This window comes from Streptomyces sp. NPDC028635 (assembly GCF_040637635.1).
Lineage (GTDB): Bacteria > Actinomycetota > Actinomycetes > Streptomycetales > Streptomycetaceae > Streptomyces.
The window spans coordinates 1-57,671 of record NZ_JBEZWX010000002.1 but is presented as its reverse complement, the minus strand read 5'-3'; the positions used below and the strand labels follow the sequence as shown (position 1 = coordinate 57,671).

The 57,671-nt window shown below is 73.2% G+C and carries 44 protein-coding genes and 1 other RNA gene; 13 read left to right on the top strand and 32 right to left on the bottom strand.

Annotated elements, in window-relative coordinates:
• Positions 1-92 precede the first annotated feature (92 nt).
• The 7 genes from AB0E88_RS02390 to AB0E88_RS02360 form a co-directional block, all read right to left on the bottom strand.
• Positions 93-608, bottom strand: coding sequence for an SUKH-4 family immunity protein (locus AB0E88_RS02390; protein WP_361622457.1), 516 nt, complete (start codon positions 606-608; stop codon positions 93-95).
• An 89-nt stretch (positions 609-697) separates the two neighbouring features.
• Positions 698-3,004, bottom strand: coding sequence for a molybdopterin cofactor-binding domain-containing protein (locus tag AB0E88_RS02385; RefSeq protein ID WP_361622454.1), 2,307 nt, complete (start codon positions 3,002-3,004; stop codon positions 698-700).
• Complete coding sequence (locus AB0E88_RS02380; RefSeq protein WP_361622451.1) at positions 3,001-4,950, bottom strand: 2Fe-2S iron-sulfur cluster-binding protein; 1,950 nt, start codon at positions 4,948-4,950, stop codon at positions 3,001-3,003. Before AB0E88_RS02380 ends, AB0E88_RS02385 begins: the two co-directional genes overlap by 4 nt.
• Positions 4,947-5,840 (bottom strand): FAD binding domain-containing protein, encoded by an 894-nt coding sequence (locus tag AB0E88_RS02375; protein ID WP_361622448.1) that lies wholly within the window; start codon positions 5,838-5,840, stop codon positions 4,947-4,949. The genes AB0E88_RS02380 and AB0E88_RS02375 overlap by 4 nt, the downstream gene beginning before the upstream one ends.
• 326 nt (positions 5,841-6,166) lie before the next feature.
• Positions 6,167-7,795: a beta-N-acetylhexosaminidase gene (locus AB0E88_RS02370; protein ID WP_361622445.1), complete on the bottom strand. Its 1,629-nt coding sequence runs from the start codon at positions 7,793-7,795 to the stop codon at positions 6,167-6,169.
• Positions 7,796-8,257: 462 nt separating this feature from the next.
• On the bottom strand, positions 8,258-8,545 hold the full coding sequence (locus AB0E88_RS02365; RefSeq protein WP_361622442.1) for a DUF3039 domain-containing protein: 288 nt from the start codon (positions 8,543-8,545) through the stop codon (positions 8,258-8,260).
• Positions 8,546-8,574: 29 nt separating this feature from the next.
• Positions 8,575-9,147 carry a YqgE/AlgH family protein gene (locus AB0E88_RS02360; RefSeq protein ID WP_361622439.1) on the bottom strand — a complete coding sequence of 191 codons (573 nt, stop codon included), beginning with the start codon at positions 9,145-9,147 and terminating at the stop codon, positions 8,575-8,577.
• A 252-nt stretch (positions 9,148-9,399) separates the two neighbouring features.
• Here AB0E88_RS02360 and murA point away from each other — a divergent pair, with 252 nt between their 5' ends.
• A complete protein-coding gene (gene murA, locus AB0E88_RS02355) occupies positions 9,400-10,737 on the top strand; it encodes a UDP-N-acetylglucosamine 1-carboxyvinyltransferase (RefSeq protein WP_361622436.1) in 1,338 nt (445 codons plus the stop codon).
• A gap of 204 nt (positions 10,738-10,941) precedes the next feature.
• On the opposite strand, the gene AB0E88_RS02350 is transcribed toward murA, so the two are convergent.
• From AB0E88_RS02350 to AB0E88_RS02325, 6 genes are all read right to left on the bottom strand, one after another.
• The gene (locus AB0E88_RS02350; RefSeq protein ID WP_361622433.1) at positions 10,942-11,223 is read right to left on the bottom strand and encodes an HU family DNA-binding protein; all 282 of its coding nucleotides are present in this window, start codon (positions 11,221-11,223) and stop codon (positions 10,942-10,944) included.
• Positions 11,224-11,562: 339 nt separating this feature from the next.
• Positions 11,563-12,978, bottom strand: a complete 1,416-nt coding sequence (locus tag AB0E88_RS02345) for an NAD-dependent malic enzyme (RefSeq protein WP_361622430.1) — start codon at positions 12,976-12,978, stop codon at positions 11,563-11,565.
• Positions 12,979-13,808: 830 nt separating this feature from the next.
• The gene (locus AB0E88_RS02340; RefSeq protein ID WP_361622427.1) at positions 13,809-16,103 is read right to left on the bottom strand and encodes a UvrD-helicase domain-containing protein; all 2,295 of its coding nucleotides are present in this window, start codon (positions 16,101-16,103) and stop codon (positions 13,809-13,811) included.
• Positions 16,104-16,485: 382 nt separating this feature from the next.
• Positions 16,486-17,247, bottom strand: a complete 762-nt coding sequence (locus AB0E88_RS02335) for a zf-HC2 domain-containing protein (protein ID WP_361622424.1) — start codon at positions 17,245-17,247, stop codon at positions 16,486-16,488.
• Between the two features lie 59 nt (positions 17,248-17,306).
• The gene (locus AB0E88_RS02330; protein WP_103784269.1) at positions 17,307-17,888 is read right to left on the bottom strand and encodes a sigma-70 family RNA polymerase sigma factor; all 582 of its coding nucleotides are present in this window, start codon (positions 17,886-17,888) and stop codon (positions 17,307-17,309) included.
• Positions 17,889-18,107: 219 nt separating this feature from the next.
• A complete protein-coding gene (locus tag AB0E88_RS02325) occupies positions 18,108-18,776 on the bottom strand; it encodes a CGNR zinc finger domain-containing protein (protein ID WP_361622421.1) in 669 nt (222 codons plus the stop codon).
• A 158-nt stretch (positions 18,777-18,934) separates the two neighbouring features.
• Here AB0E88_RS02325 and AB0E88_RS02320 point away from each other — a divergent pair, with 158 nt between their 5' ends.
• Positions 18,935-19,477, top strand: coding sequence for an anthrone oxygenase family protein (locus AB0E88_RS02320; RefSeq protein ID WP_361622418.1), 543 nt, complete (start codon positions 18,935-18,937; stop codon positions 19,475-19,477).
• Positions 19,478-19,687: 210 nt separating this feature from the next.
• Here AB0E88_RS02320 and AB0E88_RS02315 read toward each other — a convergent pair whose 3' ends face one another.
• From AB0E88_RS02315 to AB0E88_RS02290, 6 genes are all read right to left on the bottom strand, one after another.
• Positions 19,688-20,839, bottom strand: a complete 1,152-nt coding sequence (locus AB0E88_RS02315; RefSeq protein WP_361622415.1) for a uroporphyrinogen-III synthase — start codon at positions 20,837-20,839, stop codon at positions 19,688-19,690.
• Positions 20,840-20,992: 153 nt separating this feature from the next.
• Positions 20,993-22,372: a nitrate/nitrite transporter gene (locus AB0E88_RS02310; protein ID WP_361622412.1), complete on the bottom strand. Its 1,380-nt coding sequence runs from the start codon at positions 22,370-22,372 to the stop codon at positions 20,993-20,995.
• 155 nt (positions 22,373-22,527) lie between these two features.
• Positions 22,528-23,835 (bottom strand): acyltransferase, encoded by a 1,308-nt coding sequence (locus AB0E88_RS02305; RefSeq protein ID WP_361622409.1) that lies wholly within the window; start codon positions 23,833-23,835, stop codon positions 22,528-22,530.
• 62 nt (positions 23,836-23,897) lie between these two features.
• A complete protein-coding gene (locus AB0E88_RS02300; RefSeq protein WP_361622406.1) occupies positions 23,898-26,057 on the bottom strand; it encodes a bifunctional polysaccharide deacetylase/glycosyltransferase family 2 protein in 2,160 nt (719 codons plus the stop codon).
• Positions 26,057-27,442 (bottom strand): hypothetical protein, encoded by a 1,386-nt coding sequence (locus tag AB0E88_RS02295; protein WP_361622403.1) that lies wholly within the window; start codon positions 27,440-27,442, stop codon positions 26,057-26,059. The genes AB0E88_RS02300 and AB0E88_RS02295 overlap by 1 nt, the downstream gene beginning before the upstream one ends.
• Before the next feature lie 198 nt (positions 27,443-27,640).
• The gene (locus AB0E88_RS02290) at positions 27,641-28,594 is read right to left on the bottom strand and encodes a LysR family transcriptional regulator (RefSeq protein ID WP_361622400.1); all 954 of its coding nucleotides are present in this window, start codon (positions 28,592-28,594) and stop codon (positions 27,641-27,643) included.
• 83 nt (positions 28,595-28,677) lie between these two features.
• Here AB0E88_RS02290 and AB0E88_RS02285 point away from each other — a divergent pair, with 83 nt between their 5' ends.
• Positions 28,678-29,979 carry an MFS transporter gene (locus tag AB0E88_RS02285; protein WP_361622397.1) on the top strand — a complete coding sequence of 434 codons (1,302 nt, stop codon included), beginning with the start codon at positions 28,678-28,680 and terminating at the stop codon, positions 29,977-29,979.
• A 43-nt stretch (positions 29,980-30,022) separates the two neighbouring features.
• Here the strand turns inward: AB0E88_RS02285 and AB0E88_RS02280 are convergent, their stop codons facing one another.
• The gene (locus AB0E88_RS02280) at positions 30,023-31,006 is read right to left on the bottom strand and encodes a PHB depolymerase family esterase (RefSeq protein ID WP_361622394.1); all 984 of its coding nucleotides are present in this window, start codon (positions 31,004-31,006) and stop codon (positions 30,023-30,025) included.
• A gap of 174 nt (positions 31,007-31,180) precedes the next feature.
• Here AB0E88_RS02280 and AB0E88_RS02275 point away from each other — a divergent pair, with 174 nt between their 5' ends.
• On the top strand, positions 31,181-32,290 hold the full coding sequence (locus AB0E88_RS02275; protein ID WP_361622391.1) for a haloacid dehalogenase-like hydrolase: 1,110 nt from the start codon (positions 31,181-31,183) through the stop codon (positions 32,288-32,290).
• On the opposite strand, the gene AB0E88_RS02270 is transcribed toward AB0E88_RS02275, so the two are convergent.
• The 7 genes from AB0E88_RS02270 to ftsE all read right to left on the bottom strand — a co-directional run bounded on the left by AB0E88_RS02270 (position 32,287) and on the right by ftsE (position 37,855).
• Entirely contained in the window at positions 32,287-33,276 is a 990-nt protein-coding gene (locus AB0E88_RS02270) for a DUF4232 domain-containing protein (protein WP_361622388.1), read from the bottom strand. The genes AB0E88_RS02275 and AB0E88_RS02270 overlap by 4 nt on opposite strands.
• A 107-nt stretch (positions 33,277-33,383) precedes the next feature.
• On the bottom strand, positions 33,384-33,788 hold the full coding sequence (tsaA, locus tag AB0E88_RS02265; protein WP_361622385.1) for a tRNA (N6-threonylcarbamoyladenosine(37)-N6)-methyltransferase TrmO: 405 nt from the start codon (positions 33,786-33,788) through the stop codon (positions 33,384-33,386).
• Between the two features lie 116 nt (positions 33,789-33,904).
• Positions 33,905-34,309, bottom strand: a transfer-messenger RNA (tmRNA) gene (gene ssrA, locus AB0E88_RS02260).
• Between the two features lie 101 nt (positions 34,310-34,410).
• Positions 34,411-34,890 carry an SsrA-binding protein SmpB gene (smpB, locus tag AB0E88_RS02255; protein WP_361622383.1) on the bottom strand — a complete coding sequence of 160 codons (480 nt, stop codon included), beginning with the start codon at positions 34,888-34,890 and terminating at the stop codon, positions 34,411-34,413.
• A 65-nt stretch (positions 34,891-34,955) separates the two neighbouring features.
• Entirely contained in the window at positions 34,956-36,128 is a 1,173-nt protein-coding gene (locus AB0E88_RS02250) for a S41 family peptidase (protein ID WP_361622380.1), read from the bottom strand.
• A gap of 68 nt (positions 36,129-36,196) precedes the next feature.
• Positions 36,197-37,114: a permease-like cell division protein FtsX gene (gene ftsX / locus AB0E88_RS02245; RefSeq protein WP_361622377.1), complete on the bottom strand. Its 918-nt coding sequence runs from the start codon at positions 37,112-37,114 to the stop codon at positions 36,197-36,199.
• 51 nt (positions 37,115-37,165) lie between these two features.
• Positions 37,166-37,855: a cell division ATP-binding protein FtsE gene (gene ftsE / locus AB0E88_RS02240; protein WP_361622374.1), complete on the bottom strand. Its 690-nt coding sequence runs from the start codon at positions 37,853-37,855 to the stop codon at positions 37,166-37,168.
• Positions 37,856-38,115: 260 nt separating this feature from the next.
• On the opposite strand from ftsE, the gene AB0E88_RS02235 reads away from it, so the two are divergent.
• Complete coding sequence (locus AB0E88_RS02235; RefSeq protein WP_361622371.1) at positions 38,116-38,307, top strand: hypothetical protein; 192 nt, start codon at positions 38,116-38,118, stop codon at positions 38,305-38,307.
• Between the two features lie 146 nt (positions 38,308-38,453).
• On the opposite strand, the gene AB0E88_RS02230 is transcribed toward AB0E88_RS02235, so the two are convergent.
• The 4 genes from AB0E88_RS02230 to AB0E88_RS02215 all read right to left on the bottom strand — a co-directional run bounded on the left by AB0E88_RS02230 (position 38,454) and on the right by AB0E88_RS02215 (position 44,134).
• Positions 38,454-39,341, bottom strand: coding sequence for a hypothetical protein (locus AB0E88_RS02230; RefSeq protein ID WP_361622368.1), 888 nt, complete (start codon positions 39,339-39,341; stop codon positions 38,454-38,456).
• A 286-nt stretch (positions 39,342-39,627) separates the two neighbouring features.
• Entirely contained in the window at positions 39,628-40,734 is a 1,107-nt protein-coding gene (gene prfB, locus AB0E88_RS02225; protein WP_361622365.1) for a peptide chain release factor 2, read from the bottom strand.
• A 322-nt stretch (positions 40,735-41,056) separates the two neighbouring features.
• The gene (locus tag AB0E88_RS02220) at positions 41,057-42,310 is read right to left on the bottom strand and encodes a serine/threonine-protein kinase (protein ID WP_361622362.1); all 1,254 of its coding nucleotides are present in this window, start codon (positions 42,308-42,310) and stop codon (positions 41,057-41,059) included.
• 117 nt (positions 42,311-42,427) lie between these two features.
• The gene (locus tag AB0E88_RS02215; RefSeq protein WP_361622359.1) at positions 42,428-44,134 is read right to left on the bottom strand and encodes a serine/threonine-protein kinase; all 1,707 of its coding nucleotides are present in this window, start codon (positions 44,132-44,134) and stop codon (positions 42,428-42,430) included.
• Positions 44,135-44,477: 343 nt separating this feature from the next.
• On the opposite strand from AB0E88_RS02215, the gene AB0E88_RS02210 reads away from it, so the two are divergent.
• From AB0E88_RS02210 to AB0E88_RS02185, 6 genes are all read left to right on the top strand, one after another.
• Positions 44,478-48,140, top strand: coding sequence for an FHA domain-containing protein (locus tag AB0E88_RS02210; RefSeq protein ID WP_361622356.1), 3,663 nt, complete (start codon positions 44,478-44,480; stop codon positions 48,138-48,140).
• Between the two features lie 213 nt (positions 48,141-48,353).
• On the top strand, positions 48,354-49,745 hold the full coding sequence (locus AB0E88_RS02205) for an extracellular solute-binding protein (protein ID WP_361622353.1): 1,392 nt from the start codon (positions 48,354-48,356) through the stop codon (positions 49,743-49,745).
• 4 nt (positions 49,746-49,749) lie between these two features.
• Positions 49,750-51,093: a sugar ABC transporter permease gene (locus AB0E88_RS02200; RefSeq protein ID WP_361622350.1), complete on the top strand. Its 1,344-nt coding sequence runs from the start codon at positions 49,750-49,752 to the stop codon at positions 51,091-51,093.
• Positions 51,090-52,004, top strand: a complete 915-nt coding sequence (locus AB0E88_RS02195; protein WP_361622347.1) for a carbohydrate ABC transporter permease — start codon at positions 51,090-51,092, stop codon at positions 52,002-52,004. The genes AB0E88_RS02200 and AB0E88_RS02195 overlap by 4 nt, the downstream gene beginning before the upstream one ends.
• Positions 52,005-52,137: 133 nt before the next feature.
• Positions 52,138-53,004, top strand: coding sequence for a hypothetical protein (locus AB0E88_RS02190; protein ID WP_361622344.1), 867 nt, complete (start codon positions 52,138-52,140; stop codon positions 53,002-53,004).
• Between the two features lie 299 nt (positions 53,005-53,303).
• The gene (locus AB0E88_RS02185; RefSeq protein ID WP_361622341.1) at positions 53,304-54,980 is read left to right on the top strand and encodes a hypothetical protein; all 1,677 of its coding nucleotides are present in this window, start codon (positions 53,304-53,306) and stop codon (positions 54,978-54,980) included.
• Between the two features lie 21 nt (positions 54,981-55,001).
• Here the strand turns inward: AB0E88_RS02185 and AB0E88_RS02180 are convergent, their stop codons facing one another.
• Positions 55,002-55,415, bottom strand: coding sequence for an organic hydroperoxide resistance protein (locus AB0E88_RS02180; protein WP_361622338.1), 414 nt, complete (start codon positions 55,413-55,415; stop codon positions 55,002-55,004).
• Positions 55,416-55,587: 172 nt separating this feature from the next.
• On the opposite strand from AB0E88_RS02180, the gene AB0E88_RS02175 reads away from it, so the two are divergent.
• Both AB0E88_RS02175 and AB0E88_RS02170 read left to right on the top strand, forming a co-directional pair.
• Positions 55,588-56,085 (top strand): MarR family transcriptional regulator, encoded by a 498-nt coding sequence (locus AB0E88_RS02175; protein WP_361622335.1) that lies wholly within the window; start codon positions 55,588-55,590, stop codon positions 56,083-56,085.
• 67 nt (positions 56,086-56,152) lie between these two features.
• Positions 56,153-57,403 (top strand): glycosyltransferase 87 family protein, encoded by a 1,251-nt coding sequence (locus AB0E88_RS02170; protein WP_361622332.1) that lies wholly within the window; start codon positions 56,153-56,155, stop codon positions 57,401-57,403.
• Positions 57,404-57,671: the final 268 nt, after the last annotated feature.

The window sequence follows — 57,671 nt, the reverse complement described above, 5'->3', positions numbered from 1 at the left end:
CGTGCCGGCGCGGGGGCCTGTGCGTGCGGTCGCGCGGGCTCTTCCACCCGCCGTCGCGCGGTCCCTCTGCCTGCCGGCGCGCGGGGCCGGGGCTAGATGCCCAGGGCCACCGGTGTGCCGGCGTGGTCGAGGGAGCCCGTTTCGCGGCGGTGGGCCAGCCACAGCAGGAAGGCGAGGCTGGAGACGTCGGCGTTCAGGGGCTGCGCGGTGGTGCCGCGGCCGGGCCAGGACAGGACCGTGCCCGTCGCGCCGTCGACGGTCAGGCTGGTGCCGTCCACGGCTTCGCCGAGCCGTATCAGGCGGGCCGCCCCCGGCGGCAGCGCCTCGTGCGGGGCCGTGGCGAGCCGCAGTTCGTGCACGGCGTACTCCTCCAGCGTGGCCAGCGGGACGTCCATGTCCAGCCGGAACCACGGCGTCTCCTCCGGCAGGCCGGACTCGCGCAGGAAACGGCGCGTCGGCTCGTGCGTGAGGGCGCGCGGGAAGTCGATCTCCTCGAAGCGGACGATCCGCGCGGCGCCGAACTCCTCGTCCAGCAGCCGCGGCGGCAGATCCAGGGCCAGCCCTGAGGCGGTGTCGGGTCCCCTGGCGGTGATGGTGTGCGTGCTCATGCTTCCCCCGTGTGCTTCCCCGTGCGGGCGAACTCCCTGTCCTTGTCCCGCACTCCGAACACTACGCCCCACCACTGACAACGGCCCCGTCAGTTGTTCACCACCGCCGCCTGCGGACGGATCGGCAGCCGGTTCACCGGACGGCCCGTCGCGGCGCGCACGGCCGACGCGATCGCCGCCGGTGAGGCCACCACCGGCACCGCGCTCACCGCCTTCGCACCGAACGGCGCCACCACGTCCCGCTCCTCGACCAGCTTGACGATCCGGATGTCCGGCGCGTCCAGGGCCGTCGGCAGGGCGTACCCGGTGAGGTCCGGGTGGCGGATCAGACCGCGCGGCGTGCGCAGGTTCTCCGTGAGCGCGATGCCCACGCCCTGCGTGACCCCCGCCTCGATCCGCGCCGCGAGCTGCGCGGGGTTGAGGACCCGGCCCACGTCCTGGGCGACGGCCAGCTCCACCACCCGTACCGAACCCAGCTCGATGTCGACGTCCACCACCGCGCGGATCGCGCAGAACGCGAGGCCGACGAAGGCGTCGCCCTGGCCGGCCTCGTCCAGCGGCTCGGTGGGGTGCGGACGGCACTGCGCCGTGGCCCACAGCTCCTTGCCGTCCATCGCCTCGGTCACGGTCGTCGACAGCACACCGTCGTACGACGTGATCTTGCCGTCGGTGATCTGGAGCAGCTCCGTCGACATGCCGAACTTGTGGGCCAGCGGCTGCAGCAGCTGCGTACGGACCATCTTGGCGGCGCGCTCGACCGCGCCGCCCGACACCCACGTGTGCCGGCCGCGGCACCCCGGGCCCGCCGGGGGCTGGTCGGTGTCGACGGGCGCCACGTGCACCTCGTCGATACCGAGGGTCTCCTGCACGATCTGCCGGGCCAGCGTGGCGAAGCCCTGTCCGGTCTCCACCGCCGCGCACAGCACCGTGGCGACCCCGTCGTGCACCTTCACGGTCGCCGTGGACACCTCGTCGGCGCCCTCCGCGCCCAGCATGTGCACCACGCCCAGGCCGTAGCCCACGCCGCGCCGCACGGCGCCCGGTTCGCCCGCGCCCTCGGGGCCGCCCGGCAGCAGCCAGTCCTCCTCGGGGGCGTCCTTCGGCAGGAGCGGCAGCGGGAAGTCGCGGACAGCCTGGAGGAGTTCGGCGACCGGCGCCGGGCAGGTCACCGTCTGGCCCGTCGGCAGCACGTCGCCCGTGGCCATGACGTTGCGCAGGCGCAGTTCCGCCGGGTCGACGCCCAGCTTCTTCGCCAGCTTGTCCATCTGCGCCTCGTAGGCGGCGCACACCTGCATGGCGCCTTCGCCGCGCACATGGCCCGACGGCGGGTTGTTGGTGCGCACCGCCCAGCCCTCGATGAACGCGTTCGGCACGACGTAGGGGCCGCAGGCGAAGGCGACCGCCGCGGCGAGCGCCTCCGAGGACGTGTCGGCGTAGGCGCCCGCGTCCAGCAGGATCTGCGCCTCGACCTTCACCAGCCTGCCCTCGGCGTCCGCGTGGTGGCGGTAGCGCAGCAGCGTGGGGTGCCGGTGGGCGTGGCCCAGGAAGGACTCCTCGCGGGTCGCGGTCAGCTTCACCGGGCAGCCGGTCTTCAGCGCGAGCAGCCCGAGCGGGAGCTGGAAGCCCTGGTCCTCGCGGTCGGCGGTCGCTCCGGGGACGCCGGTGACGACGATCTTCACCCGCTCCGGCTCCAGTCCGAAGCAGGCGGCGAGGGCGTCGCGGTCGGTGTGCGGGTCGGTGGAGGCCGTGTACAGCTCAACGCCGCCGTCGGGGCGGGGCACGGCGAGACCGGCCTCCGCGCCGATCGGGGCGGGGTCCTGGCGGCCGATGCGGTACTGGCCCTCGACGACGACCTCGCCGACCGCGCCCGGGTCGCCGTGGTGCAGCGGGATGTGCCGGATCAGGTTGCCGTCCGGGTGCAGCGGCTCGGCCTCGAAGGCGTGCTCCGGGTCGGTGACGGGGTCGAGCACCTCGTACTCGACGATGACGGCCGCGGCGGCCATCCGCGCGGTGTCCGGGTGGTCGGCGGCGACGGCCGCGATGGGCTCGCCGTGGTGGCGTACGACGTCCGAGGCGAACACCGGGCGGTCGGCCGCGCCCCGGCCGTACACCGGGCTGCCCGGGACGTCCTCGTGCGTGACGACGGCCCGCACGCCGGGCATCTCGCGGGCGTGGGTGGTGTCGATGGACACGATGCGCGCGTGCGGGTGCGGGGAGCGCAGCACCGCCGCCCACAGCAGGCCCTCCGCCCACAGGTCGGCCGCGTAGGGGAAGGTCCCCTCGGTCTTGGCGCGGGCGTCGGCGGGCGGCAGGGAGGCGCCCAGGCCGTGCGGGATCTGCTCGGGGGCGGGTGCTGCCTCCGCGGTGGTGGTCGCGGCGGCGGCTTCGTTGCTCACGCCTGGCCTCCGTCCTCTCCCTGTCCGTACGGCTGCTGGTCGTGCCCGTGCGGGGCGGCCGGGTCCTCGTAGGCGGCCGGGCTCTCGAACCCGCCGGCCTCGAACGCGCTCGGGTGCACACCGCCCGCGCCGGGGCCCGCCTGGTGCGGGATACGGGCCTCGTCGCCGTCCGTCTCACCGTCGCCGGTGCGCAGTGCCTCCCGCTCGGTGACGACGTCCTGGACGGCCTGCAGGACGCCCCGGTAGCCGGAGCAGCGGCACAGGTTGCCGCACAGCGCCTGGCGGGCCTCCATCTCGGTGGGCGCCGGGTTGCCCTCCAGCAGGTCGTGCAGGGTCATCGCCATGCCGGGCACGCAGAAGCCGCACTGGACGGCGCCGCACCGGGCGAGGGCCCGCTGCACGTCCGAGGGCTGCCCGTCCGCGGCGAGCCCCTCCACGGTGCGCACCTCGCTGCCGGCGGCGGTGACGGCGGGCACCAGGCAGGAGGCGACGAGCCTGCCGTCCACCTGCACGTTGCACGCCCCGCACTCGCCCTGCGAGCAGCCGTCCTTGGCCCCGGCCAGCCCGAGCCGCTCGCGCAGCACGTACAGCAGCGACTCGCCGATCCAGGCGTCGCCGACGGGCCGGTCGGCGCCGTTGACGCGCAGCACGTAGGAGGCGAGGGGGTGTTCGTCGTGTGGGGGCGGCGGGGCGTCGTGCGGCCGGTCGCCCTGCGCGAACTCGCCGAGGCCCGGCGCGTCGTGAGCGGGCGGCTCGGACGGCTCGGCGGCGGTCGGCTCCTCCGTGTCCGCCCGCGAGGCGGCCGCCTCCGGCGACTCCTGTTCGGATGCCTCTTCGGCCTGCGGCTCCGGCGCGGTCACGGCGGTGGGGGCGGCGTCGGCGTCGGCGTCCACGGCGTCGATGTCCACCGCGCCCGTGTCCACGGCGCCGGACTCTTCGTGCGCGCCGGGGGCGCCCTGCGCGTCGTCCACGTCCTGCGCACCCGCGTCCTGCGCGTCGGCGGCCTGCGCGTCGGCGGCCTGCGCGTCGGCGGCGCCTTGGGCGTCGCGCGTGGACGGCGTGGAGAGCTCGCCCCGCGGCTCGTCGGCCGCGGACTCGGCGCCGGGGGCCTCGGGGGCGGCTTCCGGGGCCTGGGCGGGATGTGCGGCGGCCGGGAGGGGGCCGGTCACCGGCGCGTCCACGGGGCCGACGGCGTAGTCGTCGCCGTGCCCGGCGAAGTGACCGGCGTGCGGCGGAGCGTCGTGTGAGCCGGTGTGCCCGGGAACCGCGTGCTCCCCGGCGTGGGCCGTATCCGCGTGCTGTTCCCCGTGGGCGCCGGGCTCCGGAGGCTGCGGCGAGTCCCACGGGTGGCCCTGCGCCCCGGTCGCCCAGGGAGCGGCCGCTCCTCCGGGCAGCGTGGCCGGCGGGGTGCCGCCCCACTGTTCGACGAGCGAGGACGTGGTGTACTCGCCGGACTCGTCCGGCAGATCACCCCCCGCGACCGGGATGGACCACTGGCCGGTGACATCGTGACCGGGCGCGGACGAGGGGGCGGACTCCGGCTCGGCGGGGGCGCCGCCGGTGCCGTACGCGTCCGTGTCCGTGTGCTCCGTGAAGTTCCACTGGCCGGTCGCCCCGGGCTGGTAGGCGAACCGGTCGTCCGTGCCCGCCTGCGCCGCGTCGCCGGACGCGGGCGCGCCCCACTGCACGCCGTCCACCGGCATGCTCCACGTGCCCGTGGCGGCCGGGTCGGTGCCGGCGGTGGTGGCGGGGGCGACCGTTATCTGCGGCGGCACATAGCCGTGTCCGGGCGCGGCGAGCGGGCTGTCACCGGACAGCAGCGCGTCGATGCCGCCCTCGGGGAGCTTGACGAAGGCGGTCGCGCCGTCGTCGTAGTCGCCCTGAGGCAGCGGGTCCCAGCGGCTGCCGCCCTGCGGGGTGCCCTCGGCGTGCTGGTCGTCGGTCACGACAAAGCCCTCCCCAGTGCTCGTCGGGCCAGCGCGGCGACGGTGCGCCGCAGGTGCAGTACGGCGGGTGGCAGCTGCGGCACGGAGCCGTCATCGGCCGGGGCCGGGTCGGGGATGCAGGCCGCGGCGACGTACTCGCCGAAGGCGTGCAGGGCCTCCGGGACGATCGCGCGGTTGTTGTCCCAGTCGATGAGCTGGGCGACCCAGTGCTCGGCCTCCAGGGGCCGCAGCGGCATCGGCGCGATGGCGCCGACCGCGCAGCGCACGCCCCGGCGCGCGGGGTCGAGGACCAGCGCGACGGAGGCGAGGGCCCGCCCGGGCCCGGTGCGGCCGGTGGCTTTGAGGAAGACCTGCGGGGCGTGCAGCAGCGGCACGCGCACGTAGCCGATGAGTTCGCCGCCGCGCAGCATGTCCACTCCGGCCAGCAGGTGCGAGACCGGGACCTCCCGGCGGGCGCCGCCCGGCCCGGCGATGATCAGGGTCGCCTCGAGCGCGGCCAGCACGGGCAGCGCGTCGCCGGTCGGGGCGGCGGAGGCGATGTTGCCACCGAGCGTGCCGGCGTTGCGGATGTGCGGCGGGCCCGCCGCGCGGGCGGCGGCGGCGAGTGCCGGGATGAGGGCGGCGAAATCGGGGCGGCCCATGCGCGCGTGCGTGAGTCCGGCGCCGAGCAGGGCGTGTCCGTCCAGGTACTGCCAGCCGCGGATCTCGCTGATCCGGCCGAGGCCGACCAGCCCGGCGGGCCTGAGCTGCCCGGAGTTGACGGCGGTCATCAGATCGGTGCCGCCCGCGACCGGCACGGCGGCGGGCATGGCGGTCAGGGCCGACACGGCCTCGTCCAGTGTCGTGGGCAGCGTGACGGGCTGCGCCGCCTGCGGTGCGTGCGTGGTCAAAACCGGCTGCCCCTTCCCGCTGCCCCACCTGGTCCCGCCTGTTGCGCCGTACGGTACGTGCTGACAGGGCGGACGTGGCAACTCTGGCACATCTTCCGGGCAGCTGAGGACGCGGGTCCGGTAGGAGGCGTTCGCCCACCTCACCGGCTGGTTGGTCCCTTTTCGCACGGCTTCACCGAAGGGTGCCGATTGGCACTCTTCGGTGACCCTGATGCGATTGTGCCACTACCTGTTCGACCCTCGTGGGGGCTGTGGAAAACGACCACCGGCACCCTGTGGACGACCACCGGCAGCACCCTGCGTGACCGCCCGCGCGGGGTCGGCGTCTAGCGGTTCGGCGGCGGGCCGTCGATCGGGCGGCCCAGGATGCCCAGCCGCCGTTGCCAGGGCCTCGGCCCCTCCGGCGGCCGGTAGGCCACGCCGAGGGCGTCAAGTCGCCGGTAGTGGGCGGCCATCCGGTGCTCGAACCCGGCGAAGTCCCGTGCGGCCGGGGCCGGCAGGGCGCTCCAGGCCACCTCGGCGAACGCGGCGAGCCGCGGGAACAGCTGGTAGTCCACGCGCTGCTGGTCCTCCGTCACCTCCGACCACAGGTTGGCCTGCGTGCCCAGCACGTGCCGGGCCTCGTCCTCGGTGAGCTGCGGCGGCACCGGTTCGAACCGGTAGACGTCCTCCAGGGTGCGCACGAAGCCGATGGGCACCGGCTCGTCCTCGCCCGCGGCCTGACGGTGGTCCAGATAGACGTACTGCTCCGGGCACATGACGACGTCGTGGCCCGCGCGGGCGGCGGCGATCCCGCCCGCGTACCCGCGCCAGGAGGACACGGCCGCGCCCGGCGCGAGGCCGCCCTCGAGGATCTCGTCCCAGCCGATGAGCCGCCGCCCGCGCGCGGCCAGCCACCGGTCGAAGTGGGCGATGAACCACGCCTGGAGCTCGTCCTCGCCGGCCAGCCCCAGCTCCTTGATGCGCGCCTGCGCGGCGGCCGAACGCCGCCACTGGTCCTTGGGGCACTCGTCGCCGCCCACGTGGACGAAGACGGACGGGAAGAGGTCCAGCACCTCCTCGAACACGCCTTCGTAGAAGCGCAGGGTGTTGTCAGTGGGGGCGAGTACGTTCGGGTTGATCCCCCAGGTGTCCCAGACGGTGAGGGCGGTGGTGTCGATGACGTCGGTGTTGCCGAGTTCCGGGTACGCGGCGATGGCGGCCTGCGAGTGGCCGGGTACGTCGATCTCCGGGACGACGGTGATATGCCGCTCGGCGGCGTAGGCGACGATCTCGCGGATGTCGTCCTGGGTGTAGTAGCCGCCGTGGGGCCGCTCGTCCCACAGCGGTGAGGCGCGGTGGCCGAGTTTGGTGCGGGCGCGCCAGGCGCCCGTCCGGGTCAGCTCCGGGTGCCGGGTGATCTCGACGCGCCAGCCCTGGTCGTCGGTCAGATGCAGGTGCAGGACGTTGAGTTTGTGCGCCGCCATCACCTCCAGCAGGCGCAGCACGCCGTCCTTGGGCAGGAAGTGGCGGGCGACGTCCAGCAGGAGGCCGCGCCAGCCGAAGCGGGGCGTGTCCTCGACGGCGACGCCGGGCAGGGTCCAGCGCCGGCCGGGCGTCACGGGGGCGCGCCGGAAGGCCTCGGGCCCGAGCAGCTGACGCAGCGTCTGCGCGCCCCAGAAGACACCGGCCGGACCGCCGCCGCGCAGGCTCACCCCGGCCTCGTCCACGGTCAGCCGGTAGCCCTCGGGGCCGAGCGGTCCGGCGTCCTCGACGGCCAGCCGGATCGTGGCGCCGCCCGGGCGCTCGCCCGGCGGCAGGGCGAAGCCGGTCACGGCGCCGAGCGTGGCGCGCAGCCAGCGCGCGGTGGCCTCGGTGCCGGGTCCGGCCGCGAGCGGGGTGTCCTCGTCGAGCGTGAAACCGGCGGCGAGCGTCCGCACGGCCCGGGGCGCCGGAAGCAGTTCCGCAGCAGTCATGTCGGCTCCCCCACCGTTTCGCTCGGCCCGCCGCCGCGGGAAATCGGCGCACAAGATTCACAGAGAGCCGCTCGGCGTTCACGGGACGGCCCTCGGTACGGCACAGCAGGGAAGGCTAGGCAGCCCGCGGACACGACCACAAGAGGTCTGCACCACTCACCGGACTGCCGCGGCCGACCCGCCAGGCACCCGCCCGCCACGTGCCCGACCGCCCCTCGCCCGACCGCCCCGCGCGCCCGGTGGTCACGCGTCCGGCGATCAGGCGTCCGGCGGCCACGCACCCCGTGGTCACGCGTCCGACTGTCCCGCGCCCGATGGTCACGCGCCGGCCGGCCAAGCACCCGCTGATCAGGCACCCGGCGGCCAGGCGCCCGGCGGTCACGCGTCCGAACGCACGGAGGCCCCGGCGGCGCGCCGCAGCACGCCAGGGGCCTCACCCGCGTCGGACGGCGGACCGACGGACTACTTCTTGCCGCCGCCCTTGCCGCCCTCGTCGCCGCCGGCGCCCATGGAGTCGTAGATCTCCTTGCACATCGGGCACACGGGGTACTTCTTCGGGTCGCGGCCCGGCACCCACACCTTGCCGCACAGCGCCACGACGGGCGTCCCGTCGAGGGCGCTCGCCATGATCTTGTCCTTCTGGACGTAGTGGGCGAAGCGCTCGTGGTCACCGTCACCGTGGGAGGTCTGCGGCGTCGGCTCTACGAGGGTCCCCGTACCAGTCCCGCGCTCGGGCTCGAGAGTGCTCATAAACGCAAGGGTACTGAAGGTCACATGGTTCAGTTGAGCGTCGGGTCGTCCGGGTACGTCGCCACCATCGCCAGTTCGTTGCGCTGGCGGCGCAGGACCTCGCGCCAGAGTCTCTCGGGGGACGGGGAGGAGACGTCGCCGGGTTCGGACTCGACGACGTACCAGGCGCCCTCTACGAGTTCGTCCTCCAGCTGACCGGGGCCCCAGCCGGCGTAACCGGCGAAGATCCGCAGGGAGCCGAGGGCCGAGGCGAGGAGCTCGGGCGGGGCCTCCAGGTCGACCAGGCCGATCGCGCCGTGGACCCGCCGCCAGCCGAGCGGGGTGCCGTTCGCCTCCGGGTCGCCCGGGACGACGGCGACGCCGAGGGCCGAGTCCAGCGAGACCGGGCCGCCCTGGAAGACGACGCCGGGCTCCCCGGTCAGGTCCGCCCAGCCCTCCAGGATGTCCCCCACGTCCACCGGCGTGGGACGGTTGAGGACGACGCCGAGCGAGCCCTCCTCGTCGTGGTCGAGGAGAAGCACCACCGCACGGTCGAAGTTCGGGTCCGCCAGGGCGGGGGTGGCCACGAGCAGCCGCCCTGTGAGCGAGGACACCTCGGTCATGCCAGACATGATCCCGCATCTTCCCGGGCTGTGGGGAGGCAATCGGGGTAGGCGGGTGAAGGCAGGTCACGGCTCACGGTGGCTCCCCCGGGCGCACACCCGGAGCCGGTGACCGCACGTGCCCGGCGCTCAACCGTTCGTGTTGTGACACAGCTATGACGTACCCGGGTGGTCCGCGGGCTTACTTCAGGGGGGTCCGTGGCGATTACTCTGTCTCTCTCCCCCTGCCCGACTCATCGGAACGCGAGATACATGACCGTCAACGACGATGTCCTGCTTGTCCACGGCGGAACCCCGCTGGAGGGCGAGATCCGTGTCCGCGGCGCGAAGAACCTCGTGCCGAAGGCCATGGTGGCCGCCCTGCTGGGCGGTGAGCCGAGCCGACTGCGCAATGTTCCGGACATCCGTGACGTGCGGGTCGTACGCGGCCTGCTGCAGTTGCACGGGGTGACGGTCCGTCCGGGTGAGGAGCCGGGCGAGCTGGTGCTCGACCCGACCCGGGTGGAGAGCGCCAACGTCGCTGACATCGATGCCCACGCGGGCTCGAGCCGTATCCCCATCCTGTTCTGCGGTCCGCTGCTGCACCGCCTCGGGCACGCCTTCATCCCGGGCCTGGGCGGCTGCGACATCGGCGGCCGGCCCATCGACTTCCACTTCGACGTGCTGCGCCAGTTCGGCGCGGTCATCGAGAAGCGGGCGGACGGCCAGTACCTGGAGGCCCCGCAGCGGCTGCGCGGCACCAAGATCCGGCTGCCGTACCCGTCCGTCGGCGCGACCGAGCAGGTGCTGCTGACCGCGGTGCTCGCCGAGGGCGTGACGGAGCTGTCGAACGCGGCGGTCGAGCCCGAGATCGAGGACCTGATCTGCGTCCTGCAGAAAATGGGCGCGATCATCGCGATGGACACCGACCGCACGATCCGCATCACCGGTGTGGACAAGCTCGGCGGCTACACCCACCGCGCCCTCCCCGACCGGCTCGAGGCCGCGTCCTGGGCGTCGGCGGCGCTCGCGACCGAGGGCGACATCTACGTCCACGGTGCGCAGCAGCGCTCGATGATGACGTTCCTGAACACCTACCGGAAGGTGGGCGGTGCCTTCAAGATCGACGACGAGGGCATCCGCTTCTGGCACCCCGGCGGCCAGCTGAAGTCGATCGCGCTGGAGACGGACGTGCACCCCGGCTTCCAGACCGACTGGCAGCAGCCGCTGGTCGTGGCCCTCACCCAGGCCACGGGGCTGTCCATCATCCACGAGACGGTCTACGAGTCCCGCCTCGGCTTCACGTCCGCGCTGAACCAGATGGGCGCGCACATCCAGCTGTACCGCGAGTGCCTGGGCGGCTCCGCCTGCCGCTTCGGCGCGCGCAACTTCCTGCACTCCGCGGTCGTGTCCGGCCCGACCAAGCTGCAGGGCGCCGACCTGGTCATCCCCGACCTGCGCGGCGGCTTCTCGTACCTCATCGCGGCCCTCGCCGCCCAGGGCACGTCCCGGGTGCACGGCATCGACCTGATCAACCGCGGCTACGAGAACTTCATGGAGAAGCTCGTGGCGCTGGGCGCGAAGGTGGAACTGCCGGGCCAGGCGCTGTAACGGCGGCACACGCGCGTACGCCGATGGGGCGGCCCCCTGGTCAGGGGGCCGCCCCATCGGGCGTTCAGTGCGCCCCCGAAGGGGCGCGGGGCTGCGTTGGTGTCCGGCTGGCCGCGTGGTCGCGACCAGCCGCACACGGCCCGCAGTCGCCCAGGGCGCTATGGGGCCACGGCGCTTGGAGCCATGGCCCTCACAGCGGAGCGATTACTTACCCTTGGCGGCTTCCTTGAGCTTGGAGCCCGCGGAGACCTTCACGCTGAAGCCGGCCGGGATCTGGATCGGCTCACCGGTCTGCGGGTTGCGGGCGGTGCGAGCGGCACGGTGGGTGCGCTCGAAGGTCAGGAAGCCGGGGATGGTGACCTTCTCGTCGCCCTTGGCGACGACATCGCCGACGACGTCGGCGAACGCGGCCAGCACGGCGTCGGCGTCCTTGCGGGTCACCTCGGCGCGGTCGGCCAGCGCGGCCACCAGCTCACTGCGGTTCATGTTGTTACTCCCGTGTTCTTCTTGCCGTTGGGGCGTGCCACGCGGCGACAGCCGCATATGGGACACAGCGAAGCCGTTGCTGCCAGGGTCGTCGGACGGTCCCGGTCCCGGTCCCGTCCTCGGACGCGAGCGCCCAGAGAGGCATCCTGCCCCTACCTGCGGCGGGAAAGCCAATCCGGCACCCGTAGGAGTCGTGAGAACACTCTTGGGAGTCACACGAAAGCGCCACCGTCCCGAGCGCCACCTATGCCACTGGCCGGCCGCCCACCATAGAGGGCGGCCGCAGGCCCCTGGTTCCACGACGCGCCGAGGGGCGGCCGTGGGAAGTCTCACAAGCGCTTACGCGGTCGCTCCGACCGCCTTGGCGGCGTCCCGGACCGCCCCGGCCACCGCGCCGGCGACCTTGTCGTTGAAGACCGAGGGGATGATGTAGTTCGGGTTCAGCTCGTCCTCGGTCACCACGTCGGCCAGCGCCTTGGCGGCGGCCAGCATCATGTCCGTGTTGACGGTGCGGGACTGCGCGTCCAGCAGGCCGCGGAAGACACCCGGGAAGACCAGCACGTTGTTGATCTGGTTCGGGAAGTCGGAGCGGCCGGTGGCCACGACCGCGGCCGTCTGGCGGGCGATCGCCGGGTCGACCTCCGGGTCGGGGTTCGCCAGCGCGAAGACGATGGCGCCGTCGGCCATGGCGGCCACGTCGTCGCCGTCGAGGACGTTGGGCGCGGAGACGCCGATGAAGACGTCGGCGCCGCGCACGGCCTCCTTCAGCGTGCCCGTCAGGTTCTCCGGGTTGGTGTTGTCGGCGATCCAGCGCAGCGCGGAGCCGGCGGGCGCCTCGACCAGGTCCTCGCGGCCGGCGTGCACGACGCCCTGGATGTCGGCGACGACGGCGTTCTTCACCCCGGCGGCGATCAGGAGTTTCAGGATGGCCGTACCGGCGGCACCCGCACCCGACATCACGACCCGCACGTCCCCGATGCCCTTGCCGACCACGCGCAGGGCGTTGGTGAGGGCGGCGAGGACAACGATGGCGGTGCCGTGCTGGTCGTCGTGGAAGACGGGGATGTCGAGGGCCTCGCGCAGGCGGGCCTCGATCTCGAAGCAGCGCGGCGCGGAGATGTCCTCGAGGTTGATGCCGGCGAAGCCGGGGGCGATGGCCTTGACGATCTCGACGATCGCGTCGGTGTCCTGCGTGTCCAGGCAGATCGGCCAGGCGTCGATCCCGGCGAACCGCTTGAACAGCGCCGCCTTGCCCTCCATCACCGGCAGCGCGGCCTTCGGCCCGATGTTGCCGAGGCCCAGCACGGCGGAACCGTCGGTCACCACGGCAACGGAGTTGCGCTTGATGGTCAGACGGCGGGCGTCCTCGGGGTTCTCGGCGATCGCCATGCAGACCCGGGCCACACCCGGGGTGTAGATCATGGAGAGGTCGTCACGGTTGCGGATGGGGTGCTTGGACGCCATCTCGATCTTGCCGCCGAGGTGCATCAGGAACGTACGGTCGGAGACCTTGCCCAGCGTGACGCCCTCGATGGCGCGCAGCTTGCCGACGATCTCCTCGCCGTGGGCGGTGGAAGTGGCCGCGATCGTGACGTCGATCCGGAGCTTCTCGTGCCCGGATGCGGTGACGTCGAGGCCGGTCACCGAGCCTCCGGAGGACTCCACGGCGGTGGTGAGCTGCGAGACGGCGGTTCCGCTCGCGGGCACCTCCAGCCGGATCGTCATCGAGTAGGAGACGCTGGGCGCCGTTGCCATGGCCGACTTCCTCTGCTTTCACCGTTTCGCTGAGTTGTGCCGTCCGATCGTCGCACCTACCCCTGAGTACGTGGTAGTCGCCCCGAATTGCGGACGTTTTGTTCATGGACAGAAGCGTGTTTCGGAAAACAACTTCCGCCATGCGAGAGAGTACGGCAAGCGATCAGACAAATAAAGAGACCCACGTCACTGGGTGACGTGGGTCTCCTCAACGTTCATGACACCGGCCCGCCATGCTCGCCTCGCGGCAAGTGGTCCCTCTGAGGGACAAAGGTTGGGCCCGGGGGCTTGGATCGAGCCGGTGCCACACCCAGGCTAACAAACGGATCGAGGAAGACCATTCCCCCTGCACGAAACGCGCCACGGCCCACCGCCCGGCCGGGGGTGCGGGCGCGTCGTGGCTGGTCGCGCAGTTCCCCGCGCCCCTAGGTGTCCCCGGTCACCGTCCGCCATGGACGGACCGCCCATCCCGCACCCGACTCGGAAGGGGTGACGGGCCGCAGCCGCCGACGGCGGGAAGGGGCCGGGGTGGGGGGTGCCCGCCCGCAGCGGCCGGCACCGGCGGAGGGCGCCGTCGTCGGCAACGGGCGGCCGGACCGAGGACGGACACCCCCCACCCCGGCCCCGACTCACCCACCGGCCGCAGGCGAGACCGCAACCACCCACCGGGCAGCAACGGGCCGCCGCAGGCACAAAAGGGGCGCGGGGAACGGCGCGACCAGCCACAACGCACCCGCAGACGAAACACGACCAGGCGCCGCAGGCAACGGCGACCAGCCACAACGCACCCGCACCCGACAACGCACCCAGCGCCGCAGGCATACGCCCCGTCACTCCCGCAACAGATCCGGCACCCCCGCCCCATCCGGCTCGTCCCGCTCCCCCGACACCACCGTCAACTGCTGCGTCGCCCGCGTCAGCGCGACGTACAGCACCCGCAACCCCGCCGGGCTCTCGTCGGCGATCTCCGCCGGCGAGACGACGACCGTCGCGTCGTACTCCAGCCCCTTCGCCTCCAGGCTGCCGAGCGCCACGACCCGCTCACCGAGCCCGGCCAGCCAGCGCCGTGCCTCCTCGCGGCGGTTCATCGCGACGACGACGCCGACCGTGCCGTCGACCGCCCCGAGCAGCCGCTCGGCCTCGGCCCGCACGGTCTTCTCCAGCGAGTCCGCCACGACGGCGAACCGCGGCCGTACGCCGGTGGAGCGCACCGCCGACGGGGCGACGGAACCCGGCATGGCCAGCGCCAGCACCCTGGAGGCCAGCTCGGCGATCTCCGCGGGGTTGCGGTAGTTCACGGTCAGCTCGAAGCGTCGGCGCGGACGCGTCCCGAGCGCCTCGTCACGCGCCGCGGCCGCCTCGTCGACGTCGGACCAGGAGGACTGGGCGGGGTCGCCGACGACCGTCCAGGTGGCGTGGCGGCCGCGGCGGCCGACCATGCGCCACTGCATCGGCGTGAGGTCCTGCGCCTCGTCGACGATGACATGGGCGTACTCGACGCGCTCGGCGGCCAGCCGCTCGGCGCGCTCGCGCTGCGACTCCTCGCGCACCGGCATCAGCTCCTCCAGACCGGTGAGGTGGTCCAGCGGGTCGAGCTCGCGCTTCTTCTTCGGGCGCACCGGCGCGCCGAGGATCGCCTGCAACTCGTCCAGCAGCGCGATGTCGTGCACGGAGTAGCCGTCGCGTCTGAGCGAGCGGGCGACTTTGCGGACCTCGCCCGGGTTCAGGACGCGCCGCGCCCAGCGCCCGAGCCGCTTCTCGTCGGCCATCGCCGCGAGGACGCCCCGTGGGGTCAGCTCGGGCCACCAGGCGCCCAGGAACTCCAGGAAGGAGTCCTCGGTGCTGACGTCGTCGTCGAAGGAGGAGCGCAGCTCGGCGGCCAGCTCGGGGTCGGTGTGCCGCCCGGCCGCGCCCGACTGCTCCCACAGGGCGTCCAGCAGCAGCTTGCGGGCGCGCGGCCGCAGCAGGTTCACCGGGGCCGTACCGCCGAGAGCGTTGCGGCGGATGGCGTCCAGCTGCCCGGCCTCCAGCTCCAGGCGCCGCCCGAAGGCGACGACCCGCAGCCGGGTCGGTGCGTCGGGCCCCTCCAGCGCGCCCCGGGCGGCCTTGCGCAGCACCTTCAGCATGCGGCTGGAGCCCTTGGCGCGGGCGGTGGCCGGGGAGTCGTACACCGTGGCCTCGGCGCCGTCGACCAGGGAGCCGATCGCGCGGATGGCGACCTGGCCCTCCTCGCCCAGCGAGGGCAGCACACCCTCGGTGTAGGCGACGAGCAGCGGGGTCGGCGAGACGATCAGGATGCCGCCGGCGTAGCGGCGCCGGTCCTGGTAGAGCAGGTAGGCGGCGCGGTGCAGCGCGACCGCCGTCTTGCCGGTGCCGGGGCCGCCCTCGACGTAGGTCACGGACGCGGCGGGCGCGCGGATCACCAGGTCCTGCTCGGCCTGGATGGACGCCACGATGTCCCGCATGGTGTGGGTGCGGGCCTGCCCCAGCGCGGCCATCAGCGCGCCGTCGCCGATGACGGGCAGCTCGCGCCCGTCGAGGAAGGCGGTCAGCTCCGGCCGCATGAGGTCGTCCTCGACGCCGAGGACCCGGCGGCCCTTGGAGCGGATGACCCGGCGCCGTACGACCCGCCCGGGGTCCACCGGCGTGGAGCGGTAGAACGGCGCGGCGGCGGGCGCCCGCCAGTCGATGACCAGCGGCGCGTAGTCCTGGTCGAGGACGCCGATCCGGCCGATGTGCAGTGTCTCGGCGATGTCGGCGGTGTTGTCGGCCCGCACGGCGCCCTCGGCGGGCTCCACGGCGGTGTACGCGCCGTCGGGCCCCTTCTTGCCGTCCTTGCCGAGCAGCAGGTCGATGCGGCCGAAGAGGAAGTCCTCGAACTCGTTGTTCAGCCGGTTGAGGTGGACGCCGGCCCGGAAGACCTGCGCGTCCCGCTCGGCGAGCGCGCCGGGGGTGCCGACCTGGCCGCGCTGGGCCGCGTCGTTCATGAGGAACTCGGCCTCGTGGATCTTCTCCTCGAGGCGCCGGTACACCCGGTCGAGGTGTTCCTGTTCGACGTTGATCTCCCGGTCCCGAACCGAGTCCTGAACCGGTTCGACCGCGGATTGCTGTGCCTGAGCGGCCACCGGGCCCCCTTCTGACGTGCTGGGCAGCCGTCAACCGTACGCGAAGGAGGCCACGCGAGGCGAGAGGCGGTGCTTCTCGGTGCGGGGCACATCTGCCGACCCGAGGGGCGCGGGGAACTGCGCGACAGCCACAGACCCCCCGCACCCGCACACACGGATCAGCCGCCCACCACGGCAGGCGCCACACCCCACCGCCGGAAGGCACCCGCACACACAGGTCAGCCACCCACCACGGCAGGCGCCACCCCGCACCACCGAAAGACACTCGCACACATGCAGGAGCCACCCACCACGGCAGGCCCCACACCCCACCACCGGAAGGCACCCGCGCACACGGATCAGCCGCCCACCACCGTGGGCGCCACCCCGCACCGCCGGAGGCTCACGCCTTGATCTGCACCAGCTTCTGCCCCTCGAACGTCATCACCTCGAAGTGATCGATCTCGTTCGGCTTGAACGCCGCGCCGCCCCCGATGTACAGCGGGGCCTTCGCCTCCTCCGTCTTCGCGTTCGGGATCCCGTATCCCCACCCGGGCACCGACCACGACGACACGGTCTCGCGCTCACCGTTCTTGCCGACGGCGATCAGGCTGCACTTCAGCGGCCCCTTGACGTTCTTCAGTTCCAGGACCGCCTGCGTGCCCCAGTCCTTCTGCGCCATGCCGACGGTCCCGGTGACATCGGTCGCCGCGTCGTGCCCGGTGACCTTGTCGCCCATCGTCGAGAACAGCGTCTTGGCGGGGCTCGCCGGCGCGGCCTGCGTGCTGCCGCCGGAGTCCGAGCCGGTCGTGGCGACGGCGACCAGCGGGCCTCCGACGATCAGCGCGGCGGCCGCGGCCACCATGTAGAAACCGCGGCGGCGCTTGGCGGCCCGCCGCTCGGCGACCTCGTCGACGAGCTTCTCCGCCAGCCGCGGGCTGGGCCGGGCCGACAGGGACTCACCGATCGCGGGCGTGCCGGCGCCGGGCAGGTCGGCGAGCGCGGACAGCATCGGTTCCATGCCGGCGAGTTCGTCGAGCTGCTGGGCGCACCACTCGCAGGTGGCGAGGTGGGCTTCGAAAGCGGTTGCTTCGGCGTCGTCGAGAATCCCCAGGGCGTAGGCGCCGACGGTCTCGTGCTCGTTCGGGCCCGGTGATCCCTGCATGGGTCCAGTGTTACCCGGGCCCTCCATGCCGAATCCTCGCATGTCCCCGTATCCGCTCATCACGCCGTCACCCCCCGCTCCTCCAGTGCCAGCTTCATGGACCGCAGGGCGTAGAAAACCCTTGAGCGGACGGTGCCGCTGGGGATGCCCAGCGTCTCGGCCGCCTCGTTGACGGTACGCCCTTTGAAGTACGTCTCGACGAGGACCTCCCGGTGGGCCGGGGTCAGGTCGTCGAGCGCGTCCGACAGCGTCATCAACCACAGCGCTTTGTCGATCTCGTCCTCCGCGGGGATGACCTCCAGCGGCGACGGATCGACCTCCTGCGGCCGGGCCTGCCGGCTGCGGTGGCCGTCGATGACGATGCGGCGCGCGACCGTCACCAGCCAGGGGCGTACCGAACCGGTCGCTCGATTGAGCTGGCCGGCGTTCTTCCAGGCACGGATGAGCGTCTCCTGCACGACGTCCTCGGCGCGCTGGCGGTCTCCGGCGACCAGGCGCAGCACGTAGGCGAGCAGGGGTCCGGCGTGCTCGCGATACAGGGCACGCACCAGCTCCTCGTCGGGTTCCGAGGGCTGGGAAGCGCGATGTCGGGCCCTCGATCCACGTTCATTGGCCACGACGGAATCCTTGCGCACGCCCACCTCCGGTGTCCGGGGCTTCCCCCCAGTCGGTCGCTCGTCCACGGGTACGGAGGCGGGGCGTCGGATGTTCAAAGCGGAGGAACGGATTTCAGGGGGCGGGGTGACGTGAGCGGACATGCACCCACATTCCCGCCCCGTGTTCTTTACATTTCCCCCACTGCGCGCAAGGTCGCCACTTCTTTCCCTACGGGACCGTAGGTACACGCGATGTAACCGAGATCACGTCGACGCCCCTCGGGCCGGGGTCGACGCACTCCGGGCGGACGGGGCGAAGCGGGCGCCCCCCGCGGGCGGGCCCGGCTTGCGGGAGGCGAGCCGGCGGCGGTGCCGGGCCACCCGCTCGCGGTTGCCGCAGACCTCGCTGGAGCACCAGCGGCGCCGGCGGCCCCGGGAGGTGTCGAGGTAGACGATCGGGCAGTTGTCGCCCTCGCACTGGCGCAGCGCCGCCCGGGCGACGGGGTCGGTGAGCAGGTCCACGGCGTCCCGGGCGACCGCGGCCAGCAGCGCGGCGCACTCCGGGACGTCCGCCAACTCCCGCACGAGCGTGCCGTCCTGGGCGCGCACGGCCCGTGGGGCGGGCGGCGGGGTGCGGGCGGCGTCGTTGACGCGGGCGAGGGCGAGGTCGTACGGCACGGGGCCGGGCGCGAGCCAGCCCCGCACCAACTGGCCCAGCTCTTCGCGCAGTTCGCGAAAGCCGCGCAGCCAGCTGTCGTCGGCGTGGGCCAGCGGGGTGCCGGGCGGGACGAGCCCCGAACCGGTGATCCACGCGCGCAGCACCTCGACCGAGCCGAGCCGTTCGACGGGGTGCGTCGTGGCGAGCAGATCGAGACAGACCCGCCCGGCGTCGAAGCGCAGTTCGTCCGGTGCCGTGGCCGTACCGAGTGCCATGTCCCTGTCACCGCCTTGGGTCGCCCCGCGGAATCGGTCCCCTCCACAGTGCCTGCCCGCGGGCGCGCCGGGTACCCCTCCGACCGCGTGGACGCCCGCGCATGCGGGCGCGCGCCTGAGCCATGTCCCGTGGCGGCGCCCGCCGGTTGGCTGGACACATGGCTGACACGACGGACAACACACCGCGATCGACGGCCGCCCGGACGGTACTGGGCGCGGCCGCGGTCACCTCGGGACTGCTCGCGGGGGTCTTCCTCATCTTCGCCTGCGCGGTGATGCCCGCGCTGGCCCGCAGCGACGACCGGGGCTACGTCGAGGTGATGCGGAACATCAACGACGTCATCCAGAACCCGCTGTTCATGCTGGTCTTCCTGGGCGCCCCGGCACTGACGGCGGCGGCCGCGTGGCAGGCGCGGACGGCGCCGGGCCGTGGCCGGGTGTGGGCGGCGCTGGCCGCGTCCGTCCTGGCCTTCGCGGTGACGGTCGCCGTGAACGTCCCCCTGAACGACGCGCTGGCCCGCCCCGGTGATCCGGCGGCGCTGCGCGAGCACTTCGAGGACCCGTGGGTGACGTGGAACGCGGTGCGCACGGCACTGACGACGCTGGCGACGGTGCTCCTCACCGCCGCGCTCCCCACCGCCCGCCACCTTCACCCCGCACCGCCGACCGTCAAGGCCCCCCACGACTCGGCCCTGCGATGACGACCGCCGGGCCCGAGCGCCGGCCCCACGGACGCCCGCCCCGACATGCCCCCACCCACACCCCCCGGCGCCTGGGCGCCAACGGCCCGGCACCGAGCGCGCCACCACCCGACCCGGAGCGACGCGGGCCGAAGGGTCCACCCGCAACCGGCCTGGCGTGGCGCGGTCCACGGGCGGGCCGTGTTGCCTTCCCGTCCGGCTCCCGGAGGGCTACGTGTCCGCGTACTTCGCGTCCGCCGCCGGGTCCAGGGCCAGGCGGTAGCCGCGTTTGACCACCGTCTGGATCAGTTTCGGGGCGCCGAGCGCCGTGCGCAGGCGGGCCATCGCCGTCTCCACGGCGTGCTCGTCGCGGCCGGTGCCCGGCAGGGCCCGCAGCAGGTCGGCGCGGGCCACCACCCAGCCCGGCCTCCGGGCCAGCGCCCGCAGCAGGGACATGCCGGCCGGCGGTACCGGCCGCAGGTCGTCGTCGACCAGCACCGCGTGCCCGCGGATCTCCACCCGGTGCCCGGCGACGGGCAACGAGCGCGCCCGGCCCGGCAGTTCCTGGCACAGCAGCTGCACCAGCGGCCCGAGCCGGAAGCGCTCCGGTTGCACGGTCTCCACCCCGTGCGCCTGCAACGGCACCGCGGTGACCGGTCCGACGCAGGCGGGCAGCACGTCGTGGTGGAAGGCGGCGACCAGCTCGGGCAGCAGCCCCCGCCGCTCCGCCCGGTTCAGCAGGGAGACCGCGGCGGGCGCGCTGGTGAAGGTGACGGCGTCGACCCCGCGCGCGAGGACGGCGTCCAGCAGCCGGTCCAGCGGAGCGAGGTCGTCCGGCGGCATCCACCGGTACACCGGTACGCCCACCACCTCGGCCCCGCCCTCCCGCAGCGCCTCCACGAACCCTGGCAGCGGCTCCCCGTGCAGCTGTACGGCGACCCGGCGGCCGTCCACGCCCTCGGCGAGGAGCCGGTCCAGCACCTCGGCCATGGACTCGCTCGACGGCGACCAGTCCTCGGTGAGCCCCGCGGCACGCACCGCGCCCTTCACCTTCGGCCCGCGGGCGAGCAGCTCCACCGCCCGCAGCCGCTCGAGCAGCTGCTCGCCGAGCCCCCATCCGTCGGCGGCCTCGACCCAGCCGCGGAACCCGATCGCGGTGGTCGCGACGACCACGTCCGGCGCCTGGGCGATCAGCTGCTTGGTCGCCGCCAGCAGCTCACCGTCGTCGGCGAGCGGCACGATCCGCAGGGCGGGCGCGTGCAGGACGGCCGCGCCGCGCCGCTGGAGCAGCGCGCCCAGCTCGTCGGCGCGGCGCGCGGCCGTCACCCCCACGGTGAACCCGGCCAGGGGCCCGTGTTCCGGTCGCTGAAGCTGTTCGTCCATGGCTACTCGTCCCGCACTTCGGTAGTCGTCCCTTGCCGCCGGCTTCCCTGCACCCGGTGTACCTGTATGCCGGCCGAGCCTGTCAACGGCGCGTGACAGGCTCGGTTCGGTGCGATGTCCACGGTGTTACCGATACCGCGGGCAGGCACGGCGTCATACCTCGGCGTAGGTGAGCTGCGGCTTGGTCTCGGCGGTCGCTCCGGTCCGGCTGCGCGCGGCCGTACGGCGAAGGTATACGGCCCAGGTCACGGCGAAGCAGACGCCGTAGTAGGCCAGGAAGGCGACGAAGGCTCCGGTGCCGGAGCCATAGGAGAGGAAGGACTGGCGGAAGGCGAGGTTGATGCCGACCCCGCCGAGGGCGCCGACCGCGCCGATGAGTCCCATGGACGCCCCGGACAGCCGCCGCCCGTAGGCGGCCGCCGCCTCACCGGTGAGGCCCTCGGCCTGTGCCTTGGCCTGGAAGATGCCGGGGATCATCTTGAAGGTGGAGCCGTTGCCGAGCCCGGTGAGCACGAAGAGGACGACGAACGCGCCGGTGAACAGCGCCAGCGACTTCTGCACCGAGGCGAAGATCAGTACGGCGGTCGCGGCGCCCATGGCGACGTAGTTGGCGAGGGTGATCCGCGCGCCGCCGAACCGGTCGGCGAGCCGGCCGCCGAGCGGGCGGATGAGGGAGCCGAGCAGCGGGCCGAGGAAGGTGACGTAGGCGGCCTGCAGCGGCGTACGCCCGAACTGGTTGGTGAGCACCTGCCCGAAGGCGAAGGAGTAGCCGATGAACGAGCCGAAGGTGCCGATGTAGAGCAGCGACATGATCCAGGTGTGGGGGTCCCGGGCGGCGTCCTTGGCGGCGCCGGTGTCGTTGCGGACGTTCTCCAGGTTGTCCATCTTCCACGCGGCGAGGCCGGCGGCGAGGACGATCAGGGGGATGTAGATCCCGAGCAGCACGCGCGGTCCGCCGCCCGCCCCGATGATGGCGAGGGCGGCGAGCTGGATGACGGGCACGCCGATGTTGCCGCCGCCCGCGTTGAGCCCGAGCGCCCAGCCCTTCTTCCGCAGCGGGAAGAAGGCGTTGATGTTGGTCATGGAGGACGCGAAGTTGCCGCCGCCGACGCCGGCGAGGAGGCCGACGAGGAGGAAGGTGGCGAAGGAGGTCCCCGGTTCCATGACGGCGAACGCGGCAATGGTCGGCACCAGCAGCAGACCGGCGGAGATCACGGTCCAGTTCCGTCCGCCGAAGACGGCGACGGCGAAGGTGTAGGGCACCCGGACGACCGCGCCGACCAGCGTGACCACCGAGGTCAGCAGGAACTTGTCGGCGGGGCTCAGCCCGTACTGCGGTCCCATGAAGAGCACCAGCACGGACCACATGGTCCACACGGAGAACCCGATGTGCTCGGACAGCACGGAGAAGAGCAGGTTCCGGCGGGCGGTCCTCTCCCCCGTCTCCTTCCAGAAGGTCTCGTCCTCCGGATCCCACTGCCGGATCCAGCGGCCGCCCCTGCCGGGGGCGGGGGCGGAACTCGGTGCTGTCATGACGCCTCCACGGTGCGACGGGCTCGGTCCACGGCGGCCTGCGGGTGGCCGGGTTCCGACGCTAGGGAGGACGCGTTTCCGCGCTGTGGCTGCGGGTGACCGTGAGGGAACGTTGCTCTCACCGGCCGCGGCGCCCCCTGGTGAGGCGCTGCCGCTCAGCCCCGGTGGGCTCCGCTGCGGGCCCTGCTCCGGCCCCCGCTCCGGCTGGCGCCGGTGCCCTTGCCGGACGTGCCGCTCTTGCCGGCCGAGCCGTCCGGCCACAGCTGCGGCCTGCGCTTGGCCGCCACGTCCTCCATCCAGCCGAACCAGACGATGCAGCTGCCGATGAGCAGCCAGGTGACCACCAGGACCGGCCAGAAGCTGTTGAGCAGCCAGGGCACGTTCGCGGCGAGCACGTCGAAGCGCCACAGGTGGTCCCACATGGTGCCGGCGACCAGGATGCAGATGTTGTGCCACAGGTAGATCGTCACCGCGCGGGAGTTGAGCAGGGTGACGATCCGGTCCAGGGGGCGCAGCGCGCGGGGCCACTCGGACCAGGACGGGCTGACGTGCAGGAGCAGCAGGACCGTCGCGAAGGACCACAGGGCCTGCGCGAAGGGGATGTCGTCGAGGTCGTGCCCGGACTTGAAGCCCTGGGAGACGGCGTACCAGAAGCCGACGGCGGCGATGAACGGGGCGATGGACGGCACGACGTAGCGCGGGAGGCGCTTGAGGACGCCCTCCTGGTGGGCCATGCCGAGGACCCAGCAGGCGCCGAAGGTGCTGAAGTCGGTGAGGGCGGAGGGGAAACGCTCCCCGGGCAGGAAGTCGAGGTAGCCGAACTCGAACGCGGCGGAGATGGCGATCGGGAAGAGGATCGTCGGCCACGGCAGCCGGCGCAGCGCCTTGAGGATCAGCGGGGACAGCAGGACGTACCAGAGGTAGGCCCGGATGTACCACAGGGGACCGGCCAGTTCGCCCGCCCAGTCGTCGCCGAGGATGCCGTGCACGCCGTGCAGGCCCTCGGCGTACGGCGGGTCGCTGACCGGCACGATCCAGAAGGTCAGGTGCAGCCACCACCAGCCGGGGTGGCCGTCCGCGTCCGGCCCCCAGCCCTGCGCCACCATCCCGGTCACACCGATCGCGCCGAGCAGCCACAGCGGCGGCAGCAGGCGGCGCATGCGGCTGCGCACGACCTGCACCGCCGGGCGCTTGAGGGAGCGGGCCATCAGGTTGCCGGCGAGGGCGAACATGACGCCCATCGACGGGAACACGACGGGCAGCCAGGCCCAGCCGGTGAGGTGGTAGAAGACGACCCGGAACAGGGCGATCGCCCGCAGCAGGTCGAAGTAGCGGTCGCGGCCGGGAGAGCGGCGCTGCTGCCCGGCGGGCGCGGCCGCGGGGTCCGCGCCGGTGCCGGACGGGACGGTGGGCGCGGTCGCCGGGGGCAGGCCCGTGCCGGACGGAACGAGGGGTGCGGTCACGGGGGCGTGGGCTTCCTGGGGCGTGAACGGGAACGGGTGGGGCGGGGTGGCGCTGCGGTCCATCAGGCGGAGATCCCGTCCACGAGGGGGCGCCGGTCACCGGAGCCGCCCGGCGGGGCGGACACCCCGCCCTTGCGGCGCAGCTTCTGCCAGCGCAGCCGGCCGCCGGTGAGCGCCGTGATCCAGGACTGCAGCAGGACCACGTACATCAGCTGGCGGTAGAGGATCTGCTGCAACGGCAGCGAGATCAGCGGGGTGAGCGGCTCGCGGTCCAGCCTGAAGGAGTACGCGGCGCAGACCGCCTGGATCGCCAGGACGCCGAACCAGGCCACGATCGTCTTCTCGGTCGGGCCGAAGACCAGGCCGTAGATCAGGAAGATGTCGAACAGCGGGGCCAGCAGCGGCGCCACGACCATGAACAGCGACACGAGCGGCAGGCCCACCCGGCCGAAACGGCCCGAGGGGCCCCGTTCGAACAGGGCGCGGCGGTGCTTCCAGATCGCCTGCATGGTGCCGTACGACCAGCGGTAGCGCTGGGACCACAGCTGCTGGACGGACTCCGGGGCCTCGGTCCAGGCGCGGGCGTTCTCGGCGTACACCACCCGCCAGCCGTCGCGGTGGATGGCCATGGTGATGTCGGTGTCCTCGGCGAGCGTGTCGTCGCTCATGCCGCCGACGCGTTCCAGGGCGCTCCTGCGGAACGCGCCGACCGCGCCGGGGATCGTCGGCATGCACTGCAGCACGTCGTACATGCGGCGGTCGAGGTTGAAGCCCATCACGTACTCGATGTGCTGCCAGGCCCCGATGAGGGTGTCCTTGTTGCCGACCTTGGCGTTGCCGGCGACGGCGCCGACGCGCGGGTCGGCGAAGGGCTGCACCAGTTCACGGACGGTGGACGGTTCGAAGACGGTGTCGCCGTCCATCATCACGACGATCTCGTGGCGGGCGTTGGCCAGACCGCGGTTGAGGGCGGCCGGCTTGCCCGCGTTCAGCTGGCGGATGACACGGACGTTGGGCAGGCCCATCGCCTCCACGATCCGCGCGGTGCCGTCGGTGGAGCCGTCGTCGATGACGACGACCTCGATGGGATGCTCGCTGCGCATCAGGGAACGGACGGTGTTCTCGATGCACTTGGCCTCGTTGAACGCCGGCACGAGCACGGAGACCGGTTCGGTGACCGGGGCGTTCGGCCCCCACCGGAAACGGCGCCGGCGCGTGCGGCGGGCGTGGACGCCGGACAGCGCCAGCATCAGGCCGAAGCGGGCGAGGACGAGGACGCCGATCACCGTGAGGCCGCCGACGAGGACGCCGGTGATGTCGTCGGACGCCTGCACCAGCCAGATCCAGGCCCTGCCCTTCCACAGCTCCAGGCCGCTGACCGGGGTGTCCGCGCTGGGCGCGTCGAGGGCCTCGGTGAGGTTCTTGAACTCGTAGCCCTGCCGCTGCATCTGCGGCAGGAACCGGTCGAGGGCCTGCACCGTCTGGTGGCGCTCGCCGCCGGAGTCGTGCATGAGGACGATCGCGCCCTTGCCGCCCTTGGGGGTGGCGTTGCGGATGATCTGGTCGACGCCCGGCCGGCGCCAGTCCTCGCTGTCGGTGTCGTTGACGACGGTGAGGTAGCCGCGGCTGCCTATGTACTGGGTCACCGGCCAGGACGCGTTGTCCATGTTCTTCGACATGGAGGAGTACGGCGGGCGGAACAGGGAGCTGCGGATGCCGGCGGCGCCGGCCAGCGCCAGCTGGTTCTGGGACAGTTCCCAGTCGATGCGCCGGTGCGAGTGGTACGAGAGGTCGGGGTGGTTGAAGGTGTGCAGGCCGATCTCGTGGCCCTCGGCGACCATACGCCGGACGATGTCCGGGTAGCGCGACGCCATGGTGCCGGTGATGAAGAAGACCGCGTGCGCGTGGTGTTCCTTCAGGATGTCCAGCACCTTCGGCGTCCACGTGGGGTCCGGGCCGTCGTCGAAGGTGAGGACGATGCGGTGGTCCGGCACGCTGAGGGTGGTGGCCTTGCCGCCCCGGGTGTCGATGACGGGGCCGCCGTCGAGGATGCTCGCCGGAACCTTGTTGTTGTCCACCGGGGGCCGCACCCGGAAGTCGGCGAGGATCTCGCTGTGCACATAGCCGCGCAGCATCAGCATCGCGAGCATGGACAGCAGGACGAGGACGGGCAGCAGGTAGCGCAGAGGCAGCCACCGCCGGCGGCTGGTGCGGGGTGCCATCAGAGGACGTTCTCCGGGGACGTGGGCGGTGCGGTGGGGGCGGCGGCGGCCGGCACGGCACCGTCGGCCGCCGTGCGGGGGCCGGGGGCCGGGGTGCCGGAGGGGCCGGGCGAGGTGCCGCCGCTGGGGGCGGTCGGGTGCGTGGAGCCGGTGCCGGGGGACGTGCTCGGGGTGCCCGGCTTCTTGCTGCCGCCGGTACCGCCCGCGGACGTGGTGGGCTTGGTCGAGCTGACGCCGGCCGAGGGCTTCGCGGTGGTGGACGTGCCGGCCCGGCCGGTGCCGTGGGTGGCACCGGCCGTGGTGCCGGACCCGGTCACGGCGGTCGGGCTCGCCGACGGCAGGACGTCGGGCACGGACGAGGCACCGGCCGACTCCGAGGAGGACGGGGTGGAGGAGACGCTGGGCACCGTGGAGGGGTCCACCTGCCCGGCGGGCTTGTTGTCGTCCTGATCGGGCACCGGCACCCAGGGGGCACTGGAGTTGCCCGACAGCAGGGTCGCGACGATGACGACGGCGTACACCGAGCAGGCCAGGGCGATCGCGATGCCGAGGCGCCGGAAGGTACGGCTGCGGCGGCCGGACTCGTCGACGAACACCGGGCCGTCGGAGCCGTCCTGCGTCGTGCCGGGGCCGCCCTTGACCGGGCGCAGGCGGATGTCGCCCAGCTGCACGGCGTCCATCTGGACGGTGACCTCGTGCGGGTCGTGCTCCGCCCCGGCCGCGGGGGCGACGGCGGCCGACTCGGCCCACGGGTCGCGCACGGCACCGCCACCGCCGGCGGACGCCGGGGCGGCGAAGGCACGCGGGGCGTGGTCGGCGGGGGGCCGCGGAGCCGGGATCCGGTCGGTCCGGGCGTAGGGGGTCCGGGCCTGGGCCTGCGGCTCGGCGTGACCGTAGGGGGGCAGAGTTTGGGTGGGGTCGGCGTGACCGTAGGAGGGCAGGGCCTGCGTGGGGTCGGCGTGACCGTAGGACGGCAGAGCCTGCGTGGGGTCGGCGTGACCGTAGGACGGCAGGGCCTGCGTGGCGTCCGCGTGACCGTAGGACGGCAGGGCCTGCGTGGCGTCCGCGTGACCGTGGGGCGGCTGGGCCGCGTTCGGGGCGGCATGGCCGTACGACGCAGCCGTCGCCGTCCACTCGGGGCGACGGTGGCGCGGCACGGCCTGGGTGGGGTCGGCGGCGCCGAGGTGCGGCAGGGCCTGGGTGGGATCCGCCGCACCGGGCTGCGTCCACGCACCGGTCGTGCCGTCGGGCAGCCCCGAGGGCCGGACGCCGGACGGTCCGGTTTCGGGGAAGGCCTGGGTGTCTCTCCCTGTCGAAGGGTGGCTCCAGGCCGCGGACGCCGAGTCGGGCCATTCCGGTTGGGCGTCTTCCCGCCACTGTTTCACGCGCGCACTTCCCCCCACGGGACAGTTCTGGAAGCGCCTACGACACCGAGCATTCGCCGATCGGACCGAGCCCCCACCCGGGCCGAGCGCCCCCTTTACCACACCGTGCTCGGGCCATGAATGTAGCGCACGTGGGAGGCCCGTGGTCGCCACGTGCCAGTTGTGCATCTGCTTTGTGACATGACGGATGACCAAAAATCACCCCTCGTCCACGACGGGAATCCATCCGCCGGCCGGGCGCCGCAGCCACTTCTCCTCGGCCGTGAGCAGGGCGGCCGCGCGCCGCAGGGCATCGAACGCGGGATGGGTGAGCCCACGTCGCCACACCAGGGACACCGGCGACAGCGGCACCGGGTCGACGAGGGGCCGCACCACCGTGCCGGGCAGAGCCGGAAAGTCCACGACGGCGAGGACGGGATGACCGGTCTTCGCCATCAGCCGCTGGAACTCCTCCTCCCCGACGGCCAGGGGAGCCGGTGGCGCGATCGCGATGCCGCGCCCCTCGAACAGCAGCCCGGCGAGCTGGGTCCACTCCGGCGTGCGCGGGTTCCCGGCACCGGCGTACACCGTCTCCCCCGCCAGCGCGGCGAGCGGGACCACCTCGCGCGCGGCCAGCGGGTGCGCCTCGGGCAGGATGACGGCCATCGGCTCGTGGCGGACCGGCTGATGGTCCAGGGCGGCCCGCAGCGCCGGGTCCAGACCGGCGAAACGGCCGAAGGACGCGTCGAGGCGCCCGGCGATCATCTCGGCGGCGGCGCCGGTCAGGCCGCTCTCGTAGCGGGCCATCAGTTCGCAGTCGGGGGCGAGCGCGCGGGCCCGCTCCAGGACGCGGCGGCCGGTGAGCAGACCGGGAGAGTTGAGATCGACCAGGAGCGGGCGGGCCTGGCCGAACGCGGCGAGCAGGTCGTCCTGCGCCTGGAGCGCCCTGCGGGCCAGCGGCAGCAGCCGTTCACCGTCGGGCGTCAGCGCGACCTGCCGGGTGGTGCGCAGGAACAGCTCCGTGCCCAGCTCACGCTCCAGGCGCCGTACGTCCCGGCTGAGCGCCTGCTGGGCGATGTACAGACGGGTCGCGGCACGGGTGAAGTGCAGCTCCTCGGCGACGGCGACGAAGGCGCGCAGCAGGCGGGGTTCGACGGAGGACGGGGACGGCATCCGGCGAACTTACAACACAGGTGCGTGAATCGGTGCGGATCAGGTGTTGGACCCCGTGATCCGCACCGGGCGAGCCTGGACGCATGCCGCAGACCACCCCGGGGAACACCCCGCCGCGCACCCCTGCCCCCCTGCTCACCCTGACCGCCGACACCGTCGTCCTCGTCGACTTCACCTCCCGCGCCCGGGACCGCCCGCCCGGCCCCTATCGCCGGCTCTTCGCCCGCCGGGGCGCACTCGCGTTCACACTCGGGAATCTCCTGGCCCGCCTGCCGATGGCCATGTTCAGTGTGAGCGCGGTCGTGATGATCGCCGGGACCCGTGGGTCGTACGCGCTGGCCGGTGCCGTCACCGCCACCGGGCTCGCGGCCACCGCGGTGCTCGCGCCGCGCATCGCGCGCCTGGTCGACCGCCACGGGCAGGCCCGGGTCGCCGTCCCCGCCACCCTGTTCGCGGCACTGGGCAGTCTGGCGCTGCTGCTGTGCGTGCGCACCGGCGCGCCCGACTGGACGCTCTTCGCCGCCTACGCCGCGACCGCGACCACGCCCAACACCGGTGGCATGTCGCGCGCCCGCTGGGCCCACCTGCTGAAGCGGGAGCCGCAGGCCCTGCACACGGCGAACTCCTTCGAACAGTCGGTGGACGAGCTGTGTTTCATGCTGGGCCCGGTGCTGGCGGCGTTCCTGTGCGGGACGTTCTTCCCGGAGGCGGGCACGCTGGCCGGGGTGGGCCTGCTGGTCACCGGCGTGCTGCTGTTCGCGGCGCAGCGCTCGACGGAGCCGCCGCCGCATCCCCGCACGGCCCTCGCCTCGCCGCTGCGCACGCCGGGGCTGCCGCCGTTGCTGGCCGTGTGCCTGGCGCTGGGCGCGGTGTTCGGGGCGACGGAGGTCGTCACGATCGCGTTCGCGGACGCACACGGGCACCGGGCGGCGGCGGGCGTGGTGCTCGCCCTGCAGGCGGCCGGTTCCTGCGTGGCGGGCCTGGTCTTCGGCGCCGTACGCCCGTCCGGGCCGGCCGAGTGGCGCCATCCGTGGTGTCTGGCGGCGATGGCGGCGCTGCTGACGCTGCCGCTGCTGGCGGCGTCCCTGACGGGTTCGCTGCTGGTCCTCGCCCCCGCACTGCTGATCGCCGGGACGGCCACCGCGCCGACGATGATCACCACGATGACGCTGGTCCAGCAGCGCACCCCTGAAGGCCGTATCAACGAGGGCATGACCCTCGCCGTGACGGGCCTGCTCGGGGGCATCGCCTGCGGCAGCGCGACCGGAGGCTGGATGGTGGAACACCTCTCCCCGGTGGCCGGTTACGGCGTGCCGGTGACGGCGGCGGCGCTCGCCCTCCTGATCGCCCTGACCCACCAGGCACGCAGGAGCGGCCTCGCCTGAGCGGCGGACCCGGACCGCGGTCCGCCGCCCGTGACGGGGGCGCTCACCCGGTCGTCAGCCCCCAGGTGAGCGCGAGGCGGTACCCGGCGCACAGGCCGGCGTCGAGCAGATAGGGCCCGGCGGTCCCGCAGCCGGTGCCGGGGTCGACGGGCTGCCCGTGCCCCATGCCGGTGAGGGAGTAGGTCTCGACGACGGCTCGTCCCGCGCCGTCCCGGTACACCTGGTGCGAGTATCCGGCGACGGTGTCGGAGACGTCGGCCGTCTGGTCGGCACCCTGCACCTCGGTCCACTGCTTCACCAGGTCGGTCATGTTGACGGGCTTGACGGTGTAGTCGGCGCTGCCGTGGAAGACGGTGAGCGTGGGCCAGGGCCCGCCGTATCCGGGGCGGGCGGCGCGGACCCGGTCCCCCCACTGGCGCGGGGTCTGCGTGGCGCCGACGTACATGCAGACGTACGGCGAACCGGCGGCCTGCGCGCAGCCGTACGGCAGCCCGGCGACCACCCCGCCACCGGCGAACTTCTCGGGGTAGGCGGCCATCATCACGGCGGTCATGCCACCGCCCGCGGACAGCCCCGTGACGTACACGCGCGCCGGGTCGCCGCCCGTGTCGGCGAGTTGCCGGTCGACCATCTGCGCGACGGACGCGGCCTCGCCCTGACCGCGCTGGATGTCGCCGGTCTGGAACCAGTTGAAGCAGGCGGAGGGGTTGTTGCCGCTCTGCTGCTGCGGCAGCACGACGGAGAAGCGGTAGCGGTCGGCCAGCTGGAGCCACCCGCTGCCGGTGCCGTACCCGGCGGCGTCCTGGGTGCATCCGTGCAGCGCGACGACGACGGGCCGCCCGGCGGGGAGCCCGTCGGGGTCGTAGCGGAACATGCGCAGGTTGCCGGGGTTGGAGCCGAAGCCGGTGACTTCCGAAACGCCCGGCGCCGCGGCGGCGCGGCCCGGGGCGAGGGAGGTGAGGGTCAGGGCGACCAGGAGGGTCGCCAGAAGGGCGGCGATACGGTGTGGGGCTCTGGTCGAGGTCATGGGCAGGGACGGTAAGAGCCCTGCCGCCGGGCCGACATGGGGCGGGCCACCACAATCGGACGGCCCCCGTGTGGCGGTGTCGTACGTCTTGACAGGGACCGTCCGACCGGAGTTCCCTTCGTTGCTCATAGGGCGAGATATTGCGCGATACGAAACCCGAAGAGAGGGGCCGGCATGGCCGTCACCCGGCGTCGTCTGCTCAGTGCCGTACCGGTCGTCAGCGCGGTCGCGGCCGTGCCGGTCCCGGCGCGGGCCTCGGACGGGCCCGAGCCCGGCCGCCGCGGCGGAGGAACGGCGCGGCTGGTGAACTGGCCCGCGGCGCAGGGGCGTCGGCTGGAGCGGCTCATCGCCGAGTTCGCGGGGCGCGGCGCGTACGCCGTGTTCGACGCGGACAACACGATCTGGCGCCACGACCTCGAAGAGGCCCTGCTGCCCTACCTGGAGATGAAGGGCGAGCTGACCCCGGAGACGGTCGACCCGTCCCTGAGACTGATCCCCTTCCGCGAGGGCGAGAGCCTCTACTCCTACTACGTCCGGCTCTGCGAGATCGACGACAAGGTCGGCTACCCGTGGATCGCGCAGGTGTTCGCGGGATTCACCCTGCGGCAGCTGAAGACCCGCGTCGACGAACTCTTCGCCCACGCCGAGCCCATCCCGGTGACGTACTACGACGGCGACGACCTCGTGCACGACACGGTCAGCGCGCCCCGGATCTACCCCGGCCAGCGTGAACTCCTCAACGCCCTGCGGGAACACGGCATCACGCCGTACGTCATGACGGCCGCGCACGAGGAGCTGGTGCGCATGGTGGTCTCCGACCCGCGCTACGGCCTCGGCGTCGCACCGCAGAACGTCATCGGCGTCAGCACGCTGCTGCGCGACCCCGCGACCGGTGACCTGACCACCGCCCGCAAGCAGATCGAGCAGGGGCACTTCCTGGACGCGCAGTACCCGGCGAGCAAGCACGCGGGCATGGTGGTGACGCCGTATCTGTGGACCCCGGCGACCTGGTACGTGGGCAAGCTCGCGGGCATCAAGGAGTACATCGACCCCTACCGGCGGCCCGTCCTGGTGGCGGGCGACTCGCCGTCGGACTGGTTCATGCTCTTCGACAGCGATGTGCGGGCGGGGGGCGTGCGCCTGTGGGTCGACCGCAAGCAGAAGTACACCGACGCGCTGGAGGCCGAGAAGGCCGAACGGACGGACCGGCAGAAGGCGGCCGGCGTGGCCGCGGACGCCGACCGGGGCTGGGTGCTCGTCAAGCCGGCGGAGATCGGCGGCTAGCCGCCGTCACCGGGAGCGGGTGCGCTGCTCCCGGCCCGGGTCCCTGTCCCTGTCCCGGTCGCAGTCCCTGTCCCGGTCGCAGTCCCGGTCCGGGAGTCCGTCCCGGTCCGGGAGTCCGTCTCCCGTTTCCACGGTCCGACGCCCAGCTTGCCCGTCGTGCCGAGGTCAAGTTCCGGGGTGACCGTCACCGGGCGGGCGCCCGCCTCGGCCCACACCCGGACGTAGGGGACGTTCACCGCGTCGCCGAAGCCGGTGGTGTTGCGCCACGTCATGACGGCCACCGCGCGCTCCCCCGGTTTCAGGGCCACCGGCACCGGGCTCCCGTCCGCGCCGGTGCCGGAGGCGATCCCGGCGCCGCCGTGCAGGACGCGGACCGTGTCCACGGGTTCATGGCCGGCGTCGAGCAGCTGGAGCCGGGGGTAGCCGTCGAGACGGTGGATCCCGGAGCCGCAGTTCTCCAGGTGCAGCCCCACGACCCGCAGCCCCATCGCGGCGTCGCCCCCGTCGGCGTACACCCGCACCCCGGACGACGGACACGGACCGCCCTGCGCGGGCGCCTCGGCGGAGGGGACACTGCGCACCTTGAGGATCTTCGCGCCCGCCACATCGCCCGCCCGGTACGCCGGCCCGGCCGTCCGCCGGACCGTGGCGCCCGGCGCCACCCGTTCCACCGTCTGCGACACGTTGTCGAGCGCCCCGCCGGAGGCCGCGAGGAAGCTGAGCGTGACCGTGTACGTCAGCTCGGCACCGGTGCGGTTGGTGACCTCGTAGGACACCGCGGCGCCGGTCCGGCCGCACGTCCCGCCCCGGGCGGGGAGCGCGGTGATCCGCACCCCGTCCTTCTCCTGACCCGCGCCGCCGGTCACCGGGGAGGGCGAGGAGCAGGGGTCCGCGCCGGCCGGCCCGTCCGCCGTCCGCGTGCCGCATGCCGCGAGCAGCAGGGCGGTGGCGAGAACGGCCGGGACGGCGAGGTGAGGGGTCCGCATCCGGTCACCCCATCAGGGCGCCGATCGGTCGGCTGTGGCGGAAGCCACTGCTCCGGCAACAGGGCTGTCACAGACCGGCCCTCAGGAGCGGCACCGGCCGGTGTCCGTCAGCGGTCCGGGGTGAGGACGGGCTTGACGTCCAGGATGGGCGTGCCGTCGATGGCCTCCAGGTTGCGCACATGGACGCGCGTCCCGGCCACGGTGAGGACGCGGACGGTGTGCAGGCCGATCGGATTGGGGCGGTCCGGCGAGCGGGTGGCGAAGACTCCGGTGAGCGGCCGGGTGGCGTCACCGCGCGGGTGCACGGTGAGCGTGTCGCGGTCGGCGCGGTCCAGCCAGGTCAGCAGCACCACGTCGGCGCCCTCGGCGAGACCGTCGAGCGCGGCGGCGTACCGCTCGTCGAAGACGAGCCAGGCGTCGGGTGCGCCCTCGTCGGGCTGGCGGGGCGCCGCGGCCCGGTCCGTGAGCAGGGACTCGACGCGCCCGATCGGGCGCAGTGCGTATGCGGTCACGTGCTTCGACCCCTTTCCGTACCGGTCCACACCGGTCCACACCTACCCATGACGAAGGCCCCGCCGCTCGACGCGACGGGGCCTTCGCCCACATGGGGTCGATCCCCGGAGGGATCTCGTGGAGATGGCGGGAATCGAACCCGCGTCCAACGGTGCGGAATCAGGGCTTCTCCGTGTGCAGTCCGCTGTGCTTTTCTCAGCCCCGGAGATCACGCGGACAAGTCTCCGACGGGCTCAGTCACTGTGTGATTTCCCTCTACACCCCGTGACCGGGCCTAGAGGTTTAGTTCCCTAGCTGATGCCAGGATCCGGGTCGGGAACACCCCCGGGCTGACACTCCCTATGAGTAGGGCAGCCGCTGCTCGCTACCTGAGATCAGGCAGCGAGGGCCAGCTGGCCCTGGGAGAGATCGCGCTTGGAATTGGCGATTATTTTTTTCGGCCTGTGGTTTACGAGATCATGGCCGCTTCCTCGACACGCTTCCCCTGCTTCGACAGCCGCTGTCGAAACCGATCATCCCCATGTTGATTTTTCAATGAGCACACCGAGCATCACGTCCGGTGCTACCTGCCATCGTACGTGACCAACGCCCGGGGATGCCAGCGCATTCCCGACCGGGGGCCTACGCCCGCTGCTTGCGCCGTACCGCCGAGATGGCGCGCTCGGTCTCGCGGCGGTCCTGCTTCTCGCGCAGCGTCTGGCGCTTGTCGTACTCCTTCTTGCCCTTCGCCAGCGCGATCTCGATCTTGGCCCGGCCGTCCTTGAAGTACAGGGCGAGGGGCACGATGGTGTGACCCGTCTCCTGGGACTTCGACTCCAGCTTGTCGATCTCCTCGCGGTGCAGCAGCAGCTTGCGCTTGCGGCGGGCGCTGTGGTTGGTCCAGGTGCCCTGGCTGTACTCCGGGACGTGCACGTTGTGCAGCCACGCCTCGTGCGCGTCGAGCTGCACGAAACCGTCGACCAGCGACGCCCGCCCCTGGCGCAGCGACTTCACCTCGGTGCCGGTGAGGACGAGACCGGCCTCGTAGGTGTCGATGATGAGGTAGTCGTGCCGCGCCTTCTTGTTCTGCGCGATCAGCTTGCGCCCTTTTTCCTTAGCCATAGTGCCGACCATTTTCGCACCACACCGGGGGTGCGCGGGAAGTGGATTAACCCGGCCCGCTCCAGCTACGTGGTGTCGCCCAGGCCGCCGAGCACCGTCTGGGCCCGCTTCAGCGCCTCGCCGTCGGCCTCCAGGTCCGGCGTGATGCCGGCACCGTCGACGCCCCGGCCCGAGGGGGTGCGGTAGTGGCCCACGGTCAGCTCGGCCACGGATCCGTCCGGCAGCCGGCTCGGCATCTGCACCGAACCCTTGCCGAAGGTGCGCGATCCGACGACCACGGCGCGGCCACGGTCCTTCAGGGCGCCGGTGAGCAGCTCGGCCGCGCTCATCGTCCCGCCGTCGACGACCGTGACCAGGGGCCTCGCGGTGTCCCCGCCGGGCGCGGCGCGCAGGACACGCTGGGCGCCCTCCACGTCGTAGGTGGCGACCAGGCCGCCGTCGAGGAAGACCGACGCGGTGTCCACGGCCTCGGTGACCAGGCCGCCGGAGTTGCCGCGCAGGTCGAGCACGATCCCCGCGCCGGCCGGCGCACGCCCCACCGCGGCGCGCACCTTGTCGCCGACGCCCTTGGTGAAGGAGGCGATCCTGATCACGGTGATGCCGCCGGGCAGCGTGTGCACGGTCACCGAGTTCGTCGACAGCCGGGCGCGGCGCAGGGTGAGCGTCCACGCGCGCGTGCCGCGCTCCAGGCCGAGCCGGACCGCCGTACCGGCTCCGGCGTCGGTGGCGTCACCGCGCAGTAAGGCGACGACGTCGGTGACGGGACGGCCGTCGACCGCGTGGCCGTCGATGCTGCGCAGCCGGTCGCCGGCGCGGATGCCGGCCTCGGCCGCGGGCGACCCGGCGCTGACCTTCGTCACCTCGATCCGGCCGCCCCGCTCGCGCCGCGCCCACAGCCCGACGCCGGTGTAACGGCCGTCGAGGGCGTCCTGGAACTCCTCGTACTCGCCCTGCGAGTAGACGGCGCCCCAGCGGTCCCCGCTGCGGCTGACGGCCCGTTCGGCGGCCTCCGTCGGGGACTTGCCGTCGGCCATCGCCTCGGCCGCGGCCCGCGCGACCGCCTCGTGGCGCCCGCCGGGAGCGGCGGCCGTGCGGACCGCGTCCGCCGTGGTCCTGCGATCGGTGCCGGGCAGCGAGCCGGTCGCGGCCCCCGCGACGAGCACGCTCGCGAACACCAAGGTCAGGGTGGCCCCGCGGCCGATGCGGCGGGGCTGACAGAACAGGTCACGACCTGACATGGCGGTGAGTCTAGGACAACGGCGAAGGGCCGCAGGGGCTCTTGCCCCCGCGGCCCTCTTGGCGTTGGTCACACCTTCAGATACTTGCGCAGCGCGAAGAACGCGGCCAACGCGGGCATCAGGAAGCTCGCGGCGAGGATGAGCGGCAGCTTGGTCAACACCGCGTCCCAGCCGACGAAGTTGATGAGCGGCAGCTTCTGCGACAGCGCCACACCGTGGTCGATGACGAAGTACTGACCGAGGACCAGGAACGTGCAGGCGACCGTGCCGCCGATCACCCCGGCGACGGCGGCCTCCATGATGAACGGCGCCTGGATGTACAGGCCGGACGCGCCGACCAGCCGCATGATCCCGGTCTCCCGCCGGCGGCTGAACGCCGAGACGCGCACGGTGTTGACGATCAGCAGCAGCGCCACCGACAGCATCACCAGCATCACGCCGCGCGCGCCGAGGTTGAGATAGCCGAGCAGCGTGAACAGGTTGTCCAGGATGCCCTTCTGGTCCTGCACCGACTGCACGCCGTCACGCCCGTTGAACGCGGTCGCGATGACCTGGTACTTCTCCGGGTCCTTCAGCTTGATCCGGTACGACTCCTGCATCTGGTCCGGCGTCAGGGAGCTGGCCAGCGGCGAGTTGCCGAACTGCTCCTTGTAGTGCTTGTACGCCTCGTCCTGCGACTCGTACACGACCTTGTCGACGACCGTCATCTTCTTCAGGTCGTCGAGGATCTGCTTCTTCTGGTCCGCGGTCACCGCGCCCTTGGCACAGTTGGGGTCGGACTCGGCGTCGCTCTTGTTGCAGAGGAAGATCGAGACGTTGACCTTGTCGTACCAGAAGCCCTTCATCTGGCTCACCTGGTCGCTCATCAGGAGCGACGCGCCGAACAGGGCGAGCGAGAGGGCGACGGAGACGATCACCGCGAGGGTCATCGTCAGGTTGCGGCGGAGACCCACACCGATCTCCGACAGGACGAACTGGGCGCGCATGGCGGCTGGTTATGCCTTTCCGTGGCTTGGATGCGGTCTCGTACGCGTCGGTCAGTGCTGGTAGCCGTAGACGCCGCGGGCCTGGTCGCGGACGAGGCGTCCCTTCTCCAGCTCGATGACGCGCTTGCGCATCTGGTCCACGATGTTCTGGTCGTGCGTCGCCATCACGACGGTCGTACCGGTCCGGTTGATCCGGTCGAGCAGCTTCATGATGCCGACGGAGGTCTGCGGGTCGAGGTTGCCGGTGGGCTCGTCCGCGATCAGCAGCTTGGGCCGGTTGACGAACGCGCGCGCGATGGCGACGCGCTGCTGCTCACCGCCGGACAGCTCGCCCGGCATGCGGTCCTCCTTGCCGCCGAGACCGACCAGCTCCAGCACCTGCGGCACGGACTTGCGGATCTCGCCGCGGGACTTGCCGATGACCTCCTGCGCGAAGGCGACGTTCTCCGCGACCGTCTTGTTCGGCAGCAGACGGAAGTCCTGGAAGACGGTCCCCAGCTGGCGGCGCATCTGCGGCACCTTCCAGTTGGAGAGGCGCGCGAGGTCCTTGCCGAGGACGTGCACCTGTCCGTGGCTGCACCGCTCCTCGCGGAGGATCAGCCGCAGGAAGGTGGACTTTCCGGAGCCGGAGGACCCCACGAGGAACACGAACTCGCCCTTCTCGACCTCGAGGGAGACATCCCTGAGGGCGGGACGGGTCTGCTTGGGGTAGACCTTGGAGACGTTGTCGAATCGGATCACGGATGCACCACGGGTCGCCGGGGGTAGATGAGCGTGACCATACGCGAAGCGGGTGTGGGCGCGCAGTCACCGGTAACGGTTGAGCGAGGCTTGTACGTTTTTGTACGGAACATTGCAACGCCGGTGACGACGGCCAGGTGAGCCGCCCCTTCGCGGGGCCCCGCGCAGCCTTTGGCGGAACCTGGCACAGTGGTGGGGGGAACGTTCGCGTTTCCGTATGCGTTGTACGGGACAGAAACCGGTTCAAGGAGGGCGAGCGCATGACGTACGACCGGCTGGTGTGCGCGAGCTGCGCGGCGCCCGTGAGCGAGGGCCGGTGCCCTGTGTGCCGTGCGAACCGCGAGCGGCTGCAGCAGGAGAACTTCTTCGCCGGACTGAACCCCGTGGCGCTGATCGCCCTGCTGGCCGCGCTGATCGCGGCGGTGGCGCTGCTGGCGCACCAGACCGTGTAGCAGACGGTCACCGCACGCACCGACGACGACTGAGGGCCCGGAGCTGGATGCTCCGGGCCCTTCGTCGTGCGCTGTGCGTCGCCTGCCGTACCGCTGGTGCCGCGGTACGGCGCCCGCCGTCGCCTTCGGTGTCGCTGCGGCTACCGTCAGGCAGCGGCAGCGCCGCGGCCCGCGGCGAGGCGCGGCAGGATGCGGAAGCCGATACCGCCGGCGATCATCGTGGCGGCGCCGATGACCAGGAACGCGGTCTGACCGGCACCCGTCTCGGCGAGCTGGCCGTCCTTGCCCTGGGCGGAGGCGGCGGAACCGCCGGTGGAGGACGTGGCCTCACCGGTGTCGGTCAGGGCCGAGGAGCCCTCCTCCTGGGTGGAGCTGCCGCCGTTGGGGTCGGTGTGGTCGCCGCCGGTGGAACCGCCGGTGGTGGAACCGCCGCCACCGTTGCCGCCGTTTCCGTTGCCGCCGTTTCCGTTGCCGCCGTTGCCACCGTTGCCGTTGCCGCCGTCGTTGCCGGCGGAGGTGCCGGACGACGTGCCCGCCGAGGTACCGGTGGAGGTGCCGGCGGACGTGCCGGTGGACGTGCCCGCCGAGGTACCGGTGGAGGTGCCCGCCGACGTGCCGGTGGACGTGCCCGCCGAGGTGCCCGTGGACGTGCCCTCGGACGTACCGGTGGACGTGCCCTCGGAGGTGCCCGTGGACGTACCCTCGCTGGTCCCCTGGGTGGTGCCCTGGGTGGTGCCCTCGGTGGTCCCCTGAGTGGTGCCCTCGGTCGTGCCCTGGGTCGTCCCTTCGGTGGTCCCCTGGGTCGTGCCCTCGGTCGTGCCCAGCGAGGTGCCCTCGGTCAGGCCCAGGGTGGCGCCCTCGGTCGTGCCCTCGGTCGTCCCTTCGGTCGAGCCTTCGGTGGACCCGCTGTCGAGGCTCACGCCGACATTGAAGTCGAGTGCCGAGGCGGCGCCTGCCGCCGTCAGGGAGGCACCGGCCGCGATCACGGCGCCGGCGGCTATCCGCGCGACGCGGATCCGCGTCTTCTTGGTCATGTGGTTGCTACCCCCAGTAGCTGATTCGTCAGTGAGGCGGCGCTCGGGACGGTGATCGACGGAGGAGGCAGCACGTTTGCTCACGTTCCCCCGGTTCACATGCGCCCCAGAAATACGCATGCCGCGCCCAACCCTTCCCATTTTTCAAAGCAACGTCAAGGCCGTTGCGGGCGTGATGTCCGGATAAGGGGATCTTTGCCGGGGGTTGGCGAGTGTGAGCGTGCTGTAAAAGCTGGACAAACGCCAACCGCCCCTACGGGAGGGGCGGTTGACTTTGTCGACAAACTTACTTCTCTTGCTGCTTGCGCCAGCGAATTCCGGCCTCGAGGAAACCGTCGATCTCGCCGTTGAAAACGGCCTCGGGGTTGCCGACCTCGTGCTCGGTCCGCAGGTCCTTCACCATCTGGTACGGGTGCAGGACGTACGAACGCATCTGGTTGCCCCAGGAGTTGCCGCCGTCACCCTTCAGGGCATCCATCTTGGCCTGCTCCTCCTGGCGGCGCCGCTCGAGCAGCTTGGCCTGGAGGACGTTCATGGCGGTGGCCTTGTTCTGGATCTGCGAGCGCTCGTTCTGGCAGGAGACGACGATGCCGGTCGGCAGGTGCGTGATGCGCACCGCGGAGTCGGTGGTGTTGACGCCCTGACCGCCCGGCCCGGAGGACCGGTACACGTCGATGCGCAGCTCGGACTCGTCGATGTCGACGTGGTCGGACTGCTCGACGACGGGGAGGACCTCGACGCCCGCGAAGGAGGTCTGGCGGCGGCCCTGGTTGTCGAAGGGCGAGATGCGCACGAGGCGGTGCGTGCCCTGCTCGACCGAGAGGGTGCCGTAGGCGTAGGGGACGTGCACCGCGAAGGTGGTCGACTTGATGCCGGCCTCTTCGGCGTACGACGTCTCGATGAGCTCGGTCTTGTAGCCCTTCTGCTCCGCCCACCGCAGGTACATCCGCTGCAGCTTCTCGGCGAAGTCGGCGGCGTCGACGCCACCGGCCTCGGCGCGGATGTTGACGAGCGCCTCACGGGAGTCGTACTCGCCGCTCAGCAGCGTGCGGACCTCCATCTCGTCCAGCGCCTTCTTGACAGAGACGAGCTCGGACTCGGCCTCGGCACGGGTGTCCGGGTCGTCCTCCTCCTCGGCCATCTCGAAGAGCACGGCGAGATCGTCGATCCGCGAGCGCAGGGCCTCGGCCTTGCGCACCTCGGCCTGGAGGTGCGAGAGCTTGCTGGTGATCTTCTGCGCCTCGTCCGGGTCGTCCCACAGGGACGGCGCGGCCGCCTGCTCCTCGAGCACGGCGATGTCTGCCCTCAGCTTGTCGAGGTCCAGGACGGCCTCGATCGACTCCATGGTCGAGGAGAGGGACTTCAGCTCTTCGGATACATCGACGACTGCCACGCCTCCAGCGTAACGGCTCCACCGTCCGACCTACGCCGGACGGCTGCGGCCGACTGCTCGGGGCCCCGAGCCGACGCCGCCCCACCGGGGGTGTGCGATCCCCGGCCGAGCTCGGAGCCCCGCCGGGGGCCGGGACCCGGTGGGAAGCCACCGCCGGTCCAGGCGCGGAGCCCCTGGCGGGGGTCGGGTCGCCGTACCGGGGCGGAGCGCGGGACCCGTCGGGGTGTGTGGGGCGGGGCCCCTGGCGGTCGCTCTTGGGCAAGAGAGCCGGGCGGGTGGGTGAGGGACGCGCCCGCAGTCAGGGGCGCAGCCCGCACTCACCTCACGGTGTGACCGGGGCTGAGTTCTTGGTGTCCGGGGGCGGGGAGCCCTCGTCGTCGGACGTGGCGGCCCAGGCGCCGACGCCGACCGCGGCGGCGACCAGGACGCCTGCCACGCCGAGCGTCAGCCGGCGCCGCCGCACGGCCGTCGCACGGTTGCGGGCGGAGCCGGGGCGGGGGGCGCCCGCGGCGCGGGGCGCGCGGGCCGTGCCGAGGGCTCCACCGGCCAGCTCGTCGGGGCCGGGCACCCTCATCGACGTATGCGTGTCCCGGTTGGAGTCGGGCGCCGCTCCGCGGACCAGCGGGACGGCGCCCCGGCGGGCCCGGGTCCGGGCGGAGTCCCCCGCCGGCTCCCCCGCGCCGTCGCCGTCCCCGGCCTCCTCGTCGCCCTCCGCTTCCGCGTCCGGCTCGTCGACGTCCAGCGGGGGCAGGCCGGCCAGGATCGGCAGCTGCTCCCGCAGCCGTACCGCGAGCTCGGAGGCGCGCAGGCGGGACGCGGGGGCCTTGGCCAGGCACTGGACGAGCAGCTGCCACAGCTCCTCCGGGATGCCGGGCAGCGGCACCACCGTCTCGGTGACATGGCGCCGCAGCACCGCCCCGGGGTGGCCGCCACCGAACGGCGTGAAGCCGGCCAGCAGCTCGTAGAGCACCGTCGCGAGCGCGTAGATGTCCACCGCCGCCCGGGGCGGCAGGCCCTCCACGATCTCGGGGGCGAGATAGTCCGGCGTACCGATGATCTTCGTGGCGCGGGTCCGCTTCGGGGTGTCGATCAGCTTCGCGATCCCGAAGTCCGTCAGCAGGGCCCGGTGCGAGCCGCCGGGCCCGAGCGGCCCCTGCATGTCGAGCAGGACGTTCTCCGGCTTGACGTCCCGGTGGACCACCCCGGCCGCGTGCGCGGCGGCCAGTCCCTCGGCGACGTCCGCCACGATCGACACGGCCGCCGCCGGCGCCAGGCGCCGCTCGCGTTCCAGCCGCGTCCGCAGGTCCGTGCCCCGCACGAGGTCCATGACCAGCGCGAGGTCGTTGCCGTCCACGACGAGGTCCCGCACCGACACCACGTTCGGATGCTCCAGGCCGAGCAGCGCGGTGCGCTCCTGCACGAAGCGGCCCACGAGCTCCTCGTCGGACGCGAGGTCCTCACGCAGCAGCTTGATGGCGACGGGCCCGTCGGGGCCCTCGCCCAGCCACACCGTGCCGGCGCTGCCCCGGCCGAGGATCTGGTGGGCGGTGTACCGGCTGCCGATCTTCCGTGCCAAGACTGCTCCTACAGACGCGTGTTGTCGCCAAAGCTACGCGTCCGGGGAGCCCGCGTTCACCGCGGAGACGGAAATCACCCGTCCGTTGTCGACAAATCGCCAGACTCGCATCGACGGTCAGGTGCCGCTGCCGCCCGAGGAACCGCCGGACGAACCGCCCAGATCGCCGATCCAGCCGGTCACGGTGTCGTACCAGTGCTTCAGTTCGCCCCAGTAGCTCCGCCCGGTCCCGATCCAGTCCTGCAGCGGGGTGAACTCCCAGACCATCCACCCGGCGACGAACAGGATGACGATCACGAACAGGCACCCCTTCAGGCAGCCGAGCCCGGGGATCTTCATCGGGTTGGCGCTGCGCTGGCGCGCCGGCCGCGGCTCGCGCACCGGCCGCTGCGGCTGCTGGGGCGGAGCCGGCGGCGCGTACTGCTGCGGCTGCTGACCCTGCGGGTAGCCGTATCCCTGCTGGTAGCGCGGCTGCCGGCCCTGCGGGGCGCGCTGCTGCTGCGGGCGCGGCGCCTGCTGCTGGGGCCGGGCGACCTGCCGCTGGGGGCGGCGGCGCAGCGGGTCGTCGTTCGGGTCGAGGTACTGGATCTGCGTCTGCTCGTTGCGGTCGCGGGCGGCGCGCAGCTGGGTCTGCCAGGGGTGCGGCTGGTCCGGGCCCCCCTGTCCCTGCTGGCCGTACTGCCCCTGCTGGCCGGGCTGGTGCTGCGGCACCGGCGGCAGGACGGCGGTGGGGTCCGCCGCTCCGGCGCCCGGGCCGGTGTTCGGCAGGACGGCGGTGGGGTCGGCGGCGCCGACCGGGGCGCCGGTGTGCGGCAGGAAGCTGGTGGCGGCGTTCGGGTCGTACCCGCCGGCGCCGTGCGGCAGCACCTGCGTCGGGTCGGCCGCGCCGGGCACGCCCGGTACGGCGGTGGGCGCGGGGTCGGGCGCGAGGAGCGCGCCGACGCCCTCGGCGGCGGCGATCTGCGCGGCACTCGCGTGCACCCCGACACCCTCGGCGACGACCCGCAGCCCGCGCGCCAGGTTGACGGCGCTGGGCCGCTCGTCGGGGTTCTTGCGCAGGCAGCGCTCGATGACCGTCCACAGCGGGTCCGGGACGGTGGAGGGACGGCGCGGCTCGGCGCTCAGATGCTGGTGGAGGACCTCCAGCGCGCTGCCGCCGGAGAACGGCGGGCGGCCGGTGACCAGCTCGTACAGCAGGATGCCGGCGCCGTAGATGTCGACGGCGGAGGTCTGCGGGCGGCCCTCGGCGGACTCGGGGGCGACGTACGCGGGCGTGCCGACGAACTCGTGGGTGCGGGTGAGGCCGGGCGAGTCGGCCAGCCGGGCGATGCCGAAGTCGGTCAGCATCGGATGCATCCGGTCGCCGTCCTGCTTGAGCAGGACGTTGGCCGGCTTCAGGTCGCGGTGGACGACGCCGTCGGCGTGGCTCGCGGCGAGCGCGTCGGCGATCTGCGCGGTGAGCAGGGCGGCGGCGACGGGTGTGAGGGGGCCGTTCTCGCGCAGGTAGCGGTGCAGGTCGGGGCCCTCGACGAGGTCCATGACCAGCGCCAGCAGATCGCCTTCGACGACCAGGTCGCGCACCCGCACGATGTTCGGGTGGGTCAGCCGGAGCAGGACGGACCGCTCCCGCAGGAACCGCATCACCACATCGGCGTCGCTCGCCAGCTCCTCCTTGAGGACCTTGATGGCGACGGTCTCGCCGGGCTGGCCCGCCACGGCCGCCTCGGCGCCCGCGGCCTCCCGCTGGCGCGCTCGCCAGACGGTGCCCGTGGCGCCGCGTCCGAGCGGCTCCTCGAGCAGGTACTTGCTGCCGACTGGCCGCACGTCACGCGCTCCCTGCTGCTTGCCTTGCCTACGTTCCGACCCACTGTAGTGCCGTGGTGCCGGGCACCGGCGGAGTCGGAGATCTGTACGTCTTGCGTACGAAAGACGCACGAGGTGGTCTCACGGGTTGCCGGAAGCGGACGTGACCGATCTCAACCGGTCGCCGCTGCCGCCCCGGTCCAGCACTTTTGCGGGCAGAGCCGACCAATCAAGATCACTTGTCCTGGACATGTGGGCGTGTTGTCAGTGGCAGGTGCGAGGATGCCTGGAAGCAACTGGCCGTCGTGCTCGTGTGGGGTGGGGGGAGTCCGCGCCGCCCGCGCAGAAGGGACCGCTGACGCCGATGCAGATCCGGCTGACCGTCGTAGATCCGCAGGCCCCGCACCCGGGGGCGCGCGGCCGCGCCGCGAGCTGCGACGTGCTGGTGACGGCCCCCGCGGGCACGGCTCTGGCCGCGGTGGCGTCGGCGCTCGCCGCGGCGGTCCAGGCCGGTGACGGCCCGGTCGTGCTGTACGCGGGTGCCGACCGGCTCGACGCACAGCGCTGCACGCTGGGCGAGCCCCCGCTCACCGACGGCGCCGTGCTCTCGCTGGGCGCGCCCGCCGACCCCGAGCCCCACCCCGAGCTGGACGACGCCCCCGCCCAGTTGCAGGTCGTCGCCGGTCCCGACGCGGGCGGTGTCCATCTGCTGCACGGCGGCGAGGTGCGGGTGGGCCGCTCCGCCGACGCCGACGTCCCGCTCGACGACCCGGACGTCTCCCGGCTGCACTGCGCGGTGACCCTGTCCGCCGACGGCCGCGTCACGGTCGCGGACCTGCACTCCACCAACGGCACCACCCTGGACGGCACGCGCGTGAGCGAGCGGGCGGTGCGCTTCGCGCCGGGCTCCCTGCTGCGGATCGGCGAGTCGGCCCTGCGGCTCGCCCCGCCCGGCGGCCCGGGCACGCGCGTGGCGACGACACCGGACGGCGAGGGACACGTACGCGTGGCGACGGCACCGGACGGCGAGGGACACGTACGCGTGGCGACGGCACCGGACGGCGAGGGACACGTGCGCGTGGCGACGTCGCCGGACGGCGTGGGACATCCGCGCGGGCGCGCCGCCGGGGACTCGGCTCCCCCGCACGGAGGCGGGTCCCGGCCGGCCGCACTCGCGGAACCCGCGACGGTGCCGGGCCAGGGCGGCGCCCCCCGCGCCGAGAGCTACGGCGGCGCGGCGGCCCCGGGCGGCCCTCCCCGTACGGCCGTCCCGGGTCCGGCGGTCACGGGCACGCCCGCTCCCTGCGCCTCCGGTACGCCCGCTCCGCGCGCCGCCTCGCCCGCCCCGGACGACCACCACCGCGCCCTGGACACGCACGGCGGGGGCGTCCCGTTCGGCGCGCTCGCCGACGCCCGGGAGTCCGCGCCCGCGCATCCGCATCCCCTCACCGACGGGGACGACGCCGAGGCCGACGGCCGCAGGGGCGGCCGGCGGCGCGGCGGGCTCTCGGCGTGGGCGCGCCGGCTGACCGGCGGACGCGGTGAGCCGGAGCAGACGCCGGCACGGATCGAGGCCGACGGCGTGTCGTACGCCGCACCGGACGGCGAGCGGCCCACCGCCGTGCCGCCCGTGACGGCCGACACGGCCACCGCCCGCGCGGAGACCTGGCCGGACCCGGCGGCCCTGCTGCTCACCGCGCTCGGCCCGGGCCCCCGGCTGTGGGAGCGCGGCCCGGGCCATCCGGAGGCGCTCACCGTCCGCCTGGGCACGGCCGACCGCACCACGCCCGACGGCAGCGACCTGCTGCCCGCCGTCCCGGTGACCGCCGGTCTGCGCGAGGCCGGGGCGCTGGGGCTGGCCGGGCCGCGCCCGAGGCTGTCCGGGCTGGCCCGCGCGGTGGTCGCCCAGCTCGCCGCGCTGCACTCCCCGGACGTGCTGGAGATCGTGCTGATCAGCGTCGACCGCGCGCGCACGCTGGAAGAGCGCACGGCCGAATGGGGGTGGCTCGGCTGGCTGCCCCATGTCCGCCCCGGTCACGGACAGGACTGCCGCCTGCTGCTCGCCTACGACCGCGAGCAGGCCGCCGCCCGCACCGACGAACTGCTGCGCCGGCTGGCGGACCACCTCGCCGATCAGCCGCCGTCCCGCCCGGGCACCGGGACCGGATCCGCCGTACCGGTGACGCCGGCCGCCGCGCAGAGCACCCAGGTGCTCGCCTCTGAGAGCACCCCGGTGCCCCCGCGCCGCCCCTCCTGGGCCCGCTCCGACGACGCCGCCCCGGACGACCGCGCCCCGGGCGACGGCGCTCAGGGCGCGCCGACGTCCTTCCCCGGTCCGTACACCGTGGTCGTCGTGGACGGCGACCCGGGCGGGGCCGGGCTGCGGGAGACGGTGGCGCGGCTCGCGCAGGACGGCCCCCGCGCGGGCATCCATGTCGTGTGCCTCGCCGAGACGGCCCCGGCCTCCCCCGCCTCCCCGGTGACCGATACCTACGAGGCGGCCTGCGCGGTCGCGCCGACGTTCCGTCAGTGCGGTGCCGTCGCCCTGCTCAGCGGTGACGTGGCGAGCGCGCTGCGCCTGCTGCGGGTGGCGCCCGCCCCGGACCCGGCGCCCGTCGGGCACGGCACGGTCGCGGTGGTGGACGCGGTCTCCACGGCGTGGGCGGAGCGGTTCGCGCGGGCGCTGGCGCCGCTGCGGCCGGACGGGGCCGGGGAGAAGCACGCGCGTGTGTCGGCCCCGCTGCCGTCGTCGGCCCGCCTCCTGGACGAGCTGGGTCTGGCCCGGGCCACGCCGACGTCGCTGATGGCGCGGTGGGCGGACGCGGCCGACGACGCCGAGGCGCTCGGCGGACGGGCGTGGGCGGTGCTGGGCGCGGGCCCGCGCGGCCCGGTCACCGTGGACCTGGTGGCCGAGGGCCCGCACCTCGTCGTCGAGGGGCCGCCCGGCAGCGGCCGCACCGAGCTGCTGCGGGCCGTGGTCGCCTCGCTCGCGGCGGCCGAACGGCCCGACCGGCTCGGCATCGTGCTGATGGACGGCCGGGACCGGGTGAGCGGCGCGGGCGGCGAGGGTCTGCACGTGTGCCGGGACGTCCCGCACGTCACGACCCACCTGACCGCCAACGACCCCGTGCTGATGCGGGAGTTCGCGCAGTCGCTGAGCGCGGAGCTGAAGCGGCGGGCCGAGTTGCTGGGCCGCTCGGACTTCGCCGAGTGGCACCGGCACCGCGAGGTCTCCGGCCGTCTGGTCGCCCAGCGCGCCGCGCCGGGCACCCGCACCGCGCACGGCCTCGCGGGCACCGCCCACCCCACCGGCGGCTCCCCCGCCACGGCCGCCGGAGCGACCGGCACCTCGGCGGGCACCACGACCAGCACGTCCGCAGGGACATCGACCGGCACGTCCGCAGGGACATCGACCGGGACCACGACCGGTGCCGCCGACCTCGACGCCCCGCCGAGCTCCACCCTGCGGCTGCGCCCGTCCGCGGCCGCCCGCCGGCAGGCGGAGTCCGCTCCCCCGCTCCCCCGCCTCGTGGTGGTCGTCGACGACCTGGACGCCCTGGTCGCGCCCCCGCTGGGCGCGGCGGGCCGGCCCGCCGCCGGTTCGGTCATGCGGGCGCTGGAGGCGGTGGCGCGGGACGGCGAGCGGCTCGGCGTGCACTTGGTGGCGGCGGCCCATCCCGGCGGCCGTACGGCCGAGTCGGAGCCGGTGCGGCGGGCGGCGCTGCGGATCGTGCTGGACGCGCCCGAGGCCGGACCGGACGCCCCGTCACCCGGCCGGGGGCGGCTGACCGGGGCGCGCGGGCGGAGCACGACGTTCCAGGCGGGGCGCGTCACCGGCCGTATCCCGCGGACGGCGACGCTGCGCCCGACGGTCGTCGCGCTGGAGTGGCACCGGATGGGTGATCCGCCGGCCCGCCGCCCGGTGCGCGAGCTGGGCAACGGCCCGACGGACCTGGCGCTGCTCGCCAGCGCGTTGCAGAGAGCGGCCAAGGAGGTGTCGGCGGCGCAGGTCCCGTCACTCCTTTAGCCGACCCGCACGGCCCGGCTCCCGAAGCGCGGGGCGCGAGGCGGGCGTTTCCCCGGGCACGGGCCCGGTGAGGCTCAGGGCCCATCACGACGCGGTCACGATCCCCGGGTTGACACCCTTCGCGGTCTTGCCGACCCCTTTGACCCGGCGTAGACCAGACGCCACGGGGCAAACACTCGATCGTTCGACGACGAACGAAAGAACGGGGAAGTGATGCGCACCACGAGCAGCAGCACCATCCGGAACACCAAGGGAGCGAGGGCCGCAGCGGCCGTGGCCGCGAGCGCCCTGGCCTTCTCTCTCGCCGCGTGCGGGGGCGGCGGCGACAAGAGCGGCACCGACACGGGCGGTTCCACGCCCAGCGCCGCCGGCAGCGACAGCGGCCTGAACCTGCCGAAGCTGAACGGCACCCACCTGGAGGTCGCCGCCGTCTGGACCGGCGCCGAACAGTCCAACTTCAAGAAGGTCCTCGCGGAGTTCGAGAAGCGCACCGGCGCGAGCGTGACGTTCGTACCCGCGCAGGACCCGATCATCAACTTCCTCGGTTCCAAGATCGCGGGCGGTCAGCCGCCGGACGTGGCGATGCTGCCGCAGCCCGGCGCCATCAAGCAGGCCGTGGACAAGGGCTGGGCGAAGCCGGTGAACGCCGACGTCCAGTCCGAGCTGGGCAAGAACTACTCGCAGGGCTGGCAGAACATCGGCAAGGTGAACGGCAAGCAGTACGGCGTGTACTACAAGGCCGCCAACAAGTCGCTGATCTGGTACAACGCCAAGGTCTTCGAGAACGCGGGCGCGAAAGAGCCCAAGACGTGGAAGGACCTGCTGAACACCGCGCAGACGGTGTCCGACTCCGGTGTCACGCCGTTCTCGATCGGCGGCGCGGACGGCTGGACGCTCACCGACTGGTTCGAGAACGTCTATCTGTCGCAGGCCGGTCCGCAGAAGTACGACCAGCTGGCCCAGCACAAGATCAAGTGGACGGACCCGTCCGTGAAGGACGCGCTGACCACGCTGGCGCAGATCTGGGGCAAGAAGGACTGGATCGCGGGCGGCCCGGACGGCGCGCTGCAGACGGAGTTCCCCGCGTCGGTCACGCAGACCTTCACCGGCGGTGACCAGCCGAAGGCCGCCATGGTCTACGAGGGCGACTTCGCGCAGGTCAACATCGGTGAGACCAAGGCGAAGGTGGGCACGGACGCCAAGGTGTTCCCGTTCCCGACCGTGGGCAGCACCGCGCCGGTGGTCTCCGGTGGTGACGCCGCGGTGATCCTGAAGGACTCCAAGGGCGCGCAGGCGCTGGCGAAGTGGCTGGCCTCGCCGGACGCGGCCACCATCCAGGCCAAGCTGGGCGGCTATCTGTCGCCGAACAAGAGCGTGCCGAACTCGGCGTACCCGAACGAGGTGCAGCGCAAGATCGCCAAGGCTCTGATCGACTCCGGTGACGACTTCCGGTTCGACATGTCCGACCAGGCCCCGCAGTCCTTCGGCGGCACGCCCGGCAAGGGCGAGTGGAAGGACCTGCAGGACTTCCTGAAGAACCCGAGCGACGTCGCGGGCACGCAGCGGAAGCTGGAGGCGGACGCGGCCGCCGCCTACGGGAGCTGACGCCATGGCGTCGGCCACGGCGGCAGGGGTCTCCGAGACCCCTGCCGCTCCTCGCAGGCGCAAGAGCGTGACCGGCACCCGCAAGACCGTGGCGGCGCTGTTCCTGCTGCCCGCGCTGGTGCTGCTCGGCGCGCTCGTGGTGTACCCGATCGGGTACTCGGTCGTGCGCAGCTTCTACGACCAGTCCGGCCACTCCTTCGCCGGCATCGACAACTACAAGGCCCTGTTCACGGACGAGGGCATCCGCACCGCGCTGAAGAACAACATCATCTGGGTGGTGTTCGCGCCGACGGTCGCCACCGCGCTGGGGCTGATCTTCGCGGTGCTGACCGAACGGGTGCGCTGGGGCACGGCGTTCAAGCTGGTCGTCTTCATGCCGATGGCGATCTCCATGCTCGCGGCCGGCATCATCTTCCGCCTGGTCTACGACCAGGACCCGGACAAGGGCGTCGCGAACGCGGTGTGGGTCGGCGTGCACGACACGTTCGCGCAGTCCTCAGCGTTCCCGAAGGCGCACCCGGGCCGCAAGTCGCCGCTGGAGGCGGAGGGAGGCGGCTTCGTCACGAAGACGCCGGTGCAGGCGGGGCAGCCGGTGCTGCTGCCGCTGGTGGGCGTCGCGCCCGACCAGATGCCCGACAGCGCCAAGGAGGCCGTGCCGCCCCGCGCCGAGCCGGGGAAGATCACCGGCACGACCTGGCAGGACTTCACGCGCGGCAAGGGCGTCGGCAAGCTGGGCTCGCCCGACCCGTCCGAGCTCGGGTACGCCGGGATGCGGATCGAGGCGGTCAAGGACGGCCGGGTCGTGGCGTCCACGACGGCCGGCGACGACGGCACGTTCACGCTGCCGGGCAAGGCCGCCGGGGCGCAGCTGAGGCTTCCGGCGAGCAACTTCAAGCAGCCGTACAACGGTCTGGACTGGCTCGGCCCGTCGCTGGTCACACCCTCGATCATCGGGTCGTACATCTGGATGTGGGCGGGCTTCGCGATGGTGCTGATCGCGGCCGGGCTCGCCGGGGTGCCACGGGAGCTGCTGGAGGCGGCCCGGGTCGACGGAGCCAACGAGTGGCAGGTGTTCCGGCGGGTCACGGTGCCGCTGCTGGCGCCGGTGCTCGCGGTGGTCGCCGTGACACTGATGATCAATGTGCTGAAGATCTTCGACCTGGTCTTCATCATCGCCCCGGGCTCCTCGCAGGACGACGCGAACGTGCTGGCGCTGGAGCTGTACCGCAAGGGCTTCTCGGAGGACCAGCCGGGCATCGCGAGCGCGATCGCGGTGTTCCTGCTGCTGCTCGTGATCCCCGTCATGTGGTTCAACATCAGGCGGCTCAGGCGGGAGGTGCGGCGATGACGGCGGACGCCGGCAGTCTGGCGCGGGCGGTGCCGCCGCCGGCCGGGACGGTGAAGGCGAAGCGCTCGCCGGCCTCCCGGCTCGTGGGCTGGCTCAGCGGCGGCGCGGTGCGCGCCTTCCTGATCGTCGTCGGCCTGTTCTGGCTGGTGCCGACGATCGGGCTGCTGATCTCCTCGCTGCGCACGCCCGAGGACATGAGCGCCAGCGGCTGGTGGACGGTGTTCTCCGAGCCGTCCCAGCTGACCTTCGCCAGCTACACCAAGCTGCTGGAGAACCCGGACATCACCAACTCGCTGGTCAACACCGTGCTCATCACGGTCCCTGCGACCGTGCTGGTCGTGGTGGTCGGCTCGCTCGCGGGCTACGCGTTCGCGTGGATGGAGTTCCCGGGCCGCGACTGGTGGTTCCTCGGCGTGGTCGGGCTGCTGGTGGTGCCGGTGCAGGTGGCGCTGATCCCGATCGCGGAGCTGTTCGGCAAGATCGGCCTGTTCGGCACGATCCTCGGAGTGATCCTGTTCCACGTCGGGTTCGGCCTGCCGTTCGCGGTGTTCCTGCTGCGCAACTTCTTCGCGGAGATCCCGCGCGAACTGCTGGAGGCGGCGCGGCTGGACGGCGCAGGCGAACTGCGCCTGTTCACCCGGGTCGTGATGCCGCTGGGCGGGCCGGCGATCGCCTCGCTCGGCATCTTCCAGTTCCTGTGGGTGTGGAACGACATGCTGGTGGCGCTGGTGTTCACCAAGTCCGGCACCCAGCCGATCACGGTCGCGCTGCAGACACAGGTCCGGCAGTTCGGCAACAACATCGACGTGCTGGCGCCCGGCGCGTTCATCTCGATGGTGGTCCCGCTGGCGGTGTTCTTCGCGTTCCAGCGGCAGTTCGTGTCCGGGGTCATGGCGGGCGCGGTCAAGTAGCCGCGTCACCTGGCCGGTTGGGAGCGGCGAGGGTGAGCCCTTCGCCGTTCCCCCGGATGCCGTACGGCCCGTAACCCGTCCCCCACCTGGGCCGTTGCCGGGCAAACGCCCGTGCCGAGACCATGGATGCCCGTTGCCCAGGTTCAGTGTCGTCGTCCCCGCGTCCCGGGTGCAGGCGTATCGGCCCGCGTGCCCGGAGTCGGTCCCGTCGCAGTCGTCCACCGACCGGGAGGAGACGGGCGAGCCGGACGCACTGGTGTGCGGGCACGCGCGCGTGCCTCTCGCCGGCCGGGGGGTGCCGACGGCGGCGGAGAAGGTGTGCCGCCGGGAGCTGGTGGTCGTCGGGCGGCATCTGGAGCTTGGGCGGTGGCGGCCGGTGCTGTCGCGCCGGACGACCGGCCATCTCGCCGCGCTCGCCGCCCGCCCGTCACGGCTGCCGCGACCCGCCCGTGCGGAGTTCGCGCGCCTGGTGCGCGCCCTTCACAGGCGCCGGACCGTGGTCCTTTTCCCGGCGCCGCTGATCCGGTTCGGGCTGCTGCGCGCCCTGCGCGCGCTGCGGCTCGCGTCGGCCGGGGCGCGCGGCACCGGCCGGCTCGCCGTACGGCTGACCCGCCGGCTGCGGGTGGCCGCGCCGCGGCTGCACTGCCGCGTGCAGCGGTCGCTGCCGCCGCGAGCCGACCGGGGCGACCGGGGCGACCGGGGCGACCGGGGCGACCGGGGCGACCGGGGCGACCGGGGCGACCGGGGCGACCGGGGCGACCGGGCAGTCTTCACGGTCGAGGACCTGCGGGGGTACGGCGGCGACCCGGGCGCGCCGGAGACCGCGCTCCGCACCCGCGCCCCGTGCATCGGCACGGCGTGGATCGCGCGCCCCGAGCACGGGCACACCGTGCCACCGGGCCCGCGCCGAGCGCCGCCCGTGCCGCCGGCGGGTGCGGCTCACAGCCCACTCGCCGGCGTGCCGCCGCAGGAGCCGCGAGCCGCTCTCGGGCCCCGCTGACCGTCACCGCTGAGGCATGTCGACCGATCATCCACCGAACCGACCGTCCTTCGAACGTCTTTGAGGCTCCCGGGAGTTCCCATGCCGTCCAGTCCCTCACGGCCCACTCCGACCCGGCCGCCCGTCTGGCGCCCGACCGACCGGCCCGGAGGCGGCGGCGGACGCGGACGCAGACGCGGACGGCCGATCGGGTGACGTAGCGTCCCGACGGGGTGAGCGGCGGCGCGGCCACCGACCGGCGCCGGACCGTGCGGGCATATAAGCCCAATGCCCCGAATGTCCGACCATCCGGTCGTCCGATGAGCGCGGGCGCCCACGCGGGCGTGACCGCGGGCGCGAGCCCGGACGCCCTCGCCCGCCGGCCCGCGCGCGGCGCGACCGCCCTGCGCGGGGGACGACGGTGGCGCCCGACGCCGTACCAGGCCGCCGGCCTGCTGTTCTGGCTGGTGATGACACTGGCGTACTGGCGGGTCCCGCTGTGCTGCGACGCCGGGCAGCACGCGGCGGTGATCGAACGGCTGCGCGACGATCTGCTGCATCCCCGCCTGCCGATGGCCGACCTGCCGGGCGCCGGCAGCCCGTACTACTCGCCGTACGCGGCGGCCGAGGGCGTCTTCGCGCGACTGACCGGGCTGGGCGGCTGGGAGGTGGTGCGGCTGGCCGGGCCGTTCAACCTGCTGCTGTTGCTGACCGGCCTCCACCGCTTCGTGCGCACGTTCACCCCGCGCCCGTGGGCGCCGGTGCTCGCGCTGGGCGCGATGACGCTGCTGTGGGGCACCGAACGGGTGCTGTGGAGCGGCTGTCCGAGCCTGATCGCGATGACCACCGACCTCGGCTACCCCTCCACCGCCGCGCTCGGGCTGACGCTGTGGGCGTGGGCACTGACGGGCAACCGGGCCCGGGACACGCGCCGGGTGCGCTACGTCGGCCCGAGCGGCCTGCGCGGCTTCGCCGGGTACGGGGCCCTGGGCGTGCTGTACGGCGCGATCCTGCTCGTGCACCCGATCACCTTCATGGCGACGGCGACGGGAGCGGTGGCCCTGGTGGCCGGACCGCAGCGCGGTCGGCGGGTCACGGTGGTGGCCCGCTGGGCGCTGACCTGCGCGGTCGCGCTGCTGACCGCCGCGGTGTGGCCGTACTGCGATGTGCTCGCGCTGGCCGGGAACGGCAGCCTGGACGCGATCCACCGGGAGCTCTACGACGACCTCGTGGGCCACTACTGGCTGGCGCTGCTGCCGGGGCTGCCCGCGCTGTGGCTGCGGGCCCGGCGGCACGGGTGCCGTGACCCGCTGGTGCTGATGTTCGCGCTGGACTGCCTGGTCGTGGCGTACGGCCGGCTCAGCGGCCACTACACGTACGGCCGGGTCCTCGGCGCGGCCGTGCTGCCGCCGCAGATCGCGCTCGCGGTGGAACTGGCGGCGCCCCGGCCGTGGCGGGCCGGGCGCAGGGCGCTGGGGGCGGTGGCCGCCGTGGCGGCGGGGGTGGGCTTCTGCACGGTGCAGGCCGGGGCGGTCGTCCCGCGCTCACTGGACCCCGTGGGCTTCGAGCAGCCCCCGCACTGGCCGTCGTACGCCTGGGCCGCGCGGTACATCCGGCCCGGCGAGGCGGTCATCGCCGACGGCTACCGGGCCAAGCGCCTGCTGCCCGGATACGGCCCCGACCTGGCCGCGCCGACCTGGCCGGACCCGGCGCTGGACGAGCGCGAGCGGCTGCGGCGCGAGGCCGACGTGGACGCCTATCTCGCCGACGGCTCCACCCGCGCCGAGCGCTCCGCGATCGCCCGCCGCTACCACGTGCGCTGGCTGCTGCTGACGCCCCGGCGCCGGCTGCCGGCGGAGGCGGTCGTGGTGGCGTGGAGCGGGCGGACCGGCGAAGTGCTCGCGCGGATCCCGGGTACGGCGGGCGACTCCGGGGCGGGGAGCACGGGCACGCCCGCGACTCCGGGAAGCACGGGCGCGCCCGCCACTCCCCGGTGAGGAGCGGCGGGCGCGCGGGGACTACTCGATGACCAGGTCGACGGGGATGTTGCCGCGGGTGGCGTTGGAGTAGGGGCAGACCTGGTGGGCGGTCTCCACCAGCTTGCGGCCGGTGGCCTCGTCGATGTGGGCCGGCAGCTCGATGCGCAGGGTGACCGCGAGGCCGAAGCCCTCGCCCTGCTTGCCGATGCCGACCTCGCCGGTCACGGCGGCGTCGCTGACGTCCACCTTGGCCTGCCGGCCGACCAGGCCGAGGGCGCTGGCGAAGCAGGCGGCGTAACCGGCGGCGAAGAGCTGCTCGGGGTTGGTGCCCTGACCGTTGCCGCCCATCTCCACCGGGATGGCCAGCTGCAGGTCGAGCCGGCCGTCGGAGCTGACGGCACGGCCCTCGCGGCCGTGGGTGGCGGTGGCGACGGCGGTGTAGAGCGTGTCCATGACGGGCCTTCCCTCTCGGTGTCGGTGACGGACCCAAGTAGAGCACGAAATTAAGTTGTGCACAACTGAATGGTTCGTAATTCTGTGGCGCGGTACTTCATTGTGTGCGACTTCATTGGGTGACGTTCTGCTGTCCGCAACCGAATGGTCCGTCGGAGCTACCCTGGACCTCATGACCCCGACCATCCCGCCGACCGCCGAGCAGGAGGACTGGCTCCAGCTGGACCGCCAGATCTGCTTCTCGCTGCACGCCGCCTCCCGCGCCTTCAACGGCGTCTACCGCGTGATCCTCAAGGACCTCGGGCTCACCTACCCGCAGTACCTGGCGATGCTGGTGCTGTGGGAGCGGGGCGAGCTGCCGGTCAAGAAGCTCGGCGAACACCTGCGCCTGGACTCCGGCACGCTGTCGCCGCTGCTGAAGCGGCTCGAGGCGGCCGGCCTGGTCCGCCGCGAGCGCGACGCCCATGACGAGCGGTCGGTCCGGGTACGGCTCACCGACGAGGGCACGGCGCTGCGCGAGCACGCCCTGCAGGTGCCGCGCCGGATCATGGCCTCCACCGGCTTCGACCTCGACGAGATCCGCGAACTGCGCGGCCGCCTCGACCGGCTGACGACGGCGCTCGACGCGGCGGCACAGCAGGGAGAGCAGCCCGGAGTTGCCCCGAATTGATGGCGTTCGGCGCCGACAGGCCGGATGACACCTGACGCGGCATTCGCCCGTCTTACGATCCGCCGTGATGTCAAGACGACTTGTTCGCGCCGTCCCGCTCACCGCCGCGTGGCTCGCCACCCGCGGCCTGATGCTGTGGGTGCTCACCCACAGCACCCCGGCCGCGCTCGGCAACGGCCGGGTCGCACACGAGGTGTGGGGCCTCTACCACCACTGGATGAACGTCCTCGCCCACGGCGCGTTCCCGGCGCACGACACGCTGTGGCAGTACCCGCCGGGCGCCGGGCTGGTGATGCTGTCACCGGCGGCGCTGCCGGGACTGACGTACCTCCAGGCGTTCGTCGTGCTCACGCTCCTGTGCGACGCGGCCGTCACGTTCGCACTGGCCCGCGCGGGCCGGCGGGACGGCGGCAGCGGGCTCGGCGCCTGGTACTGGACGTGCGGCCTGCCCCTGCTGCTGCATCTGCCGCTCGCCCGCTACGACGTGATCGTGACCGCGTTCGCCGTGCTCGCCCTGCTGGCGCTGGCGCGCTTCCCGCGCGCGGGCGGGGCCTTGGCGGCGTTGGGGGCGCTGGTGAAGGTGTGGCCGGTGCTGGTGCTGCTGGGCACGGCGAAGGGCCGGGCGACCCGGACGGCGTGGATCTGGGCGGCGGCGGTGGGTGCGGTGACGTGCGCGCTGCTCGGCCTGGTCTTCCGCAACTCCCTGTCCTTCCTGGGCAACCAGGGTGGCCGCGGCGTCCAGATCGAGTCGCTCGGCGGCACGCTGCTGGGCCTCGCCCGGCACGCCGGCTGGCCGGGGCGGGTGCGGTACCAGTACGGGGCGATGGAGTTCGTCGGTCCGCATGTCACCGCGGTCGCCCATGCGTCGCTGGCGCTGACCGCCGTGTCCTTCGCGCTGCTGCTGCTCTGGCGGCTGCGGTCCCGCCGGTGGACGGCGGCCACGCCGTGTGACGCGGCGCTGGCGGCGGTGCTGCTGTTCACGGTCACCAGCCGGGTGGTGAGTCCTCAGTACCTGATCTGGCTGCTGGGGCTGTCCGCGGCCTGCCTGACCGTCCGGCACACGGTGCAGCGGCCGGTGACGGTGCTGGTCGCCGTCGCGGCGGCGGTGAGCGTGGTGGTGTACCCGGTGATGTACCGCGAGGTGATCCTCAGTACGACCACGGGGGTGGGCCTGATGCTGGCCCGCAACGGGCTGCTGGCGGCGGCCGCGATCTGGTCCCTCGTGCGGCTTTGGCGGGCGACGCGGGGGACGCCCGACCCGGCGTCGGTCCCGGACAGCCGACGCGCTGTGGATTGGGCGCTGAGCAAGGCGTCTTGAGGCGGGAACCTTGGCCTGCCGGCGGCTGGGTGGGGTTGCCTGCGGCGCCCGGTCGTGTTTCGGCTGCGGGTGCGTTGTGGCCGGTCGCCTTTGCCTGCGGCGCCCGGTCGTGTTGTGTCTGCGGGTGCGTTGTGGCCGGTCGCCTTTGCCTGCGGCGCCCGGTCGTGTTGTGTCTGCGGGTGCGTTGTGGCCGGTCGCCTTTGCCTGCGGCGCCTGGTCGTGTTGTGTCTGCGGGTGCGTTGTGGCCGGTCGCCTTTGCCTGCGGCGC

What these genes read in the sequence shown, in the direction of transcription:
- AB0E88_RS02390 (WP_361622457.1), bottom strand. Translation starts at nt 608, where the DNA reads ATGAGCACGCACACCATCACCGCCAGGGGACCCGACACCGCCTCAGGG.
- AB0E88_RS02370 (WP_361622445.1), bottom strand. Translation starts at nt 7,795, where the DNA reads ATGACTGCTGCGGAACTGCTTCCGGCGCCCCGGGCCGTGCGGACGCTC.
- AB0E88_RS02365 (WP_361622442.1), bottom strand. Translation starts at nt 8,545, where the DNA reads ATGAGCACTCTCGAGCCCGAGCGCGGGACTGGTACGGGGACCCTCGTA.
- AB0E88_RS02360 (WP_361622439.1), bottom strand. Translation starts at nt 9,147, where the DNA reads ATGACCGAGGTGTCCTCGCTCACAGGGCGGCTGCTCGTGGCCACCCCC.
- murA (WP_361622436.1), top strand. Translation starts at nt 9,400, where the DNA reads ATGACCGTCAACGACGATGTCCTGCTTGTCCACGGCGGAACCCCGCTG.
- AB0E88_RS02350 (WP_361622433.1), bottom strand. Translation starts at nt 11,223, where the DNA reads ATGAACCGCAGTGAGCTGGTGGCCGCGCTGGCCGACCGCGCCGAGGTG.
- AB0E88_RS02345 (WP_361622430.1), bottom strand. Translation starts at nt 12,978, where the DNA reads ATGGCAACGGCGCCCAGCGTCTCCTACTCGATGACGATCCGGCTGGAG.
- AB0E88_RS02335 (WP_361622424.1), bottom strand. Translation starts at nt 17,247, where the DNA reads ATGCAGGGATCACCGGGCCCGAACGAGCACGAGACCGTCGGCGCCTAC.
- AB0E88_RS02325 (WP_361622421.1), bottom strand. Translation starts at nt 18,776, where the DNA reads ATGGCACTCGGTACGGCCACGGCACCGGACGAACTGCGCTTCGACGCC.
- AB0E88_RS02320 (WP_361622418.1), top strand. Translation starts at nt 18,935, where the DNA reads ATGGCTGACACGACGGACAACACACCGCGATCGACGGCCGCCCGGACG.
- AB0E88_RS02315 (WP_361622415.1), bottom strand. Translation starts at nt 20,839, where the DNA reads ATGGACGAACAGCTTCAGCGACCGGAACACGGGCCCCTGGCCGGGTTC.
- AB0E88_RS02310 (WP_361622412.1), bottom strand. Translation starts at nt 22,372, where the DNA reads ATGACAGCACCGAGTTCCGCCCCCGCCCCCGGCAGGGGCGGCCGCTGG.
- AB0E88_RS02300 (WP_361622406.1), bottom strand. Translation starts at nt 26,057, where the DNA reads ATGGCACCCCGCACCAGCCGCCGGCGGTGGCTGCCTCTGCGCTACCTG.
- AB0E88_RS02290 (WP_361622400.1), bottom strand. Translation starts at nt 28,594, where the DNA reads ATGCCGTCCCCGTCCTCCGTCGAACCCCGCCTGCTGCGCGCCTTCGTC.
- AB0E88_RS02285 (WP_361622397.1), top strand. Translation starts at nt 28,678, where the DNA reads ATGCCGCAGACCACCCCGGGGAACACCCCGCCGCGCACCCCTGCCCCC.
- AB0E88_RS02280 (WP_361622394.1), bottom strand. Translation starts at nt 31,006, where the DNA reads ATGACCTCGACCAGAGCCCCACACCGTATCGCCGCCCTTCTGGCGACC.
- AB0E88_RS02275 (WP_361622391.1), top strand. Translation starts at nt 31,181, where the DNA reads ATGGCCGTCACCCGGCGTCGTCTGCTCAGTGCCGTACCGGTCGTCAGC.
- AB0E88_RS02270 (WP_361622388.1), bottom strand. Translation starts at nt 33,276, where the DNA reads ATGCGGACCCCTCACCTCGCCGTCCCGGCCGTTCTCGCCACCGCCCTG.
- smpB (WP_361622383.1), bottom strand. Translation starts at nt 34,890, where the DNA reads ATGGCTAAGGAAAAAGGGCGCAAGCTGATCGCGCAGAACAAGAAGGCG.
- AB0E88_RS02250 (WP_361622380.1), bottom strand. Translation starts at nt 36,128, where the DNA reads ATGTCAGGTCGTGACCTGTTCTGTCAGCCCCGCCGCATCGGCCGCGGG.
- ftsX (WP_361622377.1), bottom strand. Translation starts at nt 37,114, where the DNA reads ATGCGCGCCCAGTTCGTCCTGTCGGAGATCGGTGTGGGTCTCCGCCGC.
- AB0E88_RS02235 (WP_361622371.1), top strand. Translation starts at nt 38,116, where the DNA reads ATGACGTACGACCGGCTGGTGTGCGCGAGCTGCGCGGCGCCCGTGAGC.
- AB0E88_RS02230 (WP_361622368.1), bottom strand. Translation starts at nt 39,341, where the DNA reads ATGACCAAGAAGACGCGGATCCGCGTCGCGCGGATAGCCGCCGGCGCC.
- AB0E88_RS02210 (WP_361622356.1), top strand. Translation starts at nt 44,478, where the DNA reads ATGCAGATCCGGCTGACCGTCGTAGATCCGCAGGCCCCGCACCCGGGG.
- AB0E88_RS02205 (WP_361622353.1), top strand. Translation starts at nt 48,354, where the DNA reads ATGCGCACCACGAGCAGCAGCACCATCCGGAACACCAAGGGAGCGAGG.
- AB0E88_RS02200 (WP_361622350.1), top strand. Translation starts at nt 49,750, where the DNA reads ATGGCGTCGGCCACGGCGGCAGGGGTCTCCGAGACCCCTGCCGCTCCT.
- AB0E88_RS02195 (WP_361622347.1), top strand. Translation starts at nt 51,090, where the DNA reads ATGACGGCGGACGCCGGCAGTCTGGCGCGGGCGGTGCCGCCGCCGGCC.
- AB0E88_RS02185 (WP_361622341.1), top strand. Translation starts at nt 53,304, where the DNA reads ATGAGCGCGGGCGCCCACGCGGGCGTGACCGCGGGCGCGAGCCCGGAC.
- AB0E88_RS02180 (WP_361622338.1), bottom strand. Translation starts at nt 55,415, where the DNA reads ATGGACACGCTCTACACCGCCGTCGCCACCGCCACCCACGGCCGCGAG.
- AB0E88_RS02175 (WP_361622335.1), top strand. Translation starts at nt 55,588, where the DNA reads ATGACCCCGACCATCCCGCCGACCGCCGAGCAGGAGGACTGGCTCCAG.
- AB0E88_RS02170 (WP_361622332.1), top strand. Translation starts at nt 56,153, where the DNA reads ATGTCAAGACGACTTGTTCGCGCCGTCCCGCTCACCGCCGCGTGGCTC.